Source organism: Salinisphaera sp., assembly GCF_002729955.1.
Classification (GTDB): Bacteria; Pseudomonadota; Gammaproteobacteria; order Nevskiales; family Salinisphaeraceae; genus Salinisphaera.
On record NZ_PBYA01000003.1, the window covers coordinates 56,588 to 99,614 of the forward strand.

Below are 43,027 nucleotides of genomic sequence, written 5' to 3' on the forward strand. Positions count from 1 at the left end.
GGACTGAACGACGCGCCCGAGGCCTACGCCAACTTCAATGCCAAGGAAGACGGCTGCATCAAGGTGGTCATGACGCCGTGATGAAAGGCGTTTGAAAACGCCACAGGCCTGCAGGCCGAACGAAAAAAGGGGCGATCAATCGCCCCTTTTTCTTGCCCGAAAAGAATCGGCTAGCGCAGGATCAGCACCGGCAAAGTCGCATGCCGGATCATTTCCGTGGTCGTGCTGCCCACCAGCAGATGACGGATGCGCGAATGACCGTAGGCGCCCATGACCAGCATGTCGATATCGTGGGACTGCTCGTAGGCGCGTAGCGTGGCTTCGACCTCGCCCTCCTCGAGCACGGCGATGCTGACCTCGCTACAGACGGCGTCGAGCGCGGCCTTGGCCTCGTCGAGCTTGTGGCGGCAGTCGTCGCTGGCCTTGCCCACGAACACCAGATGACAGGCCACACCCGCGAACAAGGGGCTGGCCACGAGACGTTCGATCATCGCCTTCGAGGTACGGCTGCCGTCAAAGGCTACCGCGATACGCTGCGGTTCGCTGAAATTCGGCGGCGTAATCAGCATCGGGCAATGCAGCGAGCGAATCACCCGTTCGAGATTGGAGCCCAGATGCTCGTGGGCTGTGTCGGCGGTTTCGCCGCGTTTGCCGAGCACCAGCAGGCGGGTTTCGCTTTCCATTTCGACCAGCGTTTCGGCCAGCGCGCCGTGGCGCTGGCGCGAGGTGGCATTCGCCACGCCGTCGGCGGCGGCGCGTTCGCAGGCGGCATCGAGCATGATGCGGCCCTGCTCGCGCTCCAGGCGTGCACGCTGTTCGTCGAGTTGGGCCAACTCGGATAGCAGGTGCTCGCGCGACCCCAGGCCGATCTGCCCGCTGACGTCGGACTCTGCCGCGCGCCCGGTCTTGTCGATGACGTGCACGAAGGTCAGCCCGATCTCCAGACGCAGGCTGGCCCACGCCGCCGCATCGCAGACCGCTTCGGAATAGGCCGAACCGTCGATACAGGCGGTAACGTGGCGATCGCTCATGAGGTCTCCTCGATTACTTGTCGTTTCTAATGCCCGCCGAGCAGTTTCTCAGCGTCGGGCTTGTCGTGCACGGCGATACGGTCGACCAGCGTGGCGCTGGCTTCGTTGAGCCCGACCACCTCGACCTCGGCGCCCTCGCGCCGGAATTTGAGCACCACCTTGTCGAGCGCGCCGACCGCGGTGATATCCCAGAAATGGGCACGGCGCAGATCGATACGCACATGGTCGAGCGCTTCCTTGAAGTCGAAGCCGGCCACGAATTTTTCGGCCGAGGTGAAGAACACCTGCCCCACCACTTCATACTCGCGCGAACGCCCGTCGTCGCTTTCGCGGCTGCCGATATAAAGCAGGCGCCCCACCTTGTTGGCAAAGAACAGCGAGGACAGCAGCACACCCACGAACACCCCGATGGCGAGATTGTGTGTAGCCACCACCACGGCGACGACCGTCACCATCACGATATTCGTGCTCATCGGGTGCTTGCGCATGTCGCGCAGCGACTCCCAGCTGAAGGTGCCGATGGACACCATGATCATCACCGCCACCAGCGCGGCCATGGGAATACGCGATACCCAGTCGGACAGAAAGACCACCATGATCAGCAGCACCACGCCTGCACACAGGGTGGACAAACGCGTGCGCCCTCCGGATTTGATGTTGATCACCGATTGGCCAATCATGCCGCAGCCGGCCATGCCGCCCAGCAGGCCGGCGCCGAGGTTGGCGATGCCCTGCCCGCGACATTCGCGGTTCTTGTCGCTGTTGGTATCGGTGAGATCGTCGACGATCGTGGCCGTCATCATCGATTCCATCAGGCCGACCACGGTCAACATGATCGAATACGGCAGGATGATCCAGAACGTCTCCATGGTCAGCGGCACGTCGGGCCACAGAAACACCGGCAGCGTATCCGGCAGTTCGCCCATATCGCCCACGGTGTTGATGCTCATGCCACTGGCCATATAGACCCCGGTGAGCACGAGAATGCAGATCAGCGGCGAGGGCAGCATGCGCCCGACCACGGGCACATGGGGAAACAGATAGATGATGCCCAGGCCGGCCGCGGTCATGGCATAGACATGCCAGGTCACGCCGGTGAGTTCGGGCAGCTGGGCCATGAAGATGAGAATGGCCAGCGCGTTGACGAAGCCGGTCACCACCGATCGCGACACGAACCGCATCAGCTCGCCCAGGCGCAGCACGCCAGCCACGATCTGAAGCACGCCGGTGAGCAGCGTCGCGGCCAGCAAATATTGCAGCCCGTGTTCGGCGACCAGAGTGGTCATCAGCAGCGCCATGGCGCCGGTGGCAGCCGAGATCATGCCCGGACGTCCGCCCGCGAACGCGATCACCACACAGATACAGAAGGAGGCATAGAGCCCCACCTTCGGATCGACCCCGGCGATGATGGAAAAGGCGATCGCCTCCGGAATGAGTGCGAGCGCGACCACCGTGCCGGCGAGCACGTCGGCCCGGATATTGGAGAACCAGGTTTGTCGTATCGATTGGATCATCGTGTCTCGTGCCTGCAGAACGATACGTCGCACTTCGATACGGTAGAACCGCGCAGCGAGCGTATCGATGGCGCCTGTGGTCACAGACACCGGGTTGTTCGTTTCGCAGAGCAGGCGCCGTGGCCACAAAACCGTCGGGATGACGGCATGACGGTCGCAAATGCGACGGGGCGGCTGCACTCGATCGAGTTTACGGCCTGCCCGTGACACCGCGCGTGCCCTGCCCAGCCGTTCGAGCGCGCGGATATTAACAGAACGATCGTCGCAGCGCGCTCATGGAGCGCGAGCCGTTCGCCGCGCATGTCGATGCGCCTTCAGGCACGGCGAGGCGGCGCGATCGATGGCGTTTGACCTGGCGGCCAGGGGGCCCGTCACCCCCATCGACTCAGCCTAGCCGTCGCGGGCGATATCCTGCTCGTCGGCGGTAATGAACAGCCCCTCCATCGAGGCACGCAGCGTCGCATCGATCGGCGTGGGCCGGTGCCGGGCCCGATCGATGAGCACCATGGTGCTGCGAGCGGTCGCCAGACGCTCGTCGCCCACCGCGGCCGCACCGGCCAGGGCGAAAGAGGTATTGCCGATACGGTCGATGCCGCAGGCAACCTGCACGTTCGCCCGGCCGCGATGCCAGCGGTGATAGCTCAGATCCACGCTGGCCACGAGCATGCCCAGCCCCGGATCGTTGCGAATGGGGCGCAGCGTGCCCGCCCGCGACTGCTCGATATAGCGCGAGACCGCCAGTTCGCCGATCACGACGTCGGGGTCGAGGTCGGCATAGCGGCCGGAGATCTCGCTGAGCGCCGGGTAGCCCTGCATGGGCACGTGCTCGGGCGGCACGGGCGGCCAGTCGTTGGTCGCGAGCGGGTCCGTCGAACGCGCGTCGTCGAGCGCTGTACGGACATCCGCCGGCAGATCCACCCAGCGATCGCCATGCCAGGCGCCCATCAGGCAGTCCTGCACGCCGACGCATTCGCCCTGCTGGAACAGCCCGGTGGCCAGGCGATAGCTATCGGCTGCAACCGAGATCAGCCGCGTGGCACAGGTGACGTCGTGCGGGTAGTGCGTCTCGCGCAGAAAGTGCGTGACCGTACGCCGCGGGCGCAGCAGCACGGTATCGGAAAACAGACGCTCCTCGCCCAGCACGGCCAGCTGATGACGGATGCGCGCTTCCACGTGCAGACCGTGCACCGCCACGTTGTTGGCGTGTCGGATCGTATCCAGATGGGCGTACTGCAGCGCCGCCGTATGGCGCAGATCATAGCGTTCGGGGTCGTTCTGCCAGGCGGGCGTCTTCACGGGCATGTCCTTGAAACGAATAGCGAGGCGCCGCGCAACGCCTTTGCGATAACGCAGGGCCACTGGGCGACACGACTGCGATTATGGACCGCTGGCCCACTCGATTTCATGCCGCGTTTGCGCCATGAGCGTCTGCAACGCCTTGCCGTCGGCCGTTGCAGGCGGACAGTCATCGTTGCCCCACCCCGGCGACGGCTTTACGCGGCGCCAAGCGTCGACCGGCTTCGGGGGCACCACAGCTGCGGGCAATTCCGGAGTCGTTTGTCCGGGCAGAAACGCTATGATCCCTCACTGAACTTTTACAAACCTAAAATGCGGCTACGAGGAGACGCCATGACCACGCCACAATTCTCGACCATTTCTTTGGACATCAAGGATGGCATTGCCACCCTGTGGCTGGACCGGCCCGAAAAGATGAACGCCTTCACGCCGCAGATGAAGGACGAGATGATCGCGGCCTTCGATCACACCGACGCCAACGACGACGTGCGCGCGGTGATCGTGACCGGGCGCGGTCGTGCGTTCTGTGCCGGCGCGGATCTTTCCTCGGGCGGCGATACCTTCGATTACGACAAGCGCCAGGGCGAAGACCACAAACGCGATGGCGGCGGCCAGGTCACGCTGCGCATCTATCGCAGCCTCAAGCCCGTGATCGGCGCGATCAACGGCGCGGCGGTGGGCGTGGGCGCCACCATGCAGCTACCCATGGATATCCGTATCGCGGCCGACACGGCCAAGTTCGGTTTCGTCTTCGCACGCCGTGGCATCACCCTCGAGGCGGCCTCTTCGTGGTTTCTCACGCGTACGGTAGGGCTGTCGACCGCGCTTGAGTGGTGCTATTCGGGCCGCGTATTTCCCGCCAGCGAGGCGCAGGAACGCGGGCTGGTGCGTTCCCTGCACGCCGCGGATGATCTCTACGACGCCGCGCTCGCCCTGGCTCACGAACTCACCGACGAAAGCGCGCCCGTCTCCATCGCCATGACGCGCCAGCTGCTCTGGCGCATGCATGCACAAGGCCACCCGATGGACGCACATCGTATCGACAGCCAGGCCATTCGTGCGCGGGGACGCTCCGAAGACGCGAAGGAAGGCGTGTCGTCGTTTCTGGAAAAACGGCCCGCCCAATTCCCCAACCGCGTATCCAGCGATATGCCGGATTTTTTCGATTGGCAGCATGAGCCGCCTTTCGAATAAGCAGGCGCTAAGGCGCGGCACCCAGTCGCCGCGCCGGCCTGACCGGGATGCGCTCTAGACAAAGAAAGTCGCACTCCCTATAAACGAAAGGTCGCAGCGAAACAGGCCAGCGCGTAGCCCTAGGCTTTGACGACGCGCTGCAGGGGCGGGGATGGATTTTTCAACCGGCACGTATGACGATCGACTGGTCGCCGCGTCATTGGCGATTGCAGTGCTGGCCGCGTATACCGCGCTCGACCTGGTGGGCTGGATACGCACCAAGCCCCGCCTTTTGCGCCATGTCTGGCTGGCGGTCGGCGCGATTGCCCTGGGCACCGGCATCGGTTCGATGCATCTGGTGGGCCTGCTTGCCCTGTCGCTGCCTATCGATATCGGTTTTCGCATCGATATCGCCGCGCTCGGGTGGCTGGCGGGTGTATGCGGTTCGCTCGTTGCGCTGGCCCTGCTCATACCCAAACACGTGACTCGCACCCGGCTGTTCGCTGCCAGCCTGCTGTTGGCCGGCACAATCGTCGCCCTGCACTATCTGACCCTCTGGTCGATGCAGCTCACGCCGCCTCTCGTGCACGACCGCGCCTGGGTTGCGCTATCGATCGTTGTCGCCTTCGCAGCCTGTAATGCGGCCCTGCGCATCGCCGCCAGCGCCGTATCGTCCAGCGGACTCAGCGCGTTCGGGCGCAAGTCGGCGGGCGCGCTGTTGTTGGCGATCGGCATCGCCGGCACGCACTACGTCGGCATGCAGACATCCCAGTTCCCGGCCGCCAGTACGAGTGCCGCCGCCGGCGAACTGGATTGGCGCTGGCTTGCGCTGCTGATCTCCAATACGACGCTGCTACTGCTGGCGGCCCTGCTCGTCGTCATCGCCCTGGACCGACGCATGGAAAGGCGCACCGCGCAGCTGACGCAGTCGCTGGAGATGGCCCACCTTCAACTGCACCATGCCAGCCGCCACGACCCCCTCACCCAGCTTGGCAATCGACCGCTGCTGCGCGAGCGCCTGGAACAGGCCATCATGGCAGCGCACGAGCAGCGCCAGCGGGTGGCGCTACTGCATATCGGCCTGGATCGGTTCAAACAGGTCAACGACACCCTGGGGCACGATTCAGCCGACACGCTGCTCACCCGCCTCGCCCAGTCCCTGAGCCAGTCCGCCCAGCCGGGCGATACCGTTACACGCGTCGGCGGCGACGAATTCCTGATCTTGATGACCGGCGATGTCGGCAGTCGCAGCCTGCATCGTCATTGCGAACGATTGCTGGCGCTGATTCGAGATATTAACTCCGGCCAGACGCAGCTGTCGGGCAGCATCGGCGTGGCGCGTTACCCAATCGACGCCTACGACGCGTCGGGCATGATTACCGCTTCGCATATGGCCATGTACAGCGCCAAGCGCGCCGGCCGCGATCAATACGCATTTTTCACCTCCGAGCTGGCGCAAAGCGTTGAACGCGATGTGGCGATTCGAAGCGAATTGAGTGAAGCCATCGACTGCGGGCAGATTCAGCCCTATTACCAGCCCAAGTATGACGTGCGTACACGTCGCCTGGTCGGCGCCGAAGCCCTGGCGCGCTGGCGACACCCGGCCAACGGCTTCGTGCCGCCGGATCGATTCATCGCCGTCGCCGAACGCTCGCGCCAGATCAGCGGACTGCAGAACTGCATACTGCGCGCGATATGTGCCGATATACGCGACTGGCGCCGCCAGGGCCTGAACGTCCCGCCGATCGCGTTCAACCTGTCGGCCAGCTGCCTGCGCGACCCGACGCTGCCTGCCAGCATTGCGTCCATTCTGTCCGAATTCGGCTTGGCCGCACGCGATCTGATCTGCGAGATCACCGAAACCGCGGCCGTGCCCGAGCTCGAGCAGGCCCTGCACACGCTTGGCAGCTTGCGTAGCCAGGGCATTCGCATATCCATCGACGATTTCGGAACGGGCTTGTCGAGCATGTCCTATCTGCGCGATCTGCCGGTCGACCAGCTCAAGATCGATCGCGCCTTCGTCGCACGGCTGGGCAACAACGTCGATAGCGGCAATGCGATCGTGCGTTCGATCATCGACCTGGCCCACTCGCTCAAACTCGACGTCGTCGCCGAAGGCGTGGAGCTCGAATCCCAGCTGAGCACACTCGCCGAACTTGACTGCGACGAGGTCCAGGGCTATCTGTTCAGCCCGGCTGTCGAGGCCGATGCGTTCGCGGCCAGCCTCAAACAGACAACGCGTATACGGGCCAGATCGATTCACTAGAACGCAGGCAAGCGGCTTTCGGCGGCGAATGCCTGAGAAAGCCCTGGTTCGTGAATCTCGCGCAGACCGGTATCGCCATCCACGACCCACATCGGGGGTGGTGGGTGGCGGGCCGCATTTGAAAGCGGGGTACCGGCTCAGTCTCCCAGGATTTCCCGCAGCACCTCGTCGGTATGCTCGCCCAGCATGGGCGGCGGCCGCCGATAAGCCACGGGGGACTCGGATAGCCGCAGCGGACTCGCCACTAGACTCAAGTCGTGCTTTAACGGATGGGCCACCGTGATTCGCAAGTCGCGATGCTGCGCCTGCGGGTCCCGAAAGACGTCGTCGATACTGTTGACCGGCCCGCAGGGCACGCCGGCTGCATCAAGCAAGGCAACCCATTCATCCGTCGTGCGCATCACCGTGGCTTGACGTATCAGAGGCACGAGCACCTTTCGGTGCTCGACGCGAGCGGCGTTGGTCGCAAATCGCGCGTCGTCCTTCCACTGCGCCTGTCCCGCGGCTTCACAAAAACGCGCGAACTGCTGATCGTTGCCGATCGTCAGGATGATTTCCCCGTCGGCGGTGGGGAAGTCCTCATAGGGGACGATACTGGGATGGGCGTTCCCCATGCGACGCGGAACACGGCCCGACGTCAGATACGCTGAGGCCTGGTTCGCCAGGCAGGCGACCTGAACATCGAACAGGGCGACGTCGATGTATTGGCCCTGGCCAGTCTGATGGCGTCGATTGAGTGCGGCGAGCACTGCGACCAACGCATAAAGACCGGTCGTGATATCGGTCAAGGCCACCCCACTCTTCATGGGGCCGCCGCCCGGCTGATCGTCAGGCCGGCCCGTGATACTCATCAGACCGCCCATGGCCTGAATAAGAAAATCGTAGCCCGGCTTTCCGGCGTACGGGCCATTCTGGCCGAAGCCGGTGATCGAACAGTACACCAACCGGGGATTGATCTCGCTCAAGGTGTCGTAGTCCAGGCCATAGCGAGCGAGATCGCCCACTTTGAAGTTCTCGAGCAGCACATCCGACTTGGCAACAAGTTGTCTTATCTGCTCTTGCCCCTCGGCGCGGGAGATATCGATCTCGACAGAACGCTTGTTGCGGTTGGCACCAAGAAAGTACGCGGACTCCGACGTCGGCCGGCCCTCGGCATCTTCCAGGTAAGGCGGCCCCCATCCTCTCGTATCGTCACCTCGCCCCGGACGCTCGACCTTAATCACCTCAGCGCCCAGATCGCCCATGACCTGCGCCGCCCACGGCCCTGCCAGAACCCGTGTCAGGTCCAGAACGCGGATATCCGACAACGCGCCACTCATAACAGCTCCTCTCGCTCAGCCCGTGAAAGCTTGTCGGCCCGTTTGTGCGTGGCCGACGATCACTGCATGCACATCGTGACTTCCACCGTAGGTATTGGCCACCTGGGGCGTCTTCCGACACCGCCTGTTCTCGTGCACGACGAGCTCGCAAACTGAAAATCGGTGATCCCGGCCGCGCATGGTGACCGATCGGCGAACGCATATCACTCGTAGTACCTGAAACCCCTAGGGAGTACCCGAGTCTCGAAACGTTCAACAGTTGGCGTGTCGAAGAAGTGGCGCGTTTTGAACAGTGCGGGAGTTCGACCGGCCCCGAGCTGCGAGTCCGTCGAACCGGGCTTGTCTGTCTGTCGCAGGTTCGAATGATTGTCGATAGTCCGATAAAAACACCCGCCTGCGGCGGGTGTTTTNGGTGCGCCCGGCAGGATTACTCGGCGCTCACGCGCCTCGCCCTTCGGGCCCGTCGCTGCGCGACGGTTCGGACTCGCNNNGCGAGTCCGTCGAACCATGCTTGTTTGTCTGTCGCAGGTTCGAATNNTTNTCNATGGACCATATAAAAATACCGGCGCTTCGGCCGGCATTTTTATATGGTGCGCCCGGCAGGATTACTCGGCGCTCACGCGCCTCGCCCTTCGGGCCCGTCGCTGCGCGACGGTTCGGACTCGCGGTGCGAGTCCGTCGAACCATGCTTGTCTGTCTGTCGCAGGTTCGAAACTTATCGATGGAGCATATAAAAATACCGGCGCTTCGGCCGGCATTTTTATATGGTGCGCCCGGCAGGATTCGAACCTGCGACCTTCGGCTTCGGAGGCCGACACTCTATCCAACTGAGCTACGGGCGCATCGGCGCCGCAAAGGATACGCACCCGCCAGCGCCGCGTCCATCCTCGGCGCGCACACGTATCCGTGTCAGCGGTAAAATCCGTTATACTGCGCGCAATTCCGCGCATCGTTCGACCACGCAACACAAAGCTTGCCATGACCGCCAATACCGACCAGACATTCTTTCGCGCCTTTACCATCGTACTTGGCGCACTGTTCCTGATCACCATCGCGGCCATCGTTGGCGCACGGTTGATTTCCGGCTCGGGTGACAGCGGCGAGATGCGCCCTGAACAGCTCTCCCGCGTGAAGGATCGAACCGAACCGGTGTATGCGGTCAATACCGACCCGAACGCGACGTCGGTCGCGGCCGCGGGCGACGACAGCGGCGGCGAGCCGATGTCGGGCCAGGAAGTCTATGCCAACGTCTGTTCGGCGTGTCATACCTCCGGTGTGGCCGGTGCGCCCAAGACGTCGGATACCGCGGAATGGACGAAGCGGCTCGAGGAACAGGGCAAGGACACCCTCTATTCGCGAGCCATCAACGGCTACAAGGGCATGCCGGCCAAGGGCGGCAACCCCGATCTTTCCGAAGAGGAAATGCATAACGCCGTGGATCACATTCTCAGCGAAGCGGGCGCGACCTAATCGCGGTCCACGCCTCGTCTTTTCAAAGCCGCCCGAGGGGCGGCTTTTTTATGGGTAACGGTCGTTCTCGGGTGCGTCTCCAGCAAGGCATTGAATCAATGCCTGCAGATCGGCCGTGACGCCCTCGGCTTCTTCACCGCTTTGAACGCGCATGATCGCGCCATCGATGGCGAGGGCGATCTGGCGCGCAGTCGCCTCTCCGGCCCGATCGTTTGCCCGCAGACAGCCGGCCAGGGCGGCGATCATCTGCTGTTTATGCGTTCGCGTCCGGCGATTCACGCTATCCAGCGCCTGGCCGTATTCGCCCACGCTGTTGAGAAATGCACAGCCGCGAAACCCGGGGCCGGCGAGCCACTCGCCCACCGCCGGCGCGATGGCCTTTGGGCTGCCGCCATGGCGTGCAAGCGCCTGAACAAACCAGTCGAGCCAACGCGCGTGCCGCGCCTCCAGAAAGGCCTCGACCAGCGCGTCCTTGCTGGCGAAGTGCCGGTAGAAGGTGACCTTGGTCACGCCCGCTTCGGCAATGAGTGCGTTGGTGCCCGTGGCCCGAATTCCATCGCGATAGAACAGCCGCTGCGCGGCCTGGAGAATGCGTTGGCGCGGCGCAGCGCCCGCCTCGACGGATATGTCTTCGATCATTCGACCAGTGTAGACAGATCGGTCTACATGCGCCAGACTTCGCTTGTGTAGACAAACCGGTCTACCTATCGCGAGGACTGCCATGACTGCCAAACCCCCGGTACCACCGTTCGATACCGAAAGCGCTGCCCGCAAGGTTCGCCTGGCTGAAGATGCCTGGAACAGCCGTGACCCCGACCGGGTGGTCCTGGCCTATACGCCGGACAGCCGCTGGCGAAATCGGGTCGAGTTTCTCAACGGCCGCGATGCCATACACGCCTTCCTGCAGCGAAAATGGCAACGGGAGCTGGAGTATCGGCTCATCAAATCGCTATGGGCCCATGCCGAGGATCGCATCGCCGTGCGTTTTGCCTACGAGTATCGCGACGATGCGGGCCAGTGGTATCGCGCCTATGGCAACGAGAACTGGCAGTTCGACGCGGCCGGGCTGATGCATACCCGTCTTGCCAGCATCAACGACTGTCCGATCGCACCAGAGGAGCGCCTGTTCTTCTGGCCGCAGGGTCGCCGCCCGGACGAACACCCGGGGCTGGCCGAGCTGGGTCTGTAGATCGACTCGACAGCGCTCTCGGGCCTGGCCGTTCAGTCCGAGCTTTCGCCCAGCATGGCCTTGAGTGCGGCGAGCTGGCTGCGGCCGTGCTCGGCCTCGGCCTTGGGGTCGCGCTTGCGAGCCTGGGGCCAGTCGATTTCGTCCTTGGGCAGCTCTTCCAGAAACCGGCTCGGCGTACTGTCGGTATTCTCGCCGCCGCGCCGGCGCTGGCGTGCATAGCTCAACGACAGCGTCTTGCGCGCGCGGGTGATGCCCACATAAAGAAGCCGGCGTTCTTCCTCGATCTTGTCTTCGTCCATGCAGGCATGGTGGGGCAGCAACCCCTCTTCCATGCCGACGAGAAACACGTGGTCGAACTCCAGGCCCTTGGCGGCATGCAGGGTCAGCAGGTGGACCTGGTTTTCGATGTCCTTTTCGCTCTGGTTGGCGAAGTCCATGAGGCTGAGCCGGCGTACGACCTCGTCCAGCCCGCGCGGCGTACCGTCGCTGTTTTCTTCCATATGGCCGAGCCAACCAAGAAACTCGTCGACGTTTTCCAACCGTTTGCGGGCGGCGCGTGTATTGGCTGCGGTATCGCGCAGCCAGTCGCGATAGTCGATATCGGCAATCAGCTGTACCACCAGTTCCTTGGCGGGCATGGATTCGCCGTCGCGCGCCAGCCCGCGCGCCCAGTCCACGAACTCGGACAGGCGGCGACCGGCCCGATCGCCCACGCCGCCGGCCAGGCCCACGCCGCGGGCGGCATCGAACAGGCTCAGGTGACGACTGCCGGCGTAGCGGGCCAGGGCTTCCAGCGTGGCCGGGCCGATTTCGCGGCGCGGCAGATTGACCACGCGCAAAAACGCGGCGTCGTCGTCCGGGTTGACGAGTAACTTGAGATAGGCGGCCAGATCGCGGATCTCGCTGCGTTCGAAAAACGAACGCCCGCCGGATACGCGATACGGAATCTGGCGTTCACGCATGGCTTTTTCGAACGCACGCGACTGGAAATTGCCGCGATAGAGCACGGCATAGTCGCCAAAGGCGTTGCCGGTACGCAGCCGGTGCGACGAGATTTCGCTGGCCACGCGATCGGCCTCGCCCGCCTCGTCGGCACAGGCCAGCACGCGAATACGATCACCCGCCCCCATCGCGCTCCAGAGGTTTTTCTCGTAGACGCGTGCGTTGGCCGAAATCAGCGTGTTCGCCGCCGACAGCACGTTGCCCACCGAGCGGTAGTTCTGTTCGAGCTTGATGACCTTCAAATGCGGGAAGTCGCGCGACAGATCGGCGATATTGCCGGGGCGCGCGCCGCGCCAGGCATAGATCGACTGGTCGTCGTCGCCCACCACGGTAAACGCCGCACGCACACCGGCCAGCAGGCGCATCAGTTCGTACTGGGCGGCGTTGGTGTCCTGGTATTCGTCCACCAGCAGGTAACGAAAGCGGTTCTGCCAGCGCTCGCGAGCAGCCGCGTCCTCGCGCAACAGCTGAACCGGCAGGCTGAGCAGATCGTCGAAATCCACTGCGTTGTAGGCCTTCAGCCGGCGCTGGTATTCGGCATAGGCCCGTGCGATTGCCTGTTCGGAGCCGGTCGCGTTCGCCGCGGCGGCCTCCGGGTCCATCAGGGCCGACTTCCATGCGCTGATGGTAAAGCGCGCGGTCTTGCGCAGCTCGGCGTCCTTGCCGATCAGATCCGCCAGCAGCTTGTCGGCGTCCTCGGCATCGAAGATCGAAAAGCGCGGCTTGTAGCCGAGCGCGGCATGCTCGGTGCGAATCATCTGCAGACCGAGGCTATGAAACGTGCTCACGGTCAGACCCTTTGCCGCATCGCCGTCGATGAGCTTCGAGGCGCGCTGCTTCATCTCGCGGGCGGCCTTGTTGGTGAAGGTCACCGCGGCGATGCGATCGCCCGCATAACCGCGCTTGATCAGATACGCGATCTTGCGGGTGATGACACCGGTCTTGCCCGAACCCGCGCCGGCGAGCACGAGCAACGGGCCGTCGAGATAACGGACCGCCGCGTCCTGTTGGGGGTTGAGCTTGGGAGTCGCCATGGGCGGCAGAGTCTAGCAGCTAGCACTGCGTGAACAGACACAAAAAAAGCCGGCCCGAAGGCCGGCTCGGTTCAGCCGCTCAAGACGCGTCTAGAACGATTTGCTGATCGTGCCCACCGCGGTCGCGCCGCAGATATTGGCACCGCCGCAGGCGGCATCATCCAGGTCGGTATCGACATAGGCGATCGACCAGTCGAGGCCGAACTGGGTGGTGCCCAGCGAGATCGACCAGTCCGCATAGTCCTCGAAGTACAGCTCGTTGTCGTCCACGGTCTGGTAACCCGCATGCGCGCCCAGGGTCAGCCATTCTTCCAGCGGGAATTCGAAGCTGGCGTTGTAGTAGAACGCATCGCCCGATTCGTTATAGAAATCGTCGCTGTAGGACACGGAGAACGCCGCCGACATGTTGTCGTCGCTGTAGGCGATACCGGGGGTGTATTCCCAGAAGTCGATCTCGTTGTTGTCGCCGGCCGTGCTCGCGCCCGGGTAGTAGTAGTACAGGACGTTGAAATCCAGCGCCCAGTGTTCGCTCAGCGCCAGCCCGTAGCCGACATAGAAATCGATTTCCGCCTGGGCACCGTTGTCGCCGGTGACCGGGCTGGGGTTGAAGTTGTCGACGTTCGACGCCCACGTACCCATGTACAGGCCGCTGTCGAGCGCGTAGTCGAAACCGCCCTGAATGGCGAAGTCGCGATCGGTCTGCGATACGCCGCGATAGCGGTAATCGGTGGTGAAGGCCACGTTGGCACTGGCTTCGGCGGCCATCGCACTGGCGCTGGATACGGTCACGACCGCTGCGGCACAGCCGATGAGAAGTTGTTTTTTCATCTCGGTTTTTGCTCCCTTTGCAAAAAATCTCGTAGCGAGAAACCCCAAACCCGGCCTAGGCCTTGAACGGGACAGTGCCCATCGATGCACGAGCCATGCCAAAGCTACGACCGTTTTCGTTAACGGCTCGATTCGACCCGGGCCGAACCGCGCTGCCCTGCGTGTGACCCACAGGGCACGATCCGCCGCCCGCCAGGCGTCGGTCATATTATTGTCATAAAATCAGGACGTAGTGTTGCGATCGAGCTGTCGATAGCCGATCGCTTCGGCGACGTGGCCGGCGTTGATGGTATCGGCCCCGGCGAGATCTGCGATGGTGCGTGATACGCGCAGAATGCGATGGTAGGCCCGGGCCGACAGCCCCAACCTCGCGATCGCCTGCTCCAAAATAGAGCGCGCACTGTTTTCGAGCAGACAGTGCGTATCGATATCGGCCGGCAGCAGGCTGGCGTTCGGGCCGTGCCCACGGCTGGCTGCCTGGTCACGGGCTTTCACGACCCGTTCGCGTATGACGGCGCTGCTTTCGGCCGGCTCGGCTTTTGCACTGCCCATGAGCACGTCGCGGGCCACCGGCGCCACATTGAGATGCATGTCGATACGATCGAGCAGCGGCCCGGAGATACGATCCCGATAGCGTGAAATACGCTCCGGCGTGCAGTGACAGCGCCCCGACGCATCGCCGAAATAACCACAGGGGCAGGGATTCATGGCAGCGATCAGCTGGAACGCGGCCGGAAACTCGGCCTGACGGGCAGCCCGGGAAATCACGATATGCCCCGACTCCAGGGGTTCGCGCAGCACTTCCAGCACGCGGCGATCGAATTCGGGCAGCTCGTCGAGAAACAGCACGCCGTTGTGGGCAAGCGTGATCTCGCCCGGGCGCGGCGTCGAGCCGCCGCCCACCAGCGCCACGCCCGAGGCGGTATGGTGCGGCGCCCGGAACGGGCGTCGGCCCCAGTTTTCGGGCGAAAAGCCGCCGGGGGCGATCGATGCCACGGCCGCGCTTTGCATCGCCTGTGCCTGCGTCATGGCCGGCAACAGGCCCGGCAGGCGACAGGCCAGCATGGTCTTGCCAGCACCCGGCGGGCCGATCAGCAGCAGCGAGTGCCCACCGGCCGCCGCGATTTCCAGGGCCCGCTTGGCCTGCTGCTGGCCGCGCACGTCGGCCATGTCTTCATGCATCGCCGGCGTATGGCCCGCCGCCGGCTGCGGTCGATGCCAGGGCGCCTCGTCGCCGGCCAGGCTCGCCGCCACGTCGGCCAGATGGTCCGCCGCAAACACCCCATCCGGCGCGGCCAGGGCGGCCTCAGGGCCGTTGTCTTCAGGCACCACGAGCACGCGCTCGGCCTGACCGGCGGCCAGGGCCGCGGGCAACGCCCCGCGCACACCACGCAGCGCGCCGGAGAGCGACAGCTCGCCCAGAAACTCGTAGCCGGACACGCTCTCGCCCGGGATCTGGCCCGAGGCCGCCAGAATGCCGAGCGCGATCGCCAGATCGAAGCGCCCGCCTTCCTTGGGCAGATCCGCGGGGGCGAGATTGACGGTGATGCGGCGGGTCGGAAATTCGTAGCCGCTGTTGACGATCGCTGCGCGTACGCGGTCCTTGCTTTCCTTGACCTCGGTTTCCGGCAGGCCAACGATCGCCAGCGCCGGCAGCCCGCCGGCCAGGTCGACCTCGACCGTGACTGCCGGCGCTTCCAGACCGGTCTGGGCTCGGCTGTGTACCGTCGCCAGCGTCACGGTAGGGGTTAGCGGCCGGCGGCGTTGTCGCGTTCGGCTTCCAGCGCCGCCACCTGGGCTTCCAGCGCATCCAGCTTGCGGCGCGTGTGCGCGAGCATTTCGCGGGCGGCCTCGAACTCCTCGCGCGGAACCAGATCGAGCCGGGCCAGCTGGCCCTGAAGAATCGTGCGGAAATTGGCGTGCAACTCGTCACGCAGCGGTGCCACCTGGGGCGGCAGGGCCTGGGCAAGACGGGCGGCGATATCTTCAATGGAGCGCATGGCGGCGACAACGACCTCGGCGGATAAAAGCACAGCATGACGCGAAGAATCGCGGGACGCAAAAGCGCCTTGCACCTTTTTGGTGCGGCGTGTTCATGGCCTGTCAGCACGCCCGCTACCGCCCCCCGTTTTCGCCCATAACTGGCTGTTTTTTATGCCTTGGCACGGTGAGTGCTTAAACCGGATCGCAATCTCTCGCCTGCACGTCCCGATTGCTTGAATGCGAGGCAACGGGGCGTGCGATACCGCATGACAGGAGCACGTCATATGAAATTAATCGCAGCCGTAATCAAGCCGTTCAAGCTCGATGAGGTCCGCGAAGCGCTTTCCGAGGTCGGTGTGCAAGGCATCACCGTGACCGAGGTCAAGGGTTTCGGACGTCAGAAAGGCCATACGGAACTCTACCGCGGCGCCGAATACGTGGTCGATTTTCTGCCCAAGGTGAAGATCGAAGTCGCGATCGAGGAAGCCGAACTCGAGTCGGCCGTGGAGGCGATCTCCAAGGCGGCCCATACCGGCAAGATCGGCGACGGCAAGATCTTCGTCACCGAGCTGGAACAGGCCATCCGTATCCGCACCGGCGAGACGGGCAAGGACGCGCTTTAAGCCGCGCCCGCATAACGCCTTAAATTTCGAGGGAAACCCCACGCCATGGAAAACAATATCTTCGAATTGCAGTATGCAATCGATACCTTCTACTTCTTGATCTGCGGGGCACTGGTCATGTGGATGGCCGCCGGCTTCACCATGCTGGAAGGCGGCCTGGTTCGTGCCAAGAACACGACCGAAATCCTGACCAAGAACATCGCGCTTTATTCGATCTCCTGCATCATGTACATGATCTGCGGTTACATGATCATGTATGACGGCAGCCTGTTCCTGAACGGCATCGCCGGCGGCGACAACCTGGTACAGGAAGCGTTGGCCGCCTCGGCCGAGAACGGTTTCGGCGGCGACTCGGTCTATTCCGGCGCCTCGGACTTCTTCTTCCAGGTGGTGTTCGTGGCCACGGCCATGTCGGTGGTATCCGGCGCGGTCGCCGAACGCATGAAGCTGTGGGCCTTCCTGGGCTTCGCGGTGATCATGACCGGCTTCATCTATCCGATGGAAGGCGCCTGGTCATGGAACGGCGCCGACGTATTCGGCCTGTACAACTTCGACGATTTCGGCGGCTTCTCCGACTTTGCCGGCTCCGGCATCGTGCATATGGCCGGCGCGGCCGCGGCCCTGGCCGGTGTGCTGCTGCTGGGTCCGCGTAAGGGCAAGTTCCGCGCCGACGGCACCGTGGGTGCCATCCCGGGCGCCAACCTGCCGCTGGCCGCACTCGGCACGCTGATCCTCTGGATGGGCTGGTTCGGCTTCAATGGCGGCTCCGTGCTCAAGCTCGGTGATATCGCCAGCGCCAACTCGGTGGCCATGGTGTTTCTGAACACCAACACCGCCGCGGCCGGCGGCCTGGTCGCGGCCCTGCTGCTGGCCCGTGCCCTGTTCGGCAAGGGCGACCTGACCATGGCACTCAACGGCGCACTGGCCGGCCTGGTGGTGATCACGGCCGAGCCTTCCACCCCGAGTCCGCTCGTGGCCACCCTGTTCGGCGCGGCCGGCGGCATCGTGGTGGTGTTCGCGATTCTGGCGCTGGACAAGCTCAAGATCGACGACCCGGTGGGCGCGATCTCGGTGCACGGTGTCTGCGGCCTGCTGGGCCTGCTCGTGGTGCCGATCACCAACGACGGCGCGAGCCTGGTCGGCCAGATCGTCGGCGCGCTGACCATCTTCGTGTGGGTGTTCGTGACCAGCCTGATCGTCTGGGGCATCCTCAAGGCCACGGTGGGTATCCGTGTCTCCGAAGAAGAGGAAGTCGAAGGCGTGGATCTGGGCGAATGCGGCATGGAAGCCTATCCGGAGTTCACCTCCGGCGGCAGCCGTCGCTCGATGTCATAAAGCGATCGCGAGCGATTGCGTATCCAGGAGGCCCCGGCAACGGGGCCTCTTTTTTTGTTTGCGACATAAGAGCCGAAGCCCTGTCGCGGCTTCCCGATCGAGGCCGAGAAACACCGACACACGCGATTACCCGGTGCAGCCGGCACTCGGCCCTGTCGCCGCCCCGCACCAGGGCACAAGGCTTCGCTATACTTCGCGGCGTTCGCTTCAACCCGCCTCGAAACGCCATGTCGCCAACAAGAACCTTCATACTTTCGGGTTTCTTCCTGCTGCTCGCCAGCAGCCTGCCGGCAGCCGCCGCGCCGGTAATCGACGGTGCCGATACGGCCTGGGTGATGACCACCACCGCCCTGGTGCTGTTCATGACCCTGCCCGGCCTGGCGTTGTTCTACGGCGGGCTGGTCCGGGTACGCAACGTGCTCTCGGTGCTCATGCAGTGTTTCGCCATCTGTGCGCTGGCCTCGCTGCTCTGGGTGGTGTGCGGCTACAGCCTGGCGTTCTCCGAGGGCAATGCCTTCATTGGCGGCCTCGACAAGCTCTTCTTTGCCGGCGTGAGCGTGACCAGCGTGGCCGGCACCATTCCGGAACCGGTGTTCGCCCTGTTCCAGATGACGTTCGCAGTGATCACGCCGGCGCTGATCATCGGCGGCTTCGCCGAACGGTTTCGTTTTGCCACCCTGCTGGTCTTTACCACGGCCTGGCTGCTTCTGGTGTATGTGCCGGTCACCCACTGGGTCTGGGGCGGCGGCTGGCTGGGCGAGCTGGGCCTGCTCGATTTCGCCGGCGGTACGGTGGTGCATGTGACCGCCGGCGTGGCGGCACTCGTTGCGGCCATCGTGGTCGGCCCGCGCCACGGCTTTCAGAAGACCGCCATGGCGCCGCACAATCTCACCATGACCGTCTCCGGCGCCGGCATGCTGTGGGTGGGCTGGTTCGGCTTCAACGGCGGCAGCGCTCTGGCGGCCAACGGCCAGGCGGGCATGGCCATGCTCGTGACCCATCTGTCGGCGGCGGCCGGCTGCCTGACCTGGATGGCGGCCGAATGGATTCGTTTCGGCAAGCCCAGCGTACTGGGTATCGTGACCGGCATGGTCGCGGGCCTGGGCACCATCACCCCGGCCTCGGGCTATGTGGGGCCGGGCGGCGCCATCGTCATCGGCATACTGGCCGGCGTGGTCTGTTTCACCGCCACCCTCTGGGTCGAACGCAGCCTGCGTATCGACGATTCGCTGGACGTGTTTCCGGTGCACGGCGTGGGCGGCATCATCGGCACCCTGCTGGCGGGCGTGTTCGCCTCCACCAGCCTCGGCCCCTTCTCGGGCCAGGGTTTTGCCGAAGGCATCGAAAGCATGCTCAGCCAGGTCGGTATCCAGGCGCTGGGCGTGGCGTCGGTATTCATCTACACGGGCGTACTGACCTGGGTGATTCTCAAGGTGCTCGAAGCGACCATGGGCCTGCGTGTGGGCGTCGAGAACGAGCAGGTCGGCCTGGACATCTTCGAGCATGAAGAACGCGGCTACGATCTCTAGGCAAGCGCTGCACGATCTCTCGCGGGCCGCGTTCGAGTCCTCACAGACGGTGCGGTAAGGCGTCCATGCGCAGCGCCTGCCTTGTTGGCAGGTCAAGCCTTGGCAACGCAGTCGCGGCGTCTGTGAGGCCGAACCGCTTGGCGGCCGGGGCTTTGCGCGAGCCTGATCTTCGTCGGGCGCGCTGGCGAGCAACGAGCACGCAACGCGCACCTTGGCTCGCCAGCCACGCGCAAAGCACCCCGGCGCGACCGCGACAGGTTGTGCAGCGCTTGCCTAATGGCATGAACCGCGGCAGCTGTTAGACTCGCTGGCATCAAAAATGAGGAGTTTCCAACCATGAAAATGGTTACCGCCGTCATCAAGCCCTTTCGTCTCGACGATGTCCGTGAAGCACTCGCCGAAGTGGGCGTACACGGCACCACCATGACCGAAGTCAAAGGCTTCGGGCGCCAGAAAGGCCATACCGAACTCTATCGCGGCGCAGAGTACGCGGTTGATTTCCTGCCCAAGGTCAAACTGGAAGTCGCGGTCGCCGACGATCGCGTGGAAGCGGTGGTCGAGGCCATCGTGGAAGCCGCGAAGACCGGCCAGATCGGCGATGGCAAGATTTTCGTGCACAACCTCGAACAGGTCGTACGTATTCGCACCGGCGAAACGGACCGCGACGCGATCTGATCGGCGCTGCCCGCCTCGGCGTTCGGCCTGATACGGCGACGCGGGCATGAGCACGGCGCGCTTTCAGGCGATTGGCCTGGCCACCGGCTCGATCGGGCCGGTGGATATTACGCTTGCCGCAGGCGAATGCATGGGCCTGAGCGCGCCTTCGGGGGCCGGCAAGACGCGCCTGCTGCGCGCCATGGCCGATCTGGATGTGCATCAGGGCGAGTGTCGGCTCGACGGCGTGGCCGCGGCCGACATGCCCGCCCCCGAGTGGCGTCGGCGCGTTGCCTTTCTGGCCGCGGAGTCGGCCTGGTGGGCCGATACCCCCCGACCGCACTTCGAAAACGACTGTACGTCGCTGCTCGATACGCTGGACCTGTCGCCCGCCCTGCTCGACCAGCCGATCGAGCACCTGTCGTCGGGCCAGAAGCAGCGCATGGCGCTGGCCCGCAGCCTGGCCCATACGCCGGACGTGCTTCTGCTCGATGAGCCCACCGCGAATCTCGACGATCGCAACATCGAGCGCGTCGAACGACTCATCGCCGACTATTTGTCGGCCCGGCATGCCTGTTGTATCTGGGTAAGCCACGACCAGACCCAGCTCGCCCGGATCGCCTCGTCGCATTACCGGCTGGACAGCGCCGGCCAGCCGGCTGACGTGACATGCAGCTGATATCGCTATCGTTTTTCGATCTTGCGCTGGCCGCGATTGCGGTCGTGGCGCTGGCCGTCACCACCGCCACGATGAAGCTGGGCGTTACGCGTACGCTGCTCGTGGCGGCCGTACGCACCGCCGCGCAGCTCGCACTCGTGGGTTTGATACTGGAGGCGGTATTCGCCCAGGAGCGCCTGCTCTGGGTGGCGCTGATGGCGTTCGTGATGCTGCTGCTGGCCGGCCGCGAGGCCGCGACCCGGCAGAAACGACGCTTCACGGGTGGCTACGGCTTTATGGCCGGTACCGCCTCGATGTTTCTGTCGTCGTTCGTGACCGCAGTCGCCACGCTCGTGATCGTGATCCGGGTGGAGCCCTGGTATACGCCGCAGTACGCGATTCCGCTGCTGGGCATGCTGCTGGGCAACACGATGACCGGGATCGCCCTGGCCATGGATCGGCTCACCCAGGAGGTCTGGCGCGGTGCGAACGTGGTGGAAACCCGGCTGGCCCTCGGGGCCAGCGCCAGCGAGGCCGTGGCCGACATGCGCCGTGATGCCATGCGCGCGGGCCTCATCCCGATGCTCAACGCCATGGCGGCGGCCGGCATCATCAGCCTGCCCGGCATGATGACCGGCCAGATTCTGGCCGGCAGTCCGCCCTGGGAGGCGGTCAAGTATCAGATCCTGATCATGTTCCTGATCGCCACCGGGACGGGATTCGGCACCCTGCTGGCCGTCGAGCTGGGCACGCGGCGCCTGTTCGATGAGCGCCATCGGCTACGACTGGACCGCCTGCGCCGTAGCTGAGCGACCGACCGGCGTCTCGCTCAGGCCTGTGGCTTGAGGATACGACTGAGATACTCCTTTATGCGCTGCAAGACGCCGCGCTTTTCCCAGTTTTCCAGCGTGACCTGATGACAGCGTTCGCGGTCGTCGTCGAAATCGGCGTCGAGCGCGGCGAAGGTCGGTGGGTCGATCATGGCAATGGCGATCTCGTCGTCCTTGCCCATCGAGCGATGATTGAAGTTCGCCGAGCCGCTGATCGCCACCACGTCGTCGACCAGCACGATCTTGGCGTGCAGCATGGTCGGCTGGTAGCGATACAGCTTCACGCCGGCCTCGAGCAGCGGATGGTAGGCATCGTCGGCCGCCGCCCGGGCCACCCGCGAGTCGGTATACGGGCCCGGCATGAGCACTTCGATCTCCACCCCGCGACGGGCCGCGTTGCAGAGCATGTCGATGGTGGCGGTATCGGGTACGAAATAGCCGGTGGTGATTCGCAGCCGATGTCGGGCCAGCGAAATCACGAGCCGAAACAGGGTGGCGATATCGCTGTAGTTGACCGCGGCCGAGGTACGCAGCACTTGCACGAGCGCGCCGTTGTCTGCCTGATCGATCTTCGAATCGGCATATTCCCAGCTGTCGTCGAAGCCGCGCTCGCCGGCCTCCACCCAGTTGGAAAGAAAGGCGCCGCGCAGCCCGTCGACGACCGGCCCGGTCAAACGAAAATGGGTCTCGCGCCATTCGTTGGGCTCGCGGGCATCGCCGTCCCACTCGGCGGCGATGCCGACGCCGCCGGTGAAACCGATACGGTTGTCCACCACCAGAATCTTGCGATGGGTGCGATTGTCGGCCTGCCAGAAGCGCCAGCGCATGGCCGGTCGAAACCAGGCGATCTGTGCGCCGGCCTGGGCGAGTTCGTCGAGCACGTCGCCGGGCATGCTGTGCGCACCGAAACTGTCCAGCAGTATGCGTACCCGTACGCCGGCACGCGCGCGCGCCGCCAGCGCATGGCCAAACCGCTCGGCGATCTCGCCCTGCCAGTAGATGAAGGTCAGAAAATCGATCGAACGCTCGGCGGCCTCGACGGCCTCGATCATCGCCGGGAAGATGCGCACACCGTTGACCAGGCGCTCGATACGGTTGCCGGTGGTGAACGGAATACCCAGCGTGCCTTCGAGCGCGCGCCGGTAATCTCTGGGGTCGTGGCTCAAAGCGGAATTGGACGTATTCATAGGTGCGACACGATCATTTGTTTCGCAGCCTACACCAGAGCCATAACGGCCCGAAAACCCATGCCAGACCGGCGAGCATCAAAACGCCCTGCAACAGGCGATTCTGTAGCAGTGGGCGCAGCAGACGATCGTGCAACCTGCGCGCATGACCGCCCCTGCCAACAAGCGGCTCCAACGCCACGTCGACGGCCAGAAACGGCTGCCAGCTCTGGGACAGCGCAACGCCCGCCATACACCAGCTCACCGCAAGCGATGCACGCGTGCCGCATTCACGCCACAGCGAGGCCAGCAGGTCGATATAGGGCCCAAGCCGCAGCCGTCGGGTCTGGCTCTGGCGCGCGTAGACGCCCGGCGCGCGCTCGAAGAACCGGCTCACGCCGGCGGTGTACATCGCCATGATCAGGGCCATGAGCAGATAGCGCGCGCGCTCGCCTTCGCGTTCGAAGCGGCGCGCCGAGGTCGCCAGCCGGTGCGGGCACAGCCGCCACTGCCCGGCCGCGGCAATGGCGGCGGCCATGCGCTGGTCCTCCAGAAAACCCAGGCGGGTATCGAAACCGCCGAGTTCGTCGAAAAACCGGGTCGACAGGATCAGCCCCTGGTCGCCGTTGATGGTATAGCGCCGGGAGGTCGCACTCTTGGCTTCCAGGTAGCGATAGAAAAACGCATGCCCACGGGTTTCGCGCACGAAGCGCAGGGCGAAGTGGCCGGCCACACGCGTCGGGTCGTCGGCACCGAGACAGTCGATCGCATCCGCCAGCTGTCGCGGATGGGTCAGCCGGCTGTCGGCATGCAGAAAGCATAGCCAGGGATGTATCGCGCGGGCGGCCGCGGCATTCATCTGCGCGCCGCGCCCCGGCGCGCTCGACACCACCTCGGCCTGCCCGGCGCGGGCCACCGCGACGGTTTGATCGGTGGAGCCGCCGTCGGCAACGAGTACCTGCAGAACCACGTCGCGCTGGGCCGCAAGGTCGGCCAACAGCGACACCAGGGCCTCGGCTTCGTCGATCGCCGGAACGACGACGGTCAGCGCGGCCGGCGTCTCGATCAGCCGGTCTCTTCGGCCTGGTTTACCGGGTCGCGCGCGGCAAACCCCGGCAGGCGTTCACGCAGCCAGGCGGGAATGCGTTGTTCGAGCCAGTACACCGGCTCGCCGTAACGCCCGCCACTGACAAAGCCGACATGGCCACCGTGCCGGGATACTTCCAGGCGGATCGACGAGGACAGGGCATCCGGGCCGGGTATGACGTCGGGCGCCATGAACGGGTCGTCCTCGGCATGAATGATGAGCGTGGGCAGACGGATATGCTTGAGAAACGGCCCGCTGCTGGACCGTTCGTAGTAATCATCCGCATCGCGAAAGCCGTTGAGCGGTGCGGTAATCGCGTTATCGAAGGAGGGAAAATCCCGCAGCTGGCGAAAATCCGGATAGGGCTGCGGCGCGTCGATGAGCTTGAACTTGGCCTCGTAGGCCTCGCGCAGCCCATTGATCATATGTGCCTGGTAGATTCGCGACAGCCCCTGCTGGATGGCCTCGGAACAGCGTTTGAGGTCGTAGGGCACGGACACCGCCGTGGCACAGGCCAGCGGCGCGGCCCGCCCCTGCTCGCCCAGATACTTGAGCAGCACGTTACCGCCCAGCGAATAGCCGACCGCGGCCAGCGGCGCCCGCGCAAAGCGCTGGCGTACGTGGCGCACAACGGTATTGAAATCCTCGGTTTCGCCCGAGTGATAGCTGCGCGCAAGACGATTGGGCTCGGCGGCACCGCGAAAATGCATGAGCACGCCGCGTGCGCCGTGGGCATCGGCCTGGCGCAACAGCCCGCGTGCATACTTCGATTCCAGCGAGCCGTTGAGGCCGTGCAGCACGATCACGATCGGGGCATCGGCATCAAGCCCGCGTTCCGGCAGCCACGACAGATCCAGAAAATCGCCGTCTTCAAGCTCCAGGCGCTCGCGCTCGACTTCCAGGGCCGGCGAGGGCCGGACCTTGGAGGCGAACACGGTCTGCGCATGCGCATTGCGCAGCCAGAACGCCGGCTCGAAGTCGCTGCGGGTCAGCATGAGGAGGATCGGATGGGAAAGATCGAATGCATATCGAGGCCCAGGCTACCGCCCTATCGTTTCAGTCAGATAACCATCCCCGAGCTGGCGCATCTGGCGCATGATCCAGGCCGCCTGCCCCTGAACATAAGGCCCCGGCGACGCCGCGCTGTAGCGCACCGGGTTCGGCAGCACCGCCGCCAGCCTTGCACACTGACCGGTGCTGAGCTGGCCAGCGCTCACGCCGAACAGCCGCTCGGCTGCCGCGCCCACGCCGAACACGCGGTCGTCGAACTGGGCGATATTGAGATACACCTCGAGAATACGACGCTTGGGCCAGAGCACTTCCAGCCAGAAGGTCAGATAGGCTTCCACGCCCTTGCGGATATAGCTCTTGGCCGGCCAGAGGAATAGATTCTTGGCCGTTTGCTGGCTGATGGTGCTCGCCCCGCGAATGGTGCCGCCCTGGGCGTTGTCGGCCAGTGCATCGCCGATCGCGGCCCAGACAAAACCATGATGACTCGGGAACGTCTGGTCTTCGGATGCGACCGCGGCGAGCGGCATGCAGGCCGCCATATCGTCGATATCGGTCCAGCGATAGAAGATGGTCGGCCCGTTGTCGCTGGCCTCGCTTTCGAGGTGCACCCGCAGCATGTATGCGGTAACCGGCGGGTTGACCCAGCGCATGACCAGAATCATCGCTGCCGGCGTGAGCAAGAGCACGCCGACAGCGATCAGCACATAGCGAAAAGGACGTTTAAACAGGACGCTCAATAGTTGCTGTTGCCGCTACCGTAGCCGCCGCTGCCCTGCTGGTAGCTGTCGTCGTTGGCGCTGTTCGGCTGGTTGTAGCTGCTGTCGCCGCTATTGCCGCTGTTGTCCTGGGCGTCGTAGTTGCCCTGGCGCACTTCGACGCCGTTGCCGCTGTCGTAGGGTACGGCCTGGCCGCGGCTGTAATCGTCCTGCTGCGGGTTGCCACCGTTGCCGTTATTGCCGTTGTTATGCGAACCCATGCTGGTGCCGCGGGTCGCCGCTTCGCGATCGAAATCGGCCGAGGCCGGCATGTAGCGATCCAGCGTATAGACGAACTTCTGGCCTGCCTGCGGCAGCGCGGATTCGTTGCTGTTGCGCAGAATGGTGTAGGCGTCGATACCGGCCTTGTCGTAGAACAGCCAGTTCGCTTCACGGTCGATGCTGATCTTGCCGCCTTCCAGCGAAACGCCGGCGAACAGACCACGGGCACGCGAATAGGAATAGACCTCGGCATCGAAGCCCAGGTTGGTCGAGGCGCCGGCACTGCGGCCGACCGGGCCGGCGGCCACGGCGGCGTCCGCGCCGAGATTGACCTGACCGTTGGCGATCTTGTCGATGCTGCGCTGGGTCTTGAACACCAGGATGATGTCCGAGGAGGAGGCACCGGCCTGCCAGCCGATCGAACCACCGGTCAGCGAGATGAACGTCGGATTCGACCAGCTACCGTCTGCGGTGCGCACCGACAGCACGCCCTTGCCGTGCCGGCCACCGAGAATGAAGCCGGCCTTGAACACGCTGGGGATGACGGCGATGCCATAGGCCTGGCCAAGCAGCGCCGGCGGAATGGCGTTTTCGGGAATATCCACGAACTGGCGCACCACGGTGGTGGCGTCGTCGAGCTTTTGTGCCTGTTCGCTGGCCGCCAGTGCGCCGGTGGTGGTCGCCAACAGCGCGACCGCTGCCACGAACGCCGTGATCCATTGTTTCATCTATGCTTCCCCTGCTTGCGGAGTTGAGGCCGGCGACAGCGCCGACTCGATTCGAGTGTCACTCGCGATCAGACCGCTGCAACAACCACAGGTTCACACCGGCGGCCGGCACCGCGATCAGCCCGGGCCCTCCATCAGCCGCTTCTGGGCAGCCAGCGGCGGCTCGTCGCCAACGGGCTCGGCGCGCGTATAGCGCCCGTCGTTGCCAAGCAGCCAGGCCTGACTGTTGTCGGCGAGGTAGAGCGCGAGTTCGCGCTGAACCCGATCATATAACGCCGGGCTGGTCACGGGAAAGCAGGTCTCCACGCGGCGGAAGAAATTGCGATCCATCCAGTCGGCGCTGGCCAGATACAGCTCCGGCGTGTCGTCGTTGGCGAAAAAGAAGACCCGCGTGTGCTCGAGGAAGCGCCCGACGATGGAACGCACCTCGATATTGTCGGATACGCCTTCCACCCCCGGGCGCAGGCAACAGATACCACGCACGATCAGCTCGATCTTCACCCCCGCCTGTGATGCGGCATACAGGGCACGAATGGCCTGCGGCTCCACCAGCGAATTCATCTTGGCGATGATATGCGCGGGCTTGCCGGCGCGGGCGTTCTCTGCCTCGCGATCGATCTTTTCGATAATCGCGCTGTGCAGTCGAAACGGCGCGTCCAGCAGGCGCTCCAGGCCCGACACCTTGCCGAGACTGGTGAGCTGCAGAAACATTTCGTGCACGTCGTTGCCCAGGGCATCGTCGCAGGAGAACAGACCGTAGTCGGTATACAGCCGCGCCGTCTTGGGATGGTAATTACCGGTGCCCAGGTGCACGTAGTTGTGCAGGCCGTCGGTTTCGCGACGCACGATCAGCGTCATCTTGGCGTGGGTCTTGTAGCCGACCACGCCGTAGACCACGTGCGCGCCCGCCGCCTGCAGACGGTTCGCCAGCTCGATGTTGTCGGCCTCGTCGAAGCGCGCGCGCAATTCGACCACCACGGTGACTTCCTTGCCGGCACGCGCGGCTTCCACCAACGCATCCACCACGGCGGAATCGGGCCCGGTGCGATACAACGTCTGCTTGATCGCCAGCACGCGCGAGTCGGAGGCGGCCCGGCGCACGAAATCGATCACCGGCAGAAACGAATCGAAGGGGTGATGCAGCAGCACGTCCGAGGCCCGGATTTCGGCGAACAGATCGCCGCTGGGCCCGAGTTCGCTGGGCAGGCGCGGCGAGAACGCCGGGTATTTGAGGTCCGGGCGATCGACCGTGTCCAGCAGGGACATCAAGCGATTGACGTTCACCGGCCCGTCGACCTGAAACAGGTCGTCCTTGGAGAGCAGGAACCGGTCGAGCAGATACTTGCACAGCGATTCCGGGCAGTTGTGGGCCACCTCCAGGCGTACACAGTCGCCATAACGGCGTGACGGCAGCTCGCCCTCGACCGCGCGCAGCAGATCGTCGACTTCTTCCTCGTCGACAAACAGGTCGGAATTACGGGTTACACGGAACTGGTAGCAGCCGCGCGTACCCATGCTCGGAAACAGATCGCCCACATGCTGATGGATGATCGACGACAGGAATACGAAATCGTGCTCGCCGCTGTCGGCTTCGACCGGCAGCTGGATCACGCGCGGCAGCGCCCGCGGGGCCTGCACCACGGCATAGTCGATCTTGCGTCCGAAGGCGTCGGTGCCATCGAGCGATACAATGAAATTCAACGACTTGTTGAGAATCCGCGGAAACGGATGGGCCGGGTCGAGCCCCAGCGGACTGATCACCGGCAACAGCTCCTCCTCGAAGAACTCGGCCAGCCATGCGCGCTGTTTCTGATTCCATTCCGAGCGCCGAAGAAAGCGGATGCCCTCTTCCTGCAGGGCCGGAATCAACTCGTTATTGAGGGTGCTGTATTGTTTGGCCACCAGTTCATGCGCGCGGGTACTGATGGCACGCAGCGCTTCACTGGGGGTGCGGTTGTCGGCCTCGATCGGCGAGTTGACCAGTTCGGCCTTCTGCTTGAGCCCGGCCACCCGCACTTCGAAGAACTCGTCCAGATTGGTCGAGGAAATACACAGGAATTTCAGCCGTTCGAGCAGCGGCACGCGCGTATCCCGTGCCTGTTCGAGCACCCGATCGTTGAATTCGAGCAGCGACAGTTCACGGTTGATAAACAGATCGGGGGCATCGAGCGTGCGCTCTGCGCCGTCCTTTACATTTGCATTCATGCGTAATCGACTCGCAGCGCTCGGCGCCGGCTGAAAAAATGGGCTTAACGGATAACAACAGTAGATGACAGTTCCATGACAGACACGTTGCTGCAACTCACGGCCTACCATATCGATGCGTTCACCCACCGTGTGTTCGAGGGCAACCCGGCCTCGGTGGTGGTGCTCGATGAATGGCTCGATGATACGACGCTCCAGGCTATCGCCGCCGAGCATAATCTGGCCGAAACCGCGTTCGTGGTGCCGGGCAGGCCCGCCCATGCCCTGCGCTGGTTCACCCCGACCTGCGAAGTCGAGCTATGCGGCCATGCCACGCTGGCCACCGCCTATGCCCTGCTGCACTGCTGCAACGGATTCAGCGCGCCGCTGCGGTTTCAGACCCGCCAGGCCGGCGAACTCGGCGTAAGCGAAAAAGACGGCATGCTGTGGCTGGACTTTCCCAGCCGCCCGGCCGAACGGCTCGCCAAGGCGCCCGTCGAGGTCGAGCAGGCCATGGGCGCGACGAGCCTGGAATGGCATGCCGGCGCCAACCATCTGGCCGTATACGACAGTGCGGCCGCGGTTGCCGCGCTCGCGCCTGATATGCGGGCACTGGCCGCCTGCAATCGACAGGATAACCGCGGCGTAATCGCCACCGCCCCCGCCGACGACGGCATACACGACTTCGTGTCGCGCTATTTCGCCCCGGCCCACGGGATCGACGAAGATCCGGTCACCGGCTCGGCACATTGCACGCTTGCGCCCTACTGGGGCGAACGCCTGGGCCGGCAGGAACTTGCCGGCCGTCAGATCTCGCAGCGCGGCGGCAGCGTACGATGCCGCCTCGACGGCGATCGCGTGCACCTGGGTGGCCAGGCCGTACGCTATGCCGAAAGCCAGATTTTCATCCCCTTCCAAGGCCGTAAAACATGACCCAATTCGCACTCGCTGCCGGCAGTCTTTATGGCCTGATCGGCGTACTGCTGGGCGCCTTCGGCGCACATGCCCTGGCCGCAAAGCTCTCGGCCGACATGCAGGCGATCTGGCATACCGCAGTCCAGTATCAGTTCTACCACGCGCTGGCGTTGCTGGCGGTCGGCGTGCTGGCACGCCAGGGCATGGCCGGCGCGAGCGTGACCACGGCCACGGTCTGCTTCGCGCTCGGCACGCTCATTTTCTCCGGCAGCCTGTACGTGCTGGCCTTTTCCGGTATTCGCTGGCTGGGCGCGATCACGCCGATCGGCGGCGTGCTGCTGATCGTGGGCTGGGCGGCGCTGCTGTGGTCGATCGTGCGAACCTAGGTCGCCGCAACGCCTGCCAGGCCGGCTAAGCCAGCTCTCGCAGGGTCCCCAGGGCCTTGTCGACATGCCGGCCGGCGGCCAGCTGGGCCTGATAGCGCAGGCGTACGATGCCCTGGCGATCGATCACGAACGTCACCCGGTTGCCGAGCACGCCCAGCGCCCGGCCCACGTCGAAGGCCTTCGACAGGCCACCGTCGTGATCGGAAACCAGGGCGAACTCGAGGCCATGCTTCTCGGCGAAGGCGCGATGGCTGGCATCGTCGTCCGCGCTGATTCCGATAACCTCGGCATCGAGGGCGTTGAATGCCTCGAGCCGGTCGCGAAAGCTGCAGGCCTGCCGGGTGCACACCGGCGTGTCGTCGCGCGGGTAGAAATAGACCACCAGCGGACGCTGACCGATCAGCGCCTCGGTATCGATCGCGCGGCCATCGTGAGCGCTGCGCTGAATGATGGGGGCGCGATCCCCCGTATCCACTTTATGGGCCATGGCAATTATCCGAACAGTGCGCGCCAGAGCACGACGGTGACGATCGAGGCGCCGGCCAGACCGAGACTGATCCCGACCATGCCGCCCCAGCGGGATTTCTTCTTCTGTTCTGCGGTTTCCTGCTCCAGCCAGCGCCGCAGTACACGCTCGTTGCGTCGATTGGCCTTCCAGGCGAAGTCGAACAGGTCGCCGACCAGCGGCACCAGCCCCACCACGAAATCCACGCCCACGTTCGCACCCATGCGCATCCATACGCGTTTGGGTGCACCCAGGCGCAGGGCCTCCACCACGATCAGGCTCGATAGACCGGTACCGACCAGATCGCCGGCGAAGGGCACGATGCCGAAAAGACCGTCCAGACCGACGCGCTTGCGAATGATCGGCAGCTCGAACGCATCGTCGAGCCACCAGGCCACCTTCTCGATCCGACTGAGACTGGCACGGCGTTTGGCAAGCAGTGTGGGCGAGACGGCATCGTTCATATATGGATAATGCGGGCCGGATATTTGCGATCATTGTATGCCGATTCCCATGAGCTTAGACGTCCGACGCCGTTTTCGGGCCAAGGAATGACATGAAGAACCTGTTCACCCTGATCCTGATCGCGCTGGTCGCCTTCGTTGGCTACGCCTTGTTCTGGCCAAGCGATTTCATGCCTCAGCCCTGGACGGTGGCACCGGCGACCACCGGCGCCGCACCGGTGCGAAGTGCGCCACTGGCCCAGGCCGAACGCCTGGGCGAAGGCACCGCCGTCGGCCCGGAAGATGTTGCCGTCGACAACCAGGGGCGGCTGTATGCCGGTTACGAGGACGGCACGATCCGCCGGTTCGACCCGGACGGGGGCAACGGCGAGGTATTCGCCACCACCAACGGCCGGCCGCTCGGGCTGGCCTTCAGCGACAAGCCCGTAGCGCCCGCCGATGACGAGCCAAAGAAAGAACCCACCGCTACGACAGCACAGGCGCAGCCGGCCGAACAGCAGCCGCCGCAGACGCTGGTCGTGGCCGATGCCGACAAGGGGCTGCTCGCGATCAACCCCGCCGGCGATATCACGATCCTGGCCAGCGGCGCCGAAGGCCGCCCTTTCAAGTTCACCGATGATGTCGATGTAGGGCGCGACGGCACGATCTACTTCACCGATGCCTCGAGCAAATACGACCGCCACGCCTATCGCAGCGATATCCTTGAGCACGGCGGCCACGGCCGTCTGATGGAATACGACCCGGCCACCGGCACGGTGACTGTGCTGCTGGGCGGGCTTCAGTTCGCCAACGGCGTGGCCGTAAGCGCCGACGATGCCTACGTGCTGGTCACCGAAACCGGCAGCTATCGCGTGCTGCGTTACTGGCTGAGCGGTGACAAGGCTGGCCAGAGCGATATCTTCATCGACCGGCTGCCCGGCTTTCCCGACGGCGTTTCCCATGGCCTGGACAGCGATACCTTCTGGGTGGCGCTATTCGCCCCGCGCAACCGCCTGCTGGACTTCACCGCCGACAAGCCCTGGCTACGACGCATCATCTTCCATCTGCCCCGTGCGCTGCAGCCGGAGCCCGCGCATATCGCCGGGGTGATGGGCATCAAGCCCAATGGCACCGTGGTGACCGATCTACGTGACGACCGTGAAGGCGCCTTTGCCCCGATCACCAGCGTCGAAGAACAGGGCAATACACTTTACCTGGGTAGCCTGAGCGCCGATGCTTTCGCTCGGATGCCGCGACCGACCCCCGAAACCACGCCATGAGTTCGAGTCTGGAAAAGGCACTGATCGACTTGCGCGAGGCCCGGGAACGGCTCGCCCAGCGCAGCGATCCGGCCTTCGACGCCCGCCTCGAGGCGCTACGCCAATGGCAGTCCGAACGCGCGGCCGCGCTGCACCGGCCACTGGCCGAACGCTATGAGGGCGAACAGCTGCTGCACTTTCTGACCCGCAGCTTCTATCTCGAGGCTGACTGGTCCGAGCTCACCACCGACCCGGCCAAGATCGCCTCGCGTATCGGGCGCATCATCGATGACGCCCGGCCGCTGGTGATCGCCGTACGCCTGCAGCACACCGCCGACCACCTCGACGCCGAGATGGCCGAAGCGCTCGAGGCCCGGGCGCCGGGTCGAGCGATCACGCCGACCGGCTACGTGCGAGCCTTTCGCGAGGTCGGTCAGTTCGACGTGCGCGAACAACAGATCGGCTGGGTGCGCGAACTGGTGGACCTGCTCGGCGGCTTTGCCGACAACCGCGCGGCCTACTGGGCATTCAAGCTGGCCGGGTCGCCCGCCAAGGCCTTGGGCATGGGCCAGACCTATGGCCTGCTGGCAGAGGGTTTTGCCGCCATGCGCAGTACCCGCGACCTGGAAACAGCGACGCGCGAAGTGGTGACCGTTCAGCGTCGCGAGCTCGACCGCCTGACCGGGCGCGGCGCGGCCCGCCGCTGATTGCGCCCGGCTGCGCCTTGACGCATTCTCACTGCAAAGCCATTACCGCAGGATCCCGATGACCATCACCATTTCCGACGCCAGCCTGGTACCGATCGTTTCTCTCGCGGCGGGCATCGCCATTCTCGTCGTGCCGCGCCTGCTCAACTACATCGTCGCCGGCTACCTGATTCTGATCGGCGTGCTGGGGATCGTGAACTTCTAGGAAAGCTCTGCATAACCTGTCGCGGTCGCGCCGGCGCTAGAGCATGCCCACCTGAAGCTTGGCGGCATCGCTCATCATTTCCATCGTCCACGGCGGGTCGAACACGAGTTCGACGCGCACCTGGGCGATGGTGGGCACCATCTTCACCTTGTTACGCACGTCGTCGACGAGGATATCGCCCATGCCGCAGCCCGGCGCGGTGAGGGTCATATCGATATCGACCACCCGCGCCTGCGGATCGCTGTGATCGAAATCGCACTGATAGACCAGGCCAAGATCGACGAGGTTGATGGGGATTTCCGGGTCGAACACGGTTCGCATCTGTTCCCAGACCATGGCTTCGACATCGTCGTTGCCAGCGCCTTCGGGCAGGCGTAGCGGTTCCGGCGGCTCCTGGCCGATGGCGTCGGCGTTTTCCCCGGCAATACGAATCAGATTGCCGGCGATATAGACGGTGAACGAGCCGCCCAGCGCCTGGGTGATATTGCCGTGGGTACCCACCGGAATTTCGACCGTGTCGCCGGCCGGGATCAGCACCGCCTCACAGTCACGCTGGAAGGTTACGGGTTCATTGGAGGGCATCTGCATGGCGCGATACCTGCGTTGATGTATATCAACATAGTCTACCAACCGCGCTGTTAACTGTCCGAAGGCCTTTAGCGGCCATGCTCTGATACGATTGCCCCCATGAAGAAATCACTGCTTGTTGTTGCCCACGGCAGCCGCCGCCAGGCCTCTAATGACGAAGTGCGCGCGCTCACCGAACGCGTGCGTGCCGAGTCCAACGAACGCTTCGCGGCTATCGAATGCGCCTTTCTGGAACTGGCCGAGCCCTCCATTCCGGATGGGCTCGCGCGCCTGATCGCCGACGGCGCCGCGCATATCACCGTGCTGCCCTACTTCCTGTCGGCCGGGCGTCATGTGGCCGAAGACATCCCCGAAGAGGTCGAGGGCGTTCAGGCCGCCCACCCCGACGTGCATATCGAGATCGCGCCGTATCTGGGCACCTCTGAAGTCATGCCGCGGCTGCTGCTGACCATGCTGGGCGACAGCGCGGCGGCGAGCGCCTGATGATGGAGCGTATCGCCGACAGCCGTCGCTTCTGGCTCGCGCTCAACCTGTTGCTGCTGGTACTGCACTGCTTTGGCGTCTACTGCTACGTGATCGGCGGCTTTGCCCATCCGGTCACCCAGCTGTGGGCGATCGTGCTGTTGATCCATATCCTGGAATTCCCGCTGGCCTTCATCGCGGTTCAGGGACGCAGGGTGGGCTGGGGCACGACCATCATGGCCACCCTGATCTTCGGCTTTACCTGGTGGGTCCCGGCTCGACGCGGTGTCTTTCATGCGTGAGTCGTTCAATGCCACCCGCGCTGCACTGGTCTGCGGCATCGCGGTGGCGCTTGTTTCGCTGACCGGGGCGGTGTTTCCGCCCGGGGCCTGGTACGAACAGCTCAACCAGCCCGCCGGCACGCCGCCCGATATCGCCTTCCCGATCGCCTGGACGCTGCTCTATATCGCCATGGCGGTGGCTGCGTGGCGCATCTGGCGTGCTGCCGGCATCGGCCGCGCGTTGGCGCTGTTCGCAGCCCAGCTGCTGCTCAACGCGCTATGGATGCCGGTGGCCTTCGGTGCCCATGCCCTGGCCTGGGCGTTGCTCGTGATCGTCGCGCTCTGGCTGGTGCTGGCTGCCACGCTGGCAGCGTTCTGGCGTATCGACCGGTTTGCCGGCGTGCTGCTCGTGCCTTATCTGGCCTGGGTCAGCTATGCCGTCTATCTCAATGCCGGCCTGCTGTGGCTGAACTGGAACAGTCTGTAACCCCTGATCGCGTCGGTTTATTCACCTAGGAGTTGTTCATGGCCTTTGTCGACAAATACGGCCCCTGGGCTCTGATTACCGGCGCATCGGCCGGCATCGGCGCGGAGTTCGCCCGCCAGATCGCCGCAAAGGGCATCAACGTGGCCCTGGTCGCACGCCGCCGCGAGCGCCTGGAAGCACTGGGCGCGGAACTGGAGTCCGAATACGGCGTGCGTTCGTTGGCCATCGCGGCCGACCTGTGCGCCGACGATTTTCTGAGCACGATCACCGAAGCACTCGGCACCCGCCACGTCGGCCTGCTGGTCAACAATGCCGGCTCGGGCATGACCGGCGAATTCCTCGATCACGATCTGGACACCGAGCTGCAGATGCTCGCGCTGAACTGCCGCGCGCCGCTGGTACTGGCCCATCACTTCGGCCGGCGAATGCGCGACGATCGCCGCGGCGGCATCATCATGCTGGCCTCGGTGGCCGGCATCGTACCCACGCCGATGTTCTCCAACTACAGCGCCACCAAGGCCTGGAACCGCTTTCTGGGCGAAGGCCTGCACGAAGAGCTGGCCCGCGACGGGGTGGACGTCGTATCCCTCTGCCCGGGCCTGACCCAGAGCGAGTTCTTCGACCATGCCAACGTCGACCCCAGCAACTGGCCGGCGCCCATGCGGGCGACGATCATGAGCGCTCAGGACGTGGTCAAGGCCGCGCTGAAAGGGCTGGGCAAGCACTCGCAGGTGGTGCCCGGCCTGTCGTATCGCATGCTCATGCGCCTGTCGCGGCTGTCGCCCGGTTCGCTCACGCCGTGGATGATCGACCGCGTCATGCGCCTGGCGCTGCCCAAGAGCGACAACGCACGCTAAAAGCCGTCTAAAGGAGCCATCACATGGCCGATCTGAAGGACAAGACCCTGTTCATTTCCGGCGCCTCGCGGGGCATCGGTCTGGCGATCGCCGTGCGCGCGGCCGCCGACGGGGCCAACGTGGCCATTGCGGCCAAGACCGATACCCCGCATCCGAAGCTGCCGGGCACGATCCATACCGCGGCCGAACAAATCGAGGCTGCGGGCGGCAAGGCACTGCCGATCGTCTGCGATATCCGCGACGAGGATCAGGTTGAGGCCGCGGTGAAAAAGACCGCCGACCAGTTCGGCGGGATCGATATCTGCGTGAACAACGCCAGCGCGATCTCGCTGACCGGCACCGAAGAGACGCCGATGAAGCGCTACGATCTGATGAACCAGATCAATGCCCGCGGCACCTATCTGGTCAGCCAGAAATGCATTCCCTATCTGAAGGAATCGCAGAAGAAAGGCAACAACCCCCATGTGCTCATGCTCTCGCCGCCGCTGGACATGAAGCCGAAATGGTTCGGCCCGCATGTGGCCTACTCGATTGCCAAATACGGCATGAGCCTGTGCGTGCTTGGTATGGCCGAGGAATTTGCCGAAGACGGCATCGCATTCAACGCCCTGTGGCCGCGTACCGGCATCGCCACCGCCGCGATCAACCTCATCGGCGGCGATGAGATGATGGCGCATTGTCGCAAGCCCGAGATCATGGCCGACGCCGCCCACATCATCCTGACCAAGAACAGCCGCGACTTCACCGGCCGGTTCTGCATGGACGACGTGCTGCTGCACGAACACGGCGTCAACGACTTCGACCAATACGCCGTCGACCCGAGCAAGGAACTCTGGCCCGATTTCTTCGTGCCGGACGACGTACCGCCGCCGCCCGGCTCCATGGGCAATCGCACCGACTGACCGGGCACGCCTCGCAAACAACACATAGCTTCTGCGCTGTTTGCCTTGGGTAAAATAGAGGCATGACCGCTACGAAAAAACGCGATTACATTACCCGGTCCGGTTGGCAGCGACTGTCGGACGAACTGGATTATCTCTGGCGCGAAAAGCGCCCGCATGTGACCCGCGAACTATCGGCAGCGGCCGCTGAGGGTGATCGCTCGGAAAACGCCGAGTACATCTATCGCAAGAAGGAGCTGCGCGAGATCGATCGGCGGGTACGCTATCTCGGCAAGCGCCTGGATGAGCTGACCGTGGTCGAGAGCACCCCGGACGATCCGGACAAGGTGTTCTTCGGCGCCTGGATCGACGTGGTGGACGAGGATGACAGCCGCCATCGATACCGTATCGTCGGGGCTGACGAAACCGAGGCCGCCACGGGTGCCATCAGCCTGAATTCGCCGGTGGCCCGTGCGCTGATCGGCAAGCGTCTTGGCGATATCGTGGATATCACGCTACCCCAGGGCCGGCGTGAACTCGAGATTCTGGCGATTCACTACGCCCCGCCCGCCGACTGAACCACGCGGGCAGCCGTCGGTGTAGGATGCACCGATTATGACCGGATTCTTTACCCTGGAAGCCGACAGCGTATTGCGCGATCGCGCCTTCATGCTGTTGCTGCTCGGCCGCGTGACCGCGACGCTGGCCACCCAGATTCAGTCGGTCGTGGTGGGCTGGCAGCTGTATGCCATGACCCGCGATCCGCTCACCCTGGGGTGGGTGGGCCTGGCCCAGTTTCTGCCCATGGCGCTGCTGGTTCTGCCCGCCGGCGATGCCGCCGATCGACTGCCGCGGCGATTGATTCTTACCGCGAGCTGGCTGGTTCAGGCGGTGGCAGGCGTATTGTTCCTCGTACTGACCCTGTCCGGTACCGAATCGCCGGTCGGTTTTTTTGCCGTTCTGGTGTTGTTCGGCATGGCCCGCGCGTTCGCCGGGCCGGGCATGCAGTCGCTGCTGCCGCAGGTGGTGGGCGAACGCCGCCTGCCCAAGGCGATCGCATGGAATTCGTCGGCGTTTCAGGTGGCGGTGATCGGCGGCCCGGCGCTGGGCGGCGGCGTGTATCTGGCCGGCCCGGCGTTTGCCTATGGCCTGTGTGCGGCGCTGTTTGCCAGCGCGGCAGTCGCGATCGCCTCGATCCAGCGGCGGCTGCCGGTTCGTGCCGATACCAGCCGGGCTAGTGCCTTTGCGCGTTTTACTGCGGGCATTGTCTATGTGCGCACCCGGCCGATCATTCTGGGGGCGATCTCGCTGGATCTGTTTGCGGTGCTGCTGGGCGGCGCAACGGCCCTGCTACCGGTGTACGCGCACGAAATTCTGCACGTGGGGCCGGCCGGACTCGGCCTGCTGCGCAGCGCGGTGGCGATCGGCGCGTTTTCGATGGGTATCTATCTGGGGCGTAACGCGCTCGAGCGACGGGCCGGCGCGATCATGTTCGCCGCCGTCGCGGTTTTCGGTGTAGCAACGATCGTGTTCGGCGTGTCGACGAGCTTCGTGCTCTCGTTCGTTGCGCTGATGGTGATGGGCGCGGCGGACATGATCAGCGTGTTCGTGCGCTCGTCGTTGATCCAGCTCGCCACGCCGGATGCGATGCGGGGTCGGGTGAACGCGGTGAACATGCTGTTCATCGGCGCCTCCAATGAGCTCGGGGAATTCGAATCCGGCGTCACCGCGGCGTTGTTCGGCACCGTGGGCGCGGTGGTGCTCGGCGGTGTGGGCACGCTCGCCGTGGTCGGCATCTGGATGGCGCTGTTCCCCGCGCTGCGACGCGTGGACCGCTTGAACGATGTGGCGACCCGCGCGCCGGGCTAGCCGCCCGCGCCGCGCCTGACCGGCGTATCGACGGGCTCGGCGAGCCCTTCGGCGCGGGCTTTTTCCAGCCTGGGCTCGGCCGCTGGCCTATCGCCGTTGTCGCTCGCCGAGGTCGAGCGCTGCGTATCTGCCTGCTCCGGGCGTACGTGCACGGTGGCCGACAGGCCGACGGTCAGTACGCGCATGTCCGGCCGGGAATTGAAGGCGATGGTCACCGGCACGCGTTGGGCCAGCCGCACCCACTGAAATACCGGATCGACGTTGGGCAGATTGCGCTCGCCGGGCGCGTTGTTGGCGACGGCGATACCGCGGCCGATGCTGGCCACGTGCCCGCGCAGCCGCTCGGGACTGGCCATGAGATCGATATCCACCGGATCGCCGATATCGATATGCGAGAGCTTGGTTTCCTCGAAATACGCGGTCACCCGAAAGGTGTCGGCGTTGACCAGCGTCATCATCGACTGGCCCTGGGTGGCATAGTCGCCTTCGTCGAGCAGCAGATGGGTAACATAGCCGTCGACCGGCGAGCGCACCGTGGCCCAGTCCAGATCCTGTTTTGCCTGGGCAAGACGGGCCTCGGCCTGACTGACGGAAGCAGAAGCGGAGGCCGCTTCCGATTCGGCCTGCTGCAGGTCCTGGGTGGAGATACCGCCGCGCGGCAGGCGTTCCAGCCGGCGCGCGTTGCGCGTGGCAAAGCTTTCCTGGGCCTTGGCCTGCGCCAGTGCTGCCTTAGCTTCGGCGACCGCGTTTTCAAAACGTACCGGCTCGATCGCGAACAGCAGATCGCCCTTGTGCACATAGCTGTCGTCGGCCACGGCAACCCGACCCACGGTGCCCGAGACTTCCGGTGCAATATTGACCACGTTCGCCTGTACACGCGCATCCCGCGTCCACGGGGCATACACATAGTGCTGCCAGGCGAACCAGCCCAGCAGCACCGCGATCGCCACCACGGTTAGCGTAGCAATGACGCGCAGCGTGACCGCTAAAACTCGCTTCGAATTCGCCATTCAGGACAACCTTGGATAAACGTCGTTATACCGTGTCGGCCGACTCGTCTTCATGGCCCGAACACCAGCATGAGGCTGGCAAGCAGGATGATGAAAAACGCCGCACCGGCCAGGGCCGGATGCCAGAAGAGCCGGTGTGCGCGACTGCGCAGCAGCAGCGGTTGAATCAGTAGATAGATCAGGCCGGTCGCAGCGAGAAACGCCAGAAACAGCGGCAGGTAAATGCCACCGAACGCAATCTGTTCAGACAACACGGTCGGCCTCCCCCAGGCGAATGGCTGTGCCATCGGCATTCTCGCGCGCCAGGCCATAGTCGGCCAGCGCGGCGGCGACCAGCTCTGCGGCCACTGCGGCACGCACGCCGTGACGTAGTCGAAGCCGCGGGGTGAACGACAGCGCCTGGGTGAGCATCTGCCGAGCCAGCGCGTTGGTTCGCGTCTGCATGGCAAAGACATCCTTCACCGGCGGGTAGCCGTGGGCGAACATGCGCTCGAGTTCGGCCAGTTCGTCGTGCACGGCCTGTTGAATCTCCGGATCGAACTCGGCGCGCGTGGTCAATACGCGCAGCGAGCGGGCCTCGATGCCCATATTGACCGCCGAGAATGCCGCCTGGCGGGCGCTGACATGGGTGCGGCCCTGGTCGGCGGCTACCGGTAGTCGCAGCAGGCGGTCGTATACGCGTGTTTCAAAACGTTCTCGCGAGCCGGTGAACCCTTTCGCCAGCTCACCGAACATGCCGGCCAGGCGCTCACGCAACAGATCGCGCGGCGTGACCGGCAGGATGATCGCGAATGCCGCCAGCGCGAGAACCACGGCCAGTTCGGCGCCCATGAATGCCTCGGCAAAACTCACGAAATCCTGTCGCGCGCCGTTGGCCGGATTCACCAACAGCGCAAACTGCACCAGGCTGATACGTCCGATCAGTGCCCATTGCGGCGTGGCCATGGCCAGGCTGGCCACGAACACGAAAGGCATCAGCACGACCATCAGCATCACGAAACCGTTGACCGCGGGCAGCAAGGCGAAATTCGCGATGAATGCGGCCACCCCGGCACATAGCCCGCCGATTCCGAAGCCCTTGGCACCGCCCGCCGGGTCGTCGCCGAGAGCGAACAGGGTGGTGAGCACGGCCAGCAGCACCATCATGCCGCTTAGCGCCGGTTCGTCGTGGGTTGCCCAGATGGCGGCCCCCACCGCGATCGCGGTGGCTGCGCGCGCTGTGGTGCGCAACGATTCGCGCAGCGACACCGTGGTCGCGAACTCGGTGCGTCGCGGCGTGTTACGCGCGCTCTTCTTTTCCGCCAGCAGCAGGCCATGCTTGATGACGGCCGCGCGCATGCGGTTCGCGAGATCCAGCGCCCGTGTGATGATCACCCAGTCGACCAGCGAGCGTTTGCGATCGTTCTGTCGGTCGGCGCGCGCATTCATTAGGACCGCGTTATATGCCTTGCTGAAGGCCAGCTTGATCGACGAGGTGTCGTTCGGATCCTTTTCGAGCAGCGCCGCGGCCTCGTCGAGGCGTTGTAATGGCGTTCGGTCGATACGATCCCCGAACTTGCCCAGGTAGACCTGCAGCGAAGCCATCGCGCTGACCAGCGACAACAGCTCGTAGTCGAGCCGGCGCGCCAGGCGGTCGTACTCGGCAAAGGCGGGCTCGTCATAGCGCGCGTATTGGCGGGTCTGTTCCAGCGCCAGCGTCTTGTTGACCAGTTCGTGGAGTTCCGGGTGCGGTGTGTTGGGATCGCCGGGGTCACCATGCTGGGCATCGCTCGCCTCAGGGTTGCGATCAATCCGGCGAAACTGAGCACCCATGGCCTTGAGCGCATCGATCCGCGCGGCTCGGTATTTACGTGCCGTGATACCAGGCGCGAGCAACACGCTTACGAAAGCGGCGACCACGGCCGCAAGCGCGGTTTCGGCCGTACGCGCCACCGCCACCGAGAATACCGTCGACGGGTCTGACATCGCCCGGACGCCCACGATCATCGTGACATAGCCCGCCAGCACGAAGCCGTAGGACATATTGTTTCGAAACAGGCTCGCACAGAAGACCATCAACCCGACCCAGAGGACCAGGCTGGTGCAGAACAAGGTGTAGCTCTGAGCGAAAAGCGCGATCAGGGTGATCGATACGATGCCGGCAACAAACGTCCCGAGCAGGCGCGAAAACGCCCGCACCACCAGAAAGCCCGGCAGCGGCTGGATGAGGATCGCGACGTTGATGAACGCCCAGTAGGCGTTATCGAGCTGCAGCCAGAACGCGAGATAGAGCACCAACGCAACGGATATACAGCAACGAATCGCGAACGACAGGTTTTCGGCGCTCGGCGCCAGTAGCCAGGCCAGTCGATTCATCTATGTATTGTACAACCATATTGGCCACAGCCATAGCGCTGCGAGCTTGTCCTGTGCGGGTCGACCTTGGCGATTCGCTCGCTGGGGGAGTCGTGATGCCGCCGGCCGATTGTCGTCGTCGCGACACCGCCACAAGCCGCCCCGGCAAAACCACCACATGCCGGCGCGTAGATTTTGAGGCTGCCGAAATCCGCATCGCATGCGCTTTTGGGCAGACGACGTATGCGACACAAACTCTGAGCCTGAAAGGCCGGGCACGACTCGCGCGTTGGACAGTTCGAAACCGCCTACTCGAACGACGCGCAAACAACGGACATAAAAAAAGCCCCGAGCTGATGCTCGGGGCTTTCTATTAAGAGCCTGGCGGTGACCTACTCTCGCACGGGGAGACCCCGCACTACCATCGGCGCTGAGTAGTTTCACTTCCGAGTTCGGAATGGGATCGGGTGGTTCCTACTCGCTATGGCCGCCAGGCAAACTGGAAACAATCTATATGCAATCGAACACTGCTATGTATAGGCACGTAAAAGCGCTTGAGCGTTATATGACCAAGCCTCACGGGCAATTAGTACCAGTAAGCTGAACACGTTGCCGTGCTTACACATCTGGCCTATCAACGTCCTCGTCTTGGACGACCCTTAAGAGCCCTCAAGGGGCTAGCGAGATCTCATCTTGAGGTGGGCTTCGCGCTTAGATGCTTTCAGCGCTTATCCCTTCCGCACGTAGCTACCCGGCAATGCCACTGGCGTGACAACCGGAACACCAGAGGTGCGTCCATCCCGGTCCTCTCGTACTAAGGACAGATCCTCTCAAATCTCGAACGCCTACGGCAGATAGGGACCGAACTGTCTCACGACGTTCTAAACCCAGCTCGCGTACCACTTTAAATGGCGAACAGCCATACCCTTGGGACCTGCTTCAGCCCCAGGA

44 protein-coding genes, 1 tRNA gene and 2 rRNA genes (1 of these 47 only partly in view) are annotated in these 43,027 nt (G+C 64.2%); 23 read left to right on the forward strand and 24 right to left on the reverse strand.

The genetic code is table 11. From position 1 onward, the window contains the following. Nucleotides 1-81, forward strand: partial view of a zinc-dependent alcohol dehydrogenase gene (locus CMN27_RS00400; RefSeq protein ID WP_293623406.1) — the 3' portion only. Its footprint begins 1,083 nt before the window's first position; 81 of the gene's 1,164 nt are visible here — the last part of the coding sequence; the start codon falls outside the window, past its left edge; it ends in the stop codon at nucleotides 79-81. Nucleotides 82-170: 89 nt separating this feature from the next. Here CMN27_RS00400 and CMN27_RS00405 read toward each other — a convergent pair whose 3' ends face one another. The 3 genes from CMN27_RS00405 to CMN27_RS00415 form a co-directional block, all read right to left on the reverse strand. Then, nucleotides 171-1,031, reverse strand: coding sequence for a universal stress protein (locus tag CMN27_RS00405; protein ID WP_293623407.1), 861 nt, complete (start codon nucleotides 1,029-1,031; stop codon nucleotides 171-173). 26 nt (nucleotides 1,032-1,057) lie between these two features. Then, nucleotides 1,058-2,545 carry a SulP family inorganic anion transporter gene (locus CMN27_RS00410; RefSeq protein ID WP_293623462.1) on the reverse strand — a complete coding sequence of 496 codons (1,488 nt, stop codon included), beginning with the start codon at nucleotides 2,543-2,545 and terminating at the stop codon, nucleotides 1,058-1,060. Nucleotides 2,546-2,935: 390 nt separating this feature from the next. Further along, nucleotides 2,936-3,841 (reverse strand): hypothetical protein, encoded by a 906-nt coding sequence (locus CMN27_RS00415; protein ID WP_293623409.1) that lies wholly within the window; start codon nucleotides 3,839-3,841, stop codon nucleotides 2,936-2,938. A 333-nt stretch (nucleotides 3,842-4,174) separates the two neighbouring features. Between CMN27_RS00415 and CMN27_RS00420 the strand changes: the two genes are divergently transcribed. Next, nucleotides 4,175-5,035, forward strand: a complete 861-nt coding sequence (locus CMN27_RS00420; RefSeq protein ID WP_293623411.1) for a crotonase/enoyl-CoA hydratase family protein — start codon at nucleotides 4,175-4,177, stop codon at nucleotides 5,033-5,035. A gap of 151 nt (nucleotides 5,036-5,186) precedes the next feature. Continuing rightward, nucleotides 5,187-7,280 carry an EAL domain-containing protein gene (locus CMN27_RS00425; RefSeq protein WP_293623412.1) on the forward strand — a complete coding sequence of 698 codons (2,094 nt, stop codon included), beginning with the start codon at nucleotides 5,187-5,189 and terminating at the stop codon, nucleotides 7,278-7,280. 137 nt (nucleotides 7,281-7,417) lie between these two features. On the opposite strand, the gene CMN27_RS00430 is transcribed toward CMN27_RS00425, so the two are convergent. Continuing rightward, nucleotides 7,418-8,599: a CaiB/BaiF CoA-transferase family protein gene (locus CMN27_RS00430; RefSeq protein ID WP_293623414.1), complete on the reverse strand. Its 1,182-nt coding sequence runs from the start codon at nucleotides 8,597-8,599 to the stop codon at nucleotides 7,418-7,420. A 765-nt stretch (nucleotides 8,600-9,364) separates the two neighbouring features. Further along, a tRNA-Arg gene (locus tag CMN27_RS00435) sits at nucleotides 9,365-9,441 on the reverse strand. Between the two features lie 136 nt (nucleotides 9,442-9,577). On the opposite strand from CMN27_RS00435, the gene CMN27_RS00440 reads away from it, so the two are divergent. Next, nucleotides 9,578-10,069 carry a c-type cytochrome gene (locus CMN27_RS00440; protein WP_293623416.1) on the forward strand — a complete coding sequence of 164 codons (492 nt, stop codon included), beginning with the start codon at nucleotides 9,578-9,580 and terminating at the stop codon, nucleotides 10,067-10,069. Nucleotides 10,070-10,117: 48 nt separating this feature from the next. On the opposite strand, the gene CMN27_RS00445 is transcribed toward CMN27_RS00440, so the two are convergent. Continuing rightward, complete coding sequence (locus CMN27_RS00445) at nucleotides 10,118-10,708, reverse strand: TetR/AcrR family transcriptional regulator (protein WP_293623418.1); 591 nt, start codon at nucleotides 10,706-10,708, stop codon at nucleotides 10,118-10,120. A gap of 82 nt (nucleotides 10,709-10,790) precedes the next feature. On the opposite strand from CMN27_RS00445, the gene CMN27_RS00450 reads away from it, so the two are divergent. Continuing rightward, nucleotides 10,791-11,258: a nuclear transport factor 2 family protein gene (locus CMN27_RS00450; RefSeq protein WP_293623420.1), complete on the forward strand. Its 468-nt coding sequence runs from the start codon at nucleotides 10,791-10,793 to the stop codon at nucleotides 11,256-11,258. A gap of 32 nt (nucleotides 11,259-11,290) precedes the next feature. Here the strand turns inward: CMN27_RS00450 and CMN27_RS00455 are convergent, their stop codons facing one another. From CMN27_RS00455 to CMN27_RS00470, 4 genes are all read right to left on the reverse strand, one after another. After that, nucleotides 11,291-13,294, reverse strand: a complete 2,004-nt coding sequence (locus CMN27_RS00455) for a UvrD-helicase domain-containing protein (RefSeq protein ID WP_293623422.1) — start codon at nucleotides 13,292-13,294, stop codon at nucleotides 11,291-11,293. A gap of 90 nt (nucleotides 13,295-13,384) precedes the next feature. Then, nucleotides 13,385-14,122 carry a TorF family putative porin gene (locus tag CMN27_RS00460; protein ID WP_293623424.1) on the reverse strand — a complete coding sequence of 246 codons (738 nt, stop codon included), beginning with the start codon at nucleotides 14,120-14,122 and terminating at the stop codon, nucleotides 13,385-13,387. A 222-nt stretch (nucleotides 14,123-14,344) separates the two neighbouring features. Then, the gene (locus CMN27_RS00465) at nucleotides 14,345-15,862 is read right to left on the reverse strand and encodes a YifB family Mg chelatase-like AAA ATPase (RefSeq protein WP_293623426.1); all 1,518 of its coding nucleotides are present in this window, start codon (nucleotides 15,860-15,862) and stop codon (nucleotides 14,345-14,347) included. Between the two features lie 8 nt (nucleotides 15,863-15,870). Beyond that, entirely contained in the window at nucleotides 15,871-16,122 is a 252-nt protein-coding gene (locus CMN27_RS00470; RefSeq protein WP_293623427.1) for an accessory factor UbiK family protein, read from the reverse strand. A gap of 267 nt (nucleotides 16,123-16,389) precedes the next feature. Here CMN27_RS00470 and glnK point away from each other — a divergent pair, with 267 nt between their 5' ends. From glnK to fetB, 6 genes are all read left to right on the forward strand, one after another. After that, entirely contained in the window at nucleotides 16,390-16,728 is a 339-nt protein-coding gene (gene glnK, locus CMN27_RS00475) for a P-II family nitrogen regulator (protein ID WP_293623429.1), read from the forward strand. 45 nt (nucleotides 16,729-16,773) lie between these two features. After that, on the forward strand, nucleotides 16,774-18,063 hold the full coding sequence (locus CMN27_RS00480) for an ammonium transporter (RefSeq protein ID WP_293623431.1): 1,290 nt from the start codon (nucleotides 16,774-16,776) through the stop codon (nucleotides 18,061-18,063). 227 nt (nucleotides 18,064-18,290) lie between these two features. Continuing rightward, nucleotides 18,291-19,592 carry an ammonium transporter gene (locus CMN27_RS00485; protein WP_293623432.1) on the forward strand — a complete coding sequence of 434 codons (1,302 nt, stop codon included), beginning with the start codon at nucleotides 18,291-18,293 and terminating at the stop codon, nucleotides 19,590-19,592. 336 nt (nucleotides 19,593-19,928) lie between these two features. Beyond that, the gene (locus CMN27_RS00490) at nucleotides 19,929-20,267 is read left to right on the forward strand and encodes a P-II family nitrogen regulator (RefSeq protein ID WP_293623433.1); all 339 of its coding nucleotides are present in this window, start codon (nucleotides 19,929-19,931) and stop codon (nucleotides 20,265-20,267) included. 46 nt (nucleotides 20,268-20,313) lie between these two features. Next, nucleotides 20,314-20,925: an ATP-binding cassette domain-containing protein gene (locus tag CMN27_RS00495; protein WP_293623435.1), complete on the forward strand. Its 612-nt coding sequence runs from the start codon at nucleotides 20,314-20,316 to the stop codon at nucleotides 20,923-20,925. Beyond that, nucleotides 20,916-21,713, forward strand: a complete 798-nt coding sequence (gene fetB / locus CMN27_RS00500) for an iron export ABC transporter permease subunit FetB (RefSeq protein ID WP_293623436.1) — start codon at nucleotides 20,916-20,918, stop codon at nucleotides 21,711-21,713. Before CMN27_RS00495 ends, fetB begins: the two co-directional genes overlap by 10 nt. A gap of 20 nt (nucleotides 21,714-21,733) precedes the next feature. Here the strand turns inward: fetB and CMN27_RS00505 are convergent, their stop codons facing one another. From CMN27_RS00505 to ppk1, 6 genes are all read right to left on the reverse strand, one after another. Beyond that, nucleotides 21,734-22,921, reverse strand: a complete 1,188-nt coding sequence (locus tag CMN27_RS00505) for a phospholipase D-like domain-containing protein (RefSeq protein ID WP_293623437.1) — start codon at nucleotides 22,919-22,921, stop codon at nucleotides 21,734-21,736. Nucleotides 22,922-22,934: 13 nt separating this feature from the next. Further along, on the reverse strand, nucleotides 22,935-23,969 hold the full coding sequence (locus CMN27_RS00510; RefSeq protein ID WP_366515374.1) for a TIGR04283 family arsenosugar biosynthesis glycosyltransferase: 1,035 nt from the start codon (nucleotides 23,967-23,969) through the stop codon (nucleotides 22,935-22,937). Then, complete coding sequence (locus CMN27_RS00515; RefSeq protein ID WP_293623438.1) at nucleotides 23,966-24,982, reverse strand: hydrolase; 1,017 nt, start codon at nucleotides 24,980-24,982, stop codon at nucleotides 23,966-23,968. The genes CMN27_RS00510 and CMN27_RS00515 overlap by 4 nt, the downstream gene beginning before the upstream one ends. 45 nt (nucleotides 24,983-25,027) lie before the next feature. Continuing rightward, entirely contained in the window at nucleotides 25,028-25,735 is a 708-nt protein-coding gene (gene mtgA / locus CMN27_RS00520) for a monofunctional biosynthetic peptidoglycan transglycosylase (RefSeq protein ID WP_293623439.1), read from the reverse strand. Further along, nucleotides 25,732-26,703 carry a lipid-binding SYLF domain-containing protein gene (locus tag CMN27_RS00525; protein WP_293623440.1) on the reverse strand — a complete coding sequence of 324 codons (972 nt, stop codon included), beginning with the start codon at nucleotides 26,701-26,703 and terminating at the stop codon, nucleotides 25,732-25,734. The genes mtgA and CMN27_RS00525 overlap by 4 nt, the downstream gene beginning before the upstream one ends. 117 nt (nucleotides 26,704-26,820) lie before the next feature. Beyond that, a complete protein-coding gene (gene ppk1, locus CMN27_RS00530) occupies nucleotides 26,821-28,908 on the reverse strand; it encodes a polyphosphate kinase 1 (RefSeq protein WP_293623441.1) in 2,088 nt (695 codons plus the stop codon). Between the two features lie 75 nt (nucleotides 28,909-28,983). Between ppk1 and CMN27_RS00535 the strand changes: the two genes are divergently transcribed. Next, a complete protein-coding gene (locus CMN27_RS00535; protein WP_293623442.1) occupies nucleotides 28,984-29,820 on the forward strand; it encodes a PhzF family phenazine biosynthesis protein in 837 nt (278 codons plus the stop codon). Beyond that, complete coding sequence (locus tag CMN27_RS00540) at nucleotides 29,817-30,188, forward strand: DUF423 domain-containing protein (protein ID WP_293623443.1); 372 nt, start codon at nucleotides 29,817-29,819, stop codon at nucleotides 30,186-30,188. The genes CMN27_RS00535 and CMN27_RS00540 overlap by 4 nt, the downstream gene beginning before the upstream one ends. Before the next feature lie 25 nt (nucleotides 30,189-30,213). On the opposite strand, the gene CMN27_RS00545 is transcribed toward CMN27_RS00540, so the two are convergent. Together CMN27_RS00545 and CMN27_RS00550 are read right to left on the reverse strand one after the other, a co-directional pair. Then, nucleotides 30,214-30,675: a peroxiredoxin gene (locus CMN27_RS00545; RefSeq protein ID WP_293623444.1), complete on the reverse strand. Its 462-nt coding sequence runs from the start codon at nucleotides 30,673-30,675 to the stop codon at nucleotides 30,214-30,216. Nucleotides 30,676-30,680: 5 nt separating this feature from the next. Continuing rightward, nucleotides 30,681-31,157 carry a DUF4112 domain-containing protein gene (locus CMN27_RS00550; RefSeq protein WP_293623445.1) on the reverse strand — a complete coding sequence of 159 codons (477 nt, stop codon included), beginning with the start codon at nucleotides 31,155-31,157 and terminating at the stop codon, nucleotides 30,681-30,683. 92 nt (nucleotides 31,158-31,249) lie between these two features. Between CMN27_RS00550 and CMN27_RS00555 the strand changes: the two genes are divergently transcribed. Genes CMN27_RS00555 through CMN27_RS00565 form a run of 3 tightly spaced genes read left to right on the forward strand, consistent with a single transcriptional unit; the run spans nucleotide 31,250 to nucleotide 33,307 of the window. Next, entirely contained in the window at nucleotides 31,250-32,416 is a 1,167-nt protein-coding gene (locus CMN27_RS00555) for an SMP-30/gluconolactonase/LRE family protein (RefSeq protein ID WP_293623446.1), read from the forward strand. Continuing rightward, nucleotides 32,413-33,102 (forward strand): hypothetical protein, encoded by a 690-nt coding sequence (locus CMN27_RS00560; RefSeq protein ID WP_293623447.1) that lies wholly within the window; start codon nucleotides 32,413-32,415, stop codon nucleotides 33,100-33,102. Before CMN27_RS00555 ends, CMN27_RS00560 begins: the two co-directional genes overlap by 4 nt. A gap of 58 nt (nucleotides 33,103-33,160) precedes the next feature. Beyond that, complete coding sequence (locus CMN27_RS00565; protein WP_293623448.1) at nucleotides 33,161-33,307, forward strand: DUF3096 domain-containing protein; 147 nt, start codon at nucleotides 33,161-33,163, stop codon at nucleotides 33,305-33,307. A 36-nt stretch (nucleotides 33,308-33,343) separates the two neighbouring features. Here the strand turns inward: CMN27_RS00565 and sufT are convergent, their stop codons facing one another. After that, the gene (gene sufT, locus CMN27_RS00570; RefSeq protein WP_293623449.1) at nucleotides 33,344-33,895 is read right to left on the reverse strand and encodes a putative Fe-S cluster assembly protein SufT; all 552 of its coding nucleotides are present in this window, start codon (nucleotides 33,893-33,895) and stop codon (nucleotides 33,344-33,346) included. Nucleotides 33,896-33,994: 99 nt separating this feature from the next. Here sufT and CMN27_RS00575 point away from each other — a divergent pair, with 99 nt between their 5' ends. From CMN27_RS00575 to CMN27_RS00605, 7 genes are all read left to right on the forward strand, one after another. Next, nucleotides 33,995-34,378 (forward strand): CbiX/SirB N-terminal domain-containing protein, encoded by a 384-nt coding sequence (locus tag CMN27_RS00575; RefSeq protein ID WP_293623450.1) that lies wholly within the window; start codon nucleotides 33,995-33,997, stop codon nucleotides 34,376-34,378. Further along, a complete protein-coding gene (locus CMN27_RS00580; protein ID WP_293623451.1) occupies nucleotides 34,378-34,659 on the forward strand; it encodes a hypothetical protein in 282 nt (93 codons plus the stop codon). The genes CMN27_RS00575 and CMN27_RS00580 overlap by 1 nt, the downstream gene beginning before the upstream one ends. Then, the gene (locus CMN27_RS00585; RefSeq protein WP_293623452.1) at nucleotides 34,652-35,125 is read left to right on the forward strand and encodes a TspO/MBR family protein; all 474 of its coding nucleotides are present in this window, start codon (nucleotides 34,652-34,654) and stop codon (nucleotides 35,123-35,125) included. Before CMN27_RS00580 ends, CMN27_RS00585 begins: the two co-directional genes overlap by 8 nt. A gap of 38 nt (nucleotides 35,126-35,163) precedes the next feature. Next, on the forward strand, nucleotides 35,164-35,982 hold the full coding sequence (locus CMN27_RS00590; protein WP_293623453.1) for an SDR family NAD(P)-dependent oxidoreductase: 819 nt from the start codon (nucleotides 35,164-35,166) through the stop codon (nucleotides 35,980-35,982). A 23-nt stretch (nucleotides 35,983-36,005) separates the two neighbouring features. Continuing rightward, nucleotides 36,006-36,884 carry an NAD(P)-dependent oxidoreductase gene (locus CMN27_RS00595; RefSeq protein WP_293623454.1) on the forward strand — a complete coding sequence of 293 codons (879 nt, stop codon included), beginning with the start codon at nucleotides 36,006-36,008 and terminating at the stop codon, nucleotides 36,882-36,884. Between the two features lie 62 nt (nucleotides 36,885-36,946). Next, entirely contained in the window at nucleotides 36,947-37,441 is a 495-nt protein-coding gene (gene greB / locus CMN27_RS00600) for a transcription elongation factor GreB (RefSeq protein WP_293623455.1), read from the forward strand. A 37-nt stretch (nucleotides 37,442-37,478) separates the two neighbouring features. After that, a complete protein-coding gene (locus CMN27_RS00605; protein WP_293623456.1) occupies nucleotides 37,479-38,732 on the forward strand; it encodes an MFS transporter in 1,254 nt (417 codons plus the stop codon). On the opposite strand, the gene CMN27_RS00610 is transcribed toward CMN27_RS00605, so the two are convergent. The 5 genes from CMN27_RS00610 to CMN27_RS00630 form a co-directional block, all read right to left on the reverse strand. Further along, complete coding sequence (locus CMN27_RS00610; RefSeq protein ID WP_293623457.1) at nucleotides 38,729-39,742, reverse strand: HlyD family secretion protein; 1,014 nt, start codon at nucleotides 39,740-39,742, stop codon at nucleotides 38,729-38,731. The genes CMN27_RS00605 and CMN27_RS00610 overlap by 4 nt on opposite strands. Nucleotides 39,743-39,792: 50 nt before the next feature. Continuing rightward, nucleotides 39,793-39,996 (reverse strand): DUF1656 domain-containing protein, encoded by a 204-nt coding sequence (locus CMN27_RS00615; RefSeq protein WP_366515372.1) that lies wholly within the window; start codon nucleotides 39,994-39,996, stop codon nucleotides 39,793-39,795. Further along, the gene (locus CMN27_RS00620; RefSeq protein ID WP_293623459.1) at nucleotides 39,986-42,097 is read right to left on the reverse strand and encodes an FUSC family protein; all 2,112 of its coding nucleotides are present in this window, start codon (nucleotides 42,095-42,097) and stop codon (nucleotides 39,986-39,988) included. Before CMN27_RS00620 ends, CMN27_RS00615 begins: the two co-directional genes overlap by 11 nt. Before the next feature lie 358 nt (nucleotides 42,098-42,455). Beyond that, nucleotides 42,456-42,571 (reverse strand): 5S ribosomal RNA (gene rrf / locus CMN27_RS00625). Between the two features lie 70 nt (nucleotides 42,572-42,641). Further along, nucleotides 42,642-43,027, reverse strand: a 23S ribosomal RNA gene (locus tag CMN27_RS00630); the annotation flags it as partial.

Coding starts and splice junctions, on each gene's coding strand:
- CMN27_RS00405 (WP_293623407.1), bottom strand. CDS start 1,031: ATGAGCGATCGCCACGTTACCGCCTGTATCGACGGTTCGGCCTATTCC.
- CMN27_RS00410 (WP_293623462.1), bottom strand. CDS start 2,545: ATGATCCAATCGATACGACAAACCTGGTTCTCCAATATCCGGGCCGAC.
- CMN27_RS00420 (WP_293623411.1), top strand. CDS start 4,175: ATGACCACGCCACAATTCTCGACCATTTCTTTGGACATCAAGGATGGC.
- CMN27_RS00425 (WP_293623412.1), top strand. CDS start 5,187: ATGGATTTTTCAACCGGCACGTATGACGATCGACTGGTCGCCGCGTCA.
- CMN27_RS00430 (WP_293623414.1), bottom strand. CDS start 8,599: ATGAGTGGCGCGTTGTCGGATATCCGCGTTCTGGACCTGACACGGGTT.
- CMN27_RS00440 (WP_293623416.1), top strand. CDS start 9,578: ATGACCGCCAATACCGACCAGACATTCTTTCGCGCCTTTACCATCGTA.
- CMN27_RS00445 (WP_293623418.1), bottom strand. CDS start 10,708: ATGATCGAAGACATATCCGTCGAGGCGGGCGCTGCGCCGCGCCAACGC.
- CMN27_RS00450 (WP_293623420.1), top strand. CDS start 10,791: ATGACTGCCAAACCCCCGGTACCACCGTTCGATACCGAAAGCGCTGCC.
- CMN27_RS00455 (WP_293623422.1), bottom strand. CDS start 13,294: ATGGCGACTCCCAAGCTCAACCCCCAACAGGACGCGGCGGTCCGTTAT.
- CMN27_RS00460 (WP_293623424.1), bottom strand. CDS start 14,122: ATGAAAAAACAACTTCTCATCGGCTGTGCCGCAGCGGTCGTGACCGTA.
- CMN27_RS00470 (WP_293623427.1), bottom strand. CDS start 16,122: ATGCGCTCCATTGAAGATATCGCCGCCCGTCTTGCCCAGGCCCTGCCG.
- glnK (WP_293623429.1), top strand. CDS start 16,390: ATGAAATTAATCGCAGCCGTAATCAAGCCGTTCAAGCTCGATGAGGTC.
- CMN27_RS00480 (WP_293623431.1), top strand. CDS start 16,774: ATGGAAAACAATATCTTCGAATTGCAGTATGCAATCGATACCTTCTAC.
- CMN27_RS00485 (WP_293623432.1), top strand. CDS start 18,291: ATGTCGCCAACAAGAACCTTCATACTTTCGGGTTTCTTCCTGCTGCTC.
- CMN27_RS00490 (WP_293623433.1), top strand. CDS start 19,929: ATGAAAATGGTTACCGCCGTCATCAAGCCCTTTCGTCTCGACGATGTC.
- CMN27_RS00495 (WP_293623435.1), top strand. CDS start 20,314: ATGAGCACGGCGCGCTTTCAGGCGATTGGCCTGGCCACCGGCTCGATC.
- fetB (WP_293623436.1), top strand. CDS start 20,916: ATGCAGCTGATATCGCTATCGTTTTTCGATCTTGCGCTGGCCGCGATT.
- CMN27_RS00505 (WP_293623437.1), bottom strand. CDS start 22,921: ATGAATACGTCCAATTCCGCTTTGAGCCACGACCCCAGAGATTACCGG.
- CMN27_RS00515 (WP_293623438.1), bottom strand. CDS start 24,982: ATGCTGACCCGCAGCGACTTCGAGCCGGCGTTCTGGCTGCGCAATGCG.
- CMN27_RS00525 (WP_293623440.1), bottom strand. CDS start 26,703: ATGAAACAATGGATCACGGCGTTCGTGGCAGCGGTCGCGCTGTTGGCG.
- ppk1 (WP_293623441.1), bottom strand. CDS start 28,908: ATGAATGCAAATGTAAAGGACGGCGCAGAGCGCACGCTCGATGCCCCC.
- CMN27_RS00535 (WP_293623442.1), top strand. CDS start 28,984: ATGACAGACACGTTGCTGCAACTCACGGCCTACCATATCGATGCGTTC.
- CMN27_RS00540 (WP_293623443.1), top strand. CDS start 29,817: ATGACCCAATTCGCACTCGCTGCCGGCAGTCTTTATGGCCTGATCGGC.
- CMN27_RS00545 (WP_293623444.1), bottom strand. CDS start 30,675: ATGGCCCATAAAGTGGATACGGGGGATCGCGCCCCCATCATTCAGCGC.
- CMN27_RS00550 (WP_293623445.1), bottom strand. CDS start 31,157: ATGAACGATGCCGTCTCGCCCACACTGCTTGCCAAACGCCGTGCCAGT.
- CMN27_RS00555 (WP_293623446.1), top strand. CDS start 31,250: ATGAAGAACCTGTTCACCCTGATCCTGATCGCGCTGGTCGCCTTCGTT.
- CMN27_RS00560 (WP_293623447.1), top strand. CDS start 32,413: ATGAGTTCGAGTCTGGAAAAGGCACTGATCGACTTGCGCGAGGCCCGG.
- CMN27_RS00565 (WP_293623448.1), top strand. CDS start 33,161: ATGACCATCACCATTTCCGACGCCAGCCTGGTACCGATCGTTTCTCTC.
- sufT (WP_293623449.1), bottom strand. CDS start 33,895: ATGCAGATGCCCTCCAATGAACCCGTAACCTTCCAGCGTGACTGTGAG.
- CMN27_RS00575 (WP_293623450.1), top strand. CDS start 33,995: ATGAAGAAATCACTGCTTGTTGTTGCCCACGGCAGCCGCCGCCAGGCC.
- CMN27_RS00580 (WP_293623451.1), top strand. CDS start 34,378: ATGATGGAGCGTATCGCCGACAGCCGTCGCTTCTGGCTCGCGCTCAAC.
- CMN27_RS00585 (WP_293623452.1), top strand. CDS start 34,652: ATGCGTGAGTCGTTCAATGCCACCCGCGCTGCACTGGTCTGCGGCATC.
- CMN27_RS00590 (WP_293623453.1), top strand. CDS start 35,164: ATGGCCTTTGTCGACAAATACGGCCCCTGGGCTCTGATTACCGGCGCA.
- CMN27_RS00595 (WP_293623454.1), top strand. CDS start 36,006: ATGGCCGATCTGAAGGACAAGACCCTGTTCATTTCCGGCGCCTCGCGG.
- greB (WP_293623455.1), top strand. CDS start 36,947: ATGACCGCTACGAAAAAACGCGATTACATTACCCGGTCCGGTTGGCAG.
- CMN27_RS00605 (WP_293623456.1), top strand. CDS start 37,479: ATGACCGGATTCTTTACCCTGGAAGCCGACAGCGTATTGCGCGATCGC.
- CMN27_RS00610 (WP_293623457.1), bottom strand. CDS start 39,742: ATGGCGAATTCGAAGCGAGTTTTAGCGGTCACGCTGCGCGTCATTGCT.
- CMN27_RS00620 (WP_293623459.1), bottom strand. CDS start 42,097: ATGAATCGACTGGCCTGGCTACTGGCGCCGAGCGCCGAAAACCTGTCG.